This window comes from Bacillus ectoiniformans, from assembly GCF_016908875.1.
GTDB lineage: Bacteria > Bacillota > Bacilli > Bacillales > Domibacillaceae > Bacillus_BX > Bacillus_BX ectoiniformans.
The window spans coordinates 1-57,671 of the sequence record NZ_JAFBES010000001.1 but is presented as its reverse complement, the minus strand read 5'-3'; the positions used below and the strand labels follow the sequence as shown (position 1 = coordinate 57,671).

Genomic DNA, 57,671 nt, shown 5'->3' with positions numbered 1-57,671 from the left:
TCTTTCCGCAGGCAGAGCGTTGAAGAAATATTCCGGTGAACATTTGTCAGCGAAAGAAATTGCCAAAGCGGCGCTTGAAATTGCTGGCGAGATTTGTGTCTATACGAACGATCAAATTATTGTGGAAGAATTGGACTAAGGGGTGATCTGGTATGAATAATAAAGCGTTACAGATAACACCAAGACAAATTGTTGAACGGCTTGATCAATATATTGTTGGCCAAAAGGAAGCAAAGAAAGCAGTGGCTGTTGCACTGAGAAACCGATATCGCCGCAGCCTGCTGAATGATCAGCTCAGAGATGAAGTCATTCCAAAAAACATTCTAATGATCGGGCCGACAGGGGTCGGAAAAACAGAAATTGCTCGTCGAATTGCCAAGCTTTCGGGAGCGCCATTTATTAAAGTGGAAGCAACGAAATTCACTGAAGTCGGATATGTGGGCCGAGATGTAGAATCGATGGTTCGTGACTTGGCGGAAACTTCGATTCGCATTGTGAAGGAAGAGCGAATCGAAGCGGTACAAGAGCCGGCTCTTGAGGCGGCCAATCGTCGTTTAGTCGAGTTGCTAGTGCCTTCTAAAAAGAAAGCCGTACCTATGAAGAATCCCTTTGAAATGCTGTTTGGCGGAAGTGATCCGACTAGTCAGCAAGATACAGATGATACCGCAGACGAATCATCCATTCGCGATCAAAGAAGAATCGCGGCAGATAAATTGGCGCGGGGCGAAATGGAAGATCAGATCGTCACAATTGAAGTTGAGGAACAGCCGCCATCTATGTTTGATATGTTTCAAGGCTCCGGCATGGAACAGATGGGCATGAATATGCAAGATGCACTTGGCGGGTTAATGCCTAAAAAGAAAAAGAAAAGAAAGCTTTCCGTTAAAGAAGCGCGAGTGCTTTTAACAAATGAAGAAGCACAAAAGCTTATTGATATGGATGATGTGACGCAGGAGGCTGTGAAGCGTGCGGAACAAACAGGTATCATATTCATTGATGAAATGGATAAAGTGGCGACTAAAGGTGCTGGGTCATCTTCTGCAAGTGTTTCAAGAGAAGGAGTTCAAAGAGACATTCTCCCAATTGTAGAAGGGTCGACGGTTGTCACTAAATACGGTTCGGTAAAAACTGACCATATTTTATTTATCGCTGCTGGAGCCTTTCATATGTCTAAGCCTTCTGACTTAATTCCTGAGCTGCAAGGCCGCTTCCCAATCAGGGTTGAGCTGGAAAAATTATCAGCAGAAGACTTTGAAAGAATTTTGGTAGAGCCTGATAATGCTTTAATGAAGCAATATGTAGCATTATTGGAAACAGAAGGTATAGAAATTGAATTTTCTGACGATGCTATTCGTAGAATTGCAGAAATTGCGTTTGATGTGAATCAGACAACGGATAATATTGGCGCTAGACGACTTCATACGATTATGGAAAAGCTGCTTGAAGACCTGTCATTTGAGGCTCCGGATATTACTATGGAAAAAATTGTGATTACGCCTCAATATGTAAATGAAAAGCTAGAAGCGATCTCAAAGGATAAGGATTTGAGCGAGTTTATACTATAACGTTTGAGCGTACGGCGAATGGGTAACATGATAAGTAGTGAATATTTAAAAAATTAAAACACACACTAATTGATTAGGCTTAGATCTACCAGTTATTGTAGGAGGATATAAACATGAACTTACTAGGAAAAACGCGTAAAATTAATAAAATGCTGCAAAATGCCGCAGGGAAATCAGTAAACTTTAAAGAAATGGCTGAATCTCTTTCAGAAGTCATCGAAGCCAATATCTTCGTGGTTAGCCGCCGCGGAAAATTACTTGGATTTGGTGTGAACCAGCAGATCGAAAATGAGCGAATGAAACAAATGCTTGCTGAACGCCAGTTCCCTGAAGAGTATACGAAAAGCTTATTTAATATCGTGGAAACTTCTTCCAATTTAGATGTAGACAGTCAGTATACAGCGTTCCCTGTAGAGAATAAAGATTTGTTCAAAAGCGGTTTTACAACAATCGTTCCAATCAGCGGAGCAGGAGAACGTTTAGGTACACTTGTCTTAGCTCGATTAGAAGAAAAGTTCCATGATGAAGATTTAATTTTAGCCGAATACGGCGCCACTGTCGTAGGAATGGAAATTCTTCGTGAGAAAACAGAAGAAATTGAAGAGGAAGCAAGAAGCAAGGCTGTCGTTCAAATGGCTATTAGTTCTCTGTCTTATAGTGAACTTGAAGCGATTGAGCACATCTTTGAAGAACTGGACGGCAAAGAAGGGCTTTTAGTAGCCTCTAAGATTGCTGACCGTGTAGGCATTACTCGTTCTGTAATCGTCAATGCACTGCGTAAGCTTGAGAGTGCTGGTGTCATTGAATCAAGATCTTTAGGGATGAAAGGTACGTATATTAAAGTCCTTAATGATAAGTTCCTTTTAGAATTAGAAAAACTTAAATCTAACTAAATGAAACAAATAAATACAAGAAAAATCACCTATTCATTGCAATAGGTGATTTTTTTGTAAAAAAATTGTGTAATTTGTCATTTGTTCAATATTTTTCAGTATGTTTAAATGTATCATAGGTACTGATATTAAATTTAATAAGGACTTTATATCTAATATAAGTCATAAGAAAAATGAAAATGAAACGATTTTGTTAAAATTGTAAACAGAAACGTGACAAAATCCATTATCTAGTTTATCTTACTAAAAGAAGGAACTATAAATGGTGTCATAATTTCACGTCCAAAAGATGTGAATATAATCAATTATGTTTTAATTGGTCGATTTGTGAGAAAATACTAATTATACAACTTTATGGAGTGATTTGGATGAAACTCTTTTCAGGTTCTATTGCTTCCTTAGAAAGAGGACTCGATTATTCATCGTTAAAGCAAAAAGTCATTGCAAATAATATAGCGAATGCGGATACGCCGAATTATAAAGCAAAAGAAGTTAATTTTAAAAAAATGTTTGAACAATCTTTAGCCAATGAGTTGGCCGCTCATCGAACGGACGACCGCCATTTTCAGTTTCAGGCGCATCGATCGGCACCAGGCGTATCAGCGAGAAATACTTCCTTTAACCAAAACGGCAACAGTGTAGATATGGATAAAGAGATGTCCGATCTAGCGACGAATCAAATTTATTATAATGCGCTTACTGACCGGCTGACCGGAAGATTTTCTTCATTGTCTGACGTAATTAAAGGAGGAAGATGATATGTCGATGTTTCATAGCATGAATACAACATCTACCGCTTTGACAGCACAGAGACTCAGAATGGACGTCATTTCTTCCAATATGGCGAACGTCGATTCAACACGTGCCAAGCTGGTCAATGGAGAATGGCAGCCTTATCAGCGTAAATCCGTCGTCATGCAGCCTAAACAAGGGCAATTTGCTTCCTTTTTACACAAAGCTATGGGAAGTGACGCTCAGGCAGGTGAAGGAGTAAAAGTCACAAAAATTTTAGATGATGATCTGACTCCTTTTAAAATGGTGTATGACCCCACGCATCCAGATGCGAACGCTGAAGGGTATGTCCAAATGCCAAATGTCGATCCGCTTCGGGAAATGGTGGATTTAATGTCAGCGACCCGCTCATATGAAGCCAATGTAACGGTTTTTAATGCGTCTAAGTCGATGATGATGAAAGCTTTAGAAATTGGAAAGTAACGGGGGTTTATAGATGGCTATTCAACCAATTCAAGGACTGTCTCCTTATAATAAAACCGATGCGCTAGAATCTAAGCCGTTGGCTACACCGTATGAAGCACAGCAAAGCTTTGCTGCCCACCTAAAAAACTCTATCAACAACTTAAACGATACAAGCATAAAATCTGCGGAGATGACAGATAAATTAATACGCGGAGAAAATGTCGACTTGCACCAAGTGCTGATCGCCAGTCAAAAAGCGAGCATAACTATGCAGCTGACGATGGAAGTGAGAAATAAAGCCGTAGAAGCTTATCAAGAAATTATGAGAATGCAAGTGTAGTAGGTAAGAGATCTAACAAAGAAGTAAATGATTTTGTTAGCTCATAGGCGGAATGAATGCTGTGAGCCGACATAGAATTGCTTATTTCTAAGACCGTGTGTGAAGCAGTGACGAAGACCGGGGGATTGTAATGAACGAAAATATGCGGCAGCAATTAATGAGAATAAAAGAATATTGGAGGAGCCGAAGCAAAAAGCAAAAAATCATGGGAGTTTCTGCTTTTTTATTAATCATAATCGCCTTAACAGCGACGGTTCTCTTTGCGACGAAGACGACGATGGTTCCGCTTTACAGTGATTTATCTCCCACTGAAATCGGAAGCATTAAAGAAAATTTAGATGAACGAGCAATTCCCTATGAAATCACAAATGAAGGTTCAGGGATCCTTGTGCCGAAAGAATCGGTGGATAATTTAAAAGTAGATTTAGCTGCCGAGGGGCTGCCGAAATCTGGGAATATTGATTACAGCTTCTTTAGCCAAAATGCCGGATTCGGAATGACCGATAATGAGTTCAATGTTCTTAAACTAGATGCGATGCAGACAGAACTTGCAACGTTAATGACCGGTATTGAGGGTATTAAAGATGCGAAAGTGATGATTAACCTTCCTGAAAAAGAGATTTTTATAAAAGAAGGGGCGGAGCAGGCATCAGCCTCCGTTGTTTTGAATACAGAGCCTGGATACGAGTTCGATGAAAAGCAAATTAAATCCCTTTATCATTTAGTAGCGAAAAGTATTCCACAGCTTCCTACTGATAATATCGTCATCATGAACCAAAATTTTGAGTACTTTGATTTAAAAAGCAGTGAAAATTCTTTATCAGGCAACAGTATCGTCCAGCAAATGGATGTCAAAAAACAAATAGAGCGGGATCTGCAGCGCCAAGTGCAAAATATGCTTGGCACTTTAATGGGCCCGGAGAAAGTAGTGGCATCTGTTACAGCTGATATTGACTTTACCCAGGAAAATAGGGAAGAAAACCTAGTTACGCCAGTTGATGAAGAAAATATGGAAGGAATTCAGATTAGCGCCCAGCGTATATCTGAAACTTTTACGGGAGATGCGAATGCAACAGGAGGCATTCCTCAAGGAGAGGACCCGGCAGATGCCCAAGGTTCGACATATATGGAGGGTGCGGCAGGCACAGGTGATTACGAAAGAACAGAAGAAACGATCAACAATGAAGTGAATCGAATCAGAAAAAAAATTAACGAAAGCCCCTATAAAATTCGTGATTTAGGCATACAAGTAATGGTGGAGCCGCCGACAGCGGATGATCCAGATTCTCTGCCGGCAGAACGTCTCGAAGACATTCAGCAAATGCTAGGAACGATCGTTAGAACTTCGATTGACAAAGGGTATGAAACAGACTTATCTGATCAGGCAATCGAGGAGAAGGTCGCTGTTTCCGTCCAGCCGTTTAAAGGCAAAGTAGAGTTTGATAATAAGCCTGAGTCCATATTGCCATGGTGGGCATATGTGATCGGCGGTATTCTTTTAGTTGTTATTGGTCTATTAATCTTTTTAATGATCCGTGCTAGACGAGCAAAAGTGGAGGAAGAAGAGGAAGAAGATTTATATGAAACTGAGTCTGAACCGGCAATTGCTGATATAAATGCGGTTGAAACAGAAGGTTCAGCACGAAGAAAGCAATTAGAAAAAATGGCAAAAGAAAAACCAGAAGAGTTTGCGAAGCTATTAAGAACTTGGATTTCAGAGGAGTAGGAGGGTGACATATGGCTGCTAAAGAAAAGAAACTGTCTGGAAAACAAAAAGCTGCTATACTTCTTATTTCTCTAGGCCCAGATGTATCAGCCTCTGTCTATAAGCATCTATCAGAGGAAGAAATTGAGCGCCTGACACTAGAAATATCTGGTGTGAAAAAAGTGGAGACCGAAGCAAAAGAAGAAGTATTTGAAGAGTTTCATAATATTGCCTTGGCGCAGGATTTTATTTCACAAGGCGGAATCGGTTACGCCAAAACCGTATTAGAAAAAGCGTTGGGTAAGGATCAGGCGCAAAATATTATTAACCGCCTGACTTCCTCTTTGCAAGTGCGTCCATTTGATTTTGCGCGCCGGGCAGAAGCGGGACAGATTTTAAATTTCATCCAGAATGAGCACCCGCAAACCATCGCGTTAATCTTATCGTATCTAGATCCGCAACAGGCTGGCCAGATTCTTTCAGAGCTGCCGCAAGAGGTTCAAGCAGACATTGCTAAAAGAATTGCCTTAATGGACAGTACATCGCCTGAAATTATAAATGAAGTGGAAGCGATACTTGAGCGTAAACTGAGTGCCACGGTCACGCAGGATTACACACAAACTGGCGGCGTAGAAGCAGTAGTAGAAGTGCTTAACGGTGTCGATCGTTCGACAGAGAAAACGATCTTGGATGCACTTGAAATTCAAGATCCTGAATTGGCGGAAGAGATTAAGAAGCGGATGTTTGTGTTTGAAGATATCGTCACGCTTGATAACCGTTCCATTCAGCGTGTCATCCGTGATTGTGAAAATGAGGATTTGCTGCTGTCATTAAAAGTCTCAAGCGAAGAAGTCAAAGAGGTTGTATTCCGAAATATGTCTTCACGAATGGTGGACACATTCAAAGAAGAAATGGAATATATGGGCCCTGTGCGACTGCGTGATGTAGAAGAAGCCCAATCCCGAATTGTCGGAACGATCCGCAGACTGGAAGAAGCAGGAGAAATCATCATAGCCCGCGGTGGAGGAGATGATATTATTGTCTAGAATCATTAAGTCTAAATGGGCGGATGAGCAAAATGAAACAGCTAGATTAATCAATATCAGAATGATTCAGCCAACTGCAGACATTGCCGAGGAAGAGGAATCAATATCCTATCCGTCTCCTTCTTCTTGGGAAGAAGAACGTGAAAGGATCATTACCGAAGCTGAAATGAAATCGCAAGCGATCCTGCAAGAAGCAGAAGATCACCGGCAGATTGCCCAGGCAGAAATAGCCAACGCTCGTCATGAGTGGGAAGAAGAAAAAGCAAGGCTGAAAGAACAAGCGTTTCAAGAAGGGTTTGCCGAGGGACAGGAAGAGGGGCGGCAAGCTGGTTATGCAGAATATCAAGAATTAATAGCTGTGGCTGTGCAAACCGTAGACAGTTCAAAAGTAGAGTTCGAAAAAAATGTGAAAAAAGCTGAAAAAACCATTTTAGATTTAGCTTTAAAATCTGCTGGAAGAATTTTAAATGAACAGTTAGACAAAGATGAAAGCCAGTTCCTGCCGGTTGTTCAGCGCGCATTAAAGGATTTGAGAGATCAAAAGGAAATTCAAATTCATATACACCCGTCGAAATACTCGTTTGTCCAGTCTCAAAAAGATGAATTGGAAGCAATCTTCCCTGCGGATGTTTTATGTTATATTTATCCAAATGAAGAATTAAGTGAAAATGGATGTTTTATAGAAACGAATCATGGAAGAATTGAAGTTGGAATAGATAGCCAGCTTGAACAAATGAGAAAGAAATTATTTGAACTTCTTGAAGGTGAAGAAGATTGAAGGTTACTTCCTTGTTAACAAAAATAGATCATGTAGATACGTTTAAACGCTATGGCAAAGTAAAAAAAGTGGTCGGATTAATGATAGAATCTCAAGGGCCTGAGAGTGCGATCGGGGATGTCTGCTATATCTATACGAACGGTAAGGAAAAGGATGTATATATTCAGGCAGAAGTGATCGGGTTTAAGGATGAAATGGTCATTTTAATGCCCTACACGAACATCAACGATATTGCGCCCGGGAGCCTCGTCGAATCATTAGGGAAGCCGCTTGAAATTAAAGTAGGCCCCCCGCTTATTGGCAAGGTACTAGATTCAATGGGACAGCCGATGGATGGCAGTTCATTGCCTAAAGCGCTCGGCACTGTACTCACTGAACAGCAGCCGCCCAACCCGCTTAGTCGTCCGCCGATTGATGAAAGATTGGAAGTTGGCGTCAGAGCCATCGACAGCATGCTGACGGTAGGAAAAGGACAGCGGATTGGTATTTTTGCCGGAAGCGGTGTCGGAAAGAGTACATTGCTTGGAATGATTGCGAGAAACACTAAGGCTGATTTAAATGTGATTGCGCTAGTTGGAGAGCGTGGACGTGAAGTGCGTGAATTTATCGAAAGAGACCTTGGCCCGGAAGGACGAGCGCGCACAATTGTGGTCGCAGCCACTTCAGACCAGCCGGCTCTTATGCGAATTAAAGGTGCATTTACCGCTACAGCGATTGCCGAGTATTTTCGCGATAAGGGCTTGAATGTCATGCTGATGATGGATTCAGTTACGCGCGTTGCTATGGCCCAGCGTGAAATTGGATTGGCTGTCGGAGAGCCGCCGGCAACGAAAGGGTACACACCTTCTGTATTCGCCATTATGCCTAAACTGCTAGAACGAACCGGAACCAACCATAAAGGTACCATTACCGCATTTTATACGGTACTAGTAGATGGTGACGATATGAATGAGCCAATCGCAGATGCGGTCAGAGGTATTTTAGATGGCCATATAGTTCTCGACCGCGCATTAGCGAACAAAGGCCAATTTCCGGCCATTAATGTGCTCAAAAGCGTCAGCCGGCTAATGGGACACTTGGCATCGAATGAACACAAAGCCTCTGCAGCAGATATAAGAAACCTATTAAGCACTTATTTAAACTCAGAGGATTTAATTAATATTGGTGCGTACAAAAAAGGTTCGTCACCTGAAATTGATCGAGCTATTCAATATTATCCAAAGATCCTGTCATTTTTAAAGCAGCAAACGGATGAAAAAATTTCGCTTGAAGAAAGCATTCAGTCTCTCATTCAGCTATCTGAAAAAGGAGAATGGTAAGCATGAAACACAGCTTTAAATTCGAAAAGATTCTGCAGCTTAGAGAACGGGAAAAAGACGAAACACAATCAGCCTTTAATGAAGCTCAAAAAAAGTTTGAAGCGGCCGCGGAAAAACTGTATGAGCTGTTGAAGAAAAAGGAAGAGTTAATTGATTTTCAAGAATCAAAAATGGTCAGCGGCTTCACCATCTACGAAATTCAGCATTATCAGCAATTTGTTTCTAATTTAGAGCAGACCATTTCTTATCAGCAGCAGCTAGTCATAAATGCCCGTAATCAAATGCAGTGGTGTGAGCAGCAGCTGAAAGAAAGAAATATTGAAGTGAAAAAGTATGAAAAAATGAAAGAAAAAGATTTAGAAAGATTTAAAGAGTTTTTACTGATGGATGAAAACAGGGAAATGGATGAAATTTCAGCCATTCAATTTATGAACCGCGGAAATTAGGTGAAGACTTTGGCGAGAAAAAAGAAGGCAATAAAAAAAGTAGAATCGGATGAAGAGACAAAAGGCTACAGCACCTTTCAATGGATCTTGTTCGTGTTAATTATTCCCTTGCTGTTTGCGTTAACGATCGCATTGATCGTCATGACGGTAGCGGGCGTAAATGTATTTGAAAAAGGAAAAGAAATCAGTGCACATATTCCAGGGCTGTCAAGCTTAACCGAGAAAGACGAAGCTAATCAAACTGGAGGCGGAAAAGCCGATAAAGAAAAAGTAGTCGAACTTCAAACAGAATTAGCAGATAAAGAAGCGGAGATTGATCAGCTCGCAAAAAAATTGGACGCTTCTGATCAAGAGATTGAAAAGCTGCTGACTGAAAAAGATCGGCTTGAAGTTGAATTAGAACAGCTGAAAAATCAAGAAGAAGGCGAAGCGGCAAACACGAAAAATGATAACTCCATTATCAGCACATATGAAACAATGGCGCCGAAAAATATTGCTAACATTCTCGTCAATTTATCCGATAATGAAGCTGTAGGGATCTTAGCGGAATTAGAGACAGATAAACAAGCTGATATTTTAGAGAAACTTCCGCCGGAAACCGCTGCAAAATACACAAAATTGTTATCAAGCAGCACGCCATAAACTCTGTGGCTATGAGAAAATAACAAAGTATCGCAGTAACTATTTGGAGTGAATGACAAATGATGCAAATGGTAAATGGGCTGCAGCCTAAGGCGGTGACCAGTAAACCTGCCACTGCAGAAAGAAATACGGCAGAGCCAAAGGAAAACTTCAAATCTCTATTGAATAAGCAGACAAGTGAAGCTAACTCAACTGCTCAGCCAGAAACCGGCAGTAAAGCTCAAAGTGTAGAGGAGATGAAGGTTCTATCACAAGTCGTGGAGGCAGTATCCATTGAAGAATTGGGCCTTTCCGCGGAGCAGCTTCAACTTGCAAAAGAGTGGATGTTAGACGGGAAAATGCCGACGGTGGAAGATATTAGTCTATTGCTGGGAATTGAAGTATCCGAGTTGAAAGAAATGATTGAGCAACTGGTGGCCGGGTTCAATAAACAGCCTGCTTTACTTCCAATTACACAGGTGGAAAATGAAATTCCTGCTCTAACTGATCCTGGCGATGCAGAAGTAAATCCTGAGGAAATTCTGCAGTTGATTCAATTGATTTCCGCTGTTGCACCAAAAGAATGGTCGAAGCTAGATTCTAAAGCGTTACAATCCTTGCTTCAAACAGGCAAGCTGTATGAACTTTTTAGCCAAAAATCTGATGCTACAGGGAAAGGTGCCGAAATTCATTCAACGATTAAACATCTGATGAAAGAGATAGCTGCCAAGCTTCAGTCAATCATACAGCCAAAAGGATTTCAGTCGACATTTTTGCAAAGAGCCTTTAACAATTATGCACCTTCAATAGAAAGTTCAAAACAACCAGTTAAGACTGCGAATAGCACTGTTAATAACCTAGCTTTAGACACAGAGAATTCAGCATGGCAGCTTAACAATGCAACGACGGCAGTGAATAAAGAATCGTCTATTCAAGTCAATCAGCTGTTTCATCAGCCGCTCATGAGGACGGAAACTTTTTCGATGACCGTCCAAACGAATCCACGGCCGATGAATATGGAACAGTTTATTGAAAAATTTTCGCAGATATTAGGCAACTCCAATTTGATGAAAACGCCAAATGGTACCAAGCTTTTGATCAAATTGTATCCAGAACAACTGGGAAGTTTGCGGATTGAACTTCTGCAGCAGAACGGCGTGATGACAGCTAAGATTCTATCTTCAACTTCGGCAGTGAAAGATTTGCTTGAACAAAACGTCAATAGTTTAAGACAAGCATTCAGTCAGCAAAATGTGGCAGTAGATAAAATTGAACTCACGTTTAGCCAGGCAGATCCGCAAAAATTTGACCGAGGGCAGCAACAGCAAAATCAATCAAAGCCGGATGCTCCTAAGCAACAGTTAGAAGATATGGAAGAAGAACCGGAGATTGATTTTAAAGAATTGCTATTAAATACGAAAGTATAGGTGATCACATGGTACAAATTGATCCAAACCTTTATTTAGACAATAACCGCAAACAGCCAAAAACTGGTAACAGCGCACTAGGGAAAGACGAGTTCTTGAAAATATTAATGACCCAGCTGCAAAATCAAGATCCGATGAATCCATTAGAAGATAAAGATTTCATCGCTCAAATGGCGACATTTTCGTCCTTGGAGCAAATGACGAATATGGCCTCATCCTTTGATAAATTTCTTCAGATGCAGCAATCGTCTTCGATGATTAGCTACAATTCGTTTGTCGGTAAAGAGGTACTATGGCACAAAATCACAGAATCCACTGATCCAGAAGTAGAACCAGTCATTCAAGAAGGAACTGGGACAATTACTTCGATTCGTTTTAAAGGAGAAGGAGTGGAATTTGTACTGGCAGATGGCACAGTGCTAGAGCCGGCTAACATTTCAGAGGTGAAAAGCGGTTCCGTAAGCAGCGGCAATCCATTGGTAGATGCTAGCCATTTAATCGGTAAGAGCGTGTCGTTTGAAAAAGACGGTACAGAACAAACAAGCCTAGTGCAATCGGTTTCGATGAAAAACGGAGCGGTGTGGCTTCAATTACAAAATGGAGAAAAAATTTCTTCATCAGCATTAACGAAAATAGGATAATTAAAGGAGAAGAGACGGTATGAACAAAACCTATTTCCCGCCTCTTCATGCAAAGACTCACTCTGCTGCAAAAGCCAATGGAAGGATTCAGCAGCCCGCTACTTCATTTACGAAGCATTTAGTGGAAGCAACTGAAAGAAAATCACTTATCATTTCAAAGCACGCAAGCCAGAGGCTGCACGAGCGAGGCATTTTAATTGAAGAACAAAAATGGCAGACAATTGAACAGAAAATGGCGGAGGCAAAACAAAAAGGCGTGAGTGATTCACTGATCCTTTTGCAGGATGCCGCACTTGTGGTCAGCGCCAAAAACAATACAGTCATTACAGCCATGAACCGATCAGAAGCAAGTTCACAAATATTTACCAATATTAACGGGACAATCATTTTAGATTGATTATTATTATATAGGCTGGACCTTTTAAGGAAGCCTGACGCTTGCCGACTGACAGACGCAAGCGATTCGAAAGGGGAAAATTATACATGTTACGTTCAATGTACTCAGGAATCAGCGGAATGAAAGGTTTTCAAACAAAGCTAGATGTCATCGGGAATAACATTTCTAACGTGAATACATTCGGGTATAAAAAAGGCCGTGTGACGTTTAAAGATATGGTGAGTCAGCAGATTTCGGGGGCTACTGGACCAGGTACAATTGGTGGTACTAATCCTAAACAAGTTGGTTTAGGAACGCAGATTAGTACAATAGACACGATTCATACTCAAGGCAGCCTACAGACCACTGCACGTCCATTAGATTTAGGTATTTCTGGAGATGGCTTTTTTGTCTTAAAGAAGGGGACGGAAACTCTATACACTCGTTCCGGAAACTTTTACCTTGATAAAGATGGCAGTATTGTAAACGGCGACGGCTATTATCTTCAAGGGGGCACAAATACTGCAAACCCTCAACAAATAAAAATTGGAACTGCGGCGCAAAGCTTTAGTATTGGAGCAGATGGGAGCATTTCTGTGGTTGGGGATACTGCTACCAATGCACCTATTTTACTTGCTAAATTTCCAAACCCAGATGGTCTACAAAAGGCTGGTCAAAACAATTTCATTGAGACAGCAAATTCCGGTGAACCTGACTTAAATAACCCTGGGGTTGGGGGAAATGGAACTCTCGTAGCCGGCGCCCTTGAAATGTCCAACGTCGACCTCTCCGAAGAATTCACGGAAATGATCGTTGCGCAGCGTGGTTTCCAGGCGAACACACGAATCATCACAACATCTGATGAGATTCTGCAAGAACTAGTCAACTTAAAACGTTAATTTCATCCTTAAATAAAAAGGGGGTACAGGGCTGGGGTCTCGTTGCCTCAGCCCTGATATACATTGATAACTGTGACGAGATTAAATGGCAAATCTTTTTCATTAAACGCAATCTATATTGAGACGATTGAAAGCTTTCCTGATACAACCATTACGCTGTCTAACGGCCGTAAGTATGTCGTGAAGGAATCACAGGATGAAGTCAAAAAGAGAATGGAAGAGTTTTATCGAAGTGTTCACCTTTTAGGGAAATTAAGGGTGGAGGAGGAGTAACATGGAGACAGAAGCGCCGAAAAAAAGTAAAAATAAGATGCTGACAATCATGGTTGTGCTGTTAACGGTGATTTTGCTTGTCGGAACTGTAGCAATTGTCATTATTTTAAAATCATCCAAAGGTGAGACAACTGCAAAAGAGCCATCGATTGATGAAGTCATTGAATCTTCTGTAGACATTCCGGAAATGACGACTAATTTGGCATCTAATGATTACATTCGCATATCCTTTAAAATCCAAACAGACAGCAAAGAAGCGATGGAAGAAATGACGAAGCGCGACTTTCAAGCGAAGAACTTGATCATTCAGCAGCTGTCTGAAATGAAGTCGGAAGACCTGAAAGGCAAAGAAGGCAAGGAGCGGCTGACCGATCAGCTTAGAATGGAATTCAATAATATTATGCAGGATGGTAAGGTGCTCGAAGTATACATCACCTCTTACATTATTCAATAATTTAAGACTGACTTTTTAATGGAGGTGAACGCATGTCAGGGGAAATATTATCTCAAAATGAAATCGATGCCCTGCTTTCTGCCCTTTCCACAGGGGAAATGAATGCAGATGAATTAAAAAAAGAAGAAGCGGAGAAAAAAGTGAAGGTCTATGACTTTAAACGGGCTCTTCGCTTCTCGAAAGATCAAATAAGAAGTTTAACAAGAATGCATGACAACTTTGCCAGGGTGCTGACGACATTTTTCTCAGCGCAGCTGCGTACATATGTGCATATAGATGTCGTCTCGGCGGATCAGTTACCGTATGAGGAATTTATTCGATCGATTCCCAATATGACGATTTTAAATGTGTTTGAAGTACCGCCGCTTGAAGGCCGGGTTCTTATGGAAGTAAATCCAAACATTGCGTATTCTATGCTTGACAGGCTTCTTGGCGGTAAAGGCGCAAGCGTCAATAAAATTGAGAATTTGACGGAAATCGAAACAAAAATCATGTCTAATATGTTTGAGCGGTCCTTTGAAAACTACCGTGATGCGTGGGCGAATATTATCGAAATTGATCCATTAATGACAGATTTTGAAGTAAATTCTCAGTTTTTACAGATGGTATCTCCGAATGAAACCGTAGTTGTGATATCATTAAATACAACGATAGGTGAAACGACGGGAATGATCAACATTTGTATTCCTCATGTTGTTTTAGAACCGATCATCCCTAAATTATCGGTTCATTACTGGATGCAGAACCCGGATAAAAAAGAGAGAAAACCAGGGGAAAAAGAAAGTCTGGAAAAAGGGCTGAAAAAAGCAACCGTGCCGCTTGTAGCTGAATTGGGAGAATCACATATTAATATTGAAGATTTCCTTATGCTAGCAGCAGGTGATGTAATTGAATTGAATCGCCGCATTGACGAACCGCTAACGGTGAAAGTAGGAAACCTAGCGAAGTTCACTGCGCAGCCTGGAAAAATGAATAAACGGATTGCCGTTCAAATTTTAGATCATATAGAGGGGGGAGAAGACGATGATGAGTGACGACATGCTTTCGCAAGACGAAATTGATGCCTTGCTGAAAGGTACAGGCGATGATGAAGGGGATCATAAAGAACCTGATGATTCATCTATTGGCAACATAGAAGAATACTTGGATGCGTTCGAACAAGATACGCTGGGTGAAATAGGAAATATTTCGTTTGGAAGCTCAGCGACGGCTCTCTCCAGCCTACTAAGCCAAAAGGTAGAAATCACGACCCCGACTGTTTCCATTGTAGATAAAAACAAACTGAAAGATGAATTTCCTCATCCGTACGCAGCAATTGAAGTAGAATATACAGAGGGATTTTCTGGAGTTAATTTATTGGTCATTAAACAATCGGATGCAGCGATTATTGCCGATTTAATGCTTGGCGGAGATGGAACGGATCCTAACCCGGATTTAGGTGAAATTCAGCTGAGCGCGGTTCAGGAAGCCATGAATCAAATGATGGGTTCTGCCGCTACCTCTATGTCTACTATATTTAATAAAAAGGTAGATATCTCACCTCCAGCAGTTGCTTTAATCGATCTTTTGCAAGGAGAAGGAAAAGAAACGATTGAAGAGCAGGACTTGCTTGTCAAAATTTCATTCCGTCTTGCGGTTGGTGAATTAATCGACTCAAACATTATGCAATTGCTGCCGCTGCCGTTTGCAAAAAGTTTAGTCCATGAATTAATGAATCCTGGCAGTGCTGAGCCGGAACCGAGCCAAAGTCAGCCGGCAGCAGAACCATCCGTTTCTGCGCAAGCCACACAGCCGAATTATGAGCAGCCACCAGCAGCTCAGCCACAGCCGCCTGCTGCAGAAATACCATCTGCGAACGCTTATCAGCAGCCAACTGCTTATGTACAACAGCCGCAGCAGTCTGCTCAGCCGCAACATTTTGGGTCAGGGGCGCCAATGCAGCCACAACAGCCAGTTCAAGTACAGTCGGCTTCGTTCGCATCTTTCGAACAAGCACCTTTACAAGAGCATTCAACTAGAAATTTAAATATGCTCCTCGATATACCGCTGCAAGTTACGGTAGAACTTGGCAGAACGAATCGCTCTGTAAAAGATATTCTTGATCTTTCATCAGGATCTATTATTGAGCTGGATAAGCTGGCAGGAGAACCCGTGGATATTCTGGTAAACAACCGTTTAATTGCCACAGGTGAGGTTGTCGTTATTGAAGAAAATTTTGGTGTGCGGATTACTGAAATCTCAAGTAAAAGCGACCGCTTAAAGAAATTAAATTAAATTAAATTTCAGGGGGAAAGAAAAGATGGGGAAACGTATTTTAGTAGTAGATGATGCTGCTTTCATGAGAATGATGATAAAAGATATTTTATCAAAGAATGGTTTCGAAGTAGTAGGAGAAGCTGCAGATGGTGCGCAGGCAGTTGAAAAATACAGAGAGTTAAAACCGGATTTGGTAACGATGGATATTACAATGCCAGAAAAGGATGGAATCTCTGCTTTGAAAGATATTAAAGCTGAAGATCCAAATGCAAAAATTATTATGTGCTCTGCTATGGGTCAGCAAGCAATGGTTATTGACGCCATCCAAGCAGGCGCGAAAGATTTCATCGTGAAACCTTTCCAGGCGGACCGTGTAATCGAAGCCATCTCAAAAACTTTAGGATAAGCTTAAGAAGGTGCTTTTTTTGATTAAACAACTAGTTAAGCCTCTAGTCCTTATATTATTCTTTATGGCTCTGTTATCAGGCAATCATTTGATTGCCATGGCAGAGCCATTTGACAATAATGTGAAGGATTGTTTCGAAAATCCCGAAAAATGTGACCAAGCTGATAATAAAGATGCCGGAACGGATTCGAAAAACAGCGGTCAATCCCGTGATGCGACAGTAGGAGTAAGCGCATGGGACTTTATAAAAATGATTGCGGCTCTTGTTTTTGTCATTGGACTTATTTATTTCTTATTGCGTTTTGTCAATGCCAAAAGCCGTTCTTATCAGCAGACTAAACTCATTCAGCATTTAGGGGGGTCACCGCTTGGCGGCAACCGTTCTATACAAATGGTGAAAGTTGGTGACCGCCTGCTCGTTCTTGGAGTCGGGGATGATATTAAATTATTAAAAGAAATCACTGACGAGGAAGAATACAATCGTTTTATTGACCATTATGAGGATCAAATGGATCAGCTTCTGCAGCCAAAAGATATCATTTCAAAGCTCATGAATAAATGGCAGGATCAAAAAAACGAGGCTTCTACAGATTCATCTGGCGGCTTTAAGCAGGTGTTTGAAAAGAGATTAGAAGATATGAAGAGTAATCGTCATCATATGTTGAAGGACTTGAAAGACAAGGAGAATCAGCGGGATGAATGAATTTATGGAATTCTTTAATAGCAGTTCACCGGATGATGTCTCTACTTCTGTCAAGCTCTTTTTGCTCCTGACAGTTTTGTCTTTAGCTCCGAGCATTCTTGTATTAATGACCTGTTTTACTAGAATTATCATTGTGCTTTCTTTTGTCAGATCGGCGCTTGCCACCCAGCAAATGCCTCCAACACAGGTGTTAATTGGACTTTCGCTATTCCTTACATTTTTTATTATGGCTCCTGTATTTCAAGAGGTAAATGATCAGGCTTTGACGCCTTTATTCAACGAAGAAATCAATTTAGAAGAAGCGTATGAGAAAGCAAGTTCTCCTTTAAAGGACTTTATGAGCGCTCATACAAGACAAAAGGATTTGGAGCTATTCTTGAATTATTCTCAGGCTGAACAGCCCGAAAGTGTTCAGGATATTCCGCTTACTTCTCTTGTTCCGGCTTTTGCCTTAAGCGAAATAAAAACAGCGTTTCAAATTGGCTTTATGGTGTTTATTCCTTTTCTAGTCATTGATATGGTCGTGGCAAGTATTTTGATGTCTATGGGAATGATGATGCTTCCGCCGGTTATGATTTCTCTGCCGTTCAAAATTCTGCTGTTTGTTCTTGTAGATGGATGGTATTTAGTGATTCAATCTTTGCTGCAAAGCTTTAAGTAGGTGGAAACAATGAATTCAGAAATGGTCATTTCAATTGCAGAAAAAGGTGTGTATACCACGTTAATTATATGCGGTCCTTTGCTGATTCTTGCGTTGGTGGTAGGGCTTGCGGTCAGTATCTTTCAAGCAACTACGCAAATTCAGGAACAGACGCTTGCTTTTATTCCTAAAATTGTTGCTGTATTGGTAGGTTTAATCTTCTTTGGTCCATGGATGCTTGGCAGGATGCTTTCTTATGCTATGGAGATTTTCACAAATTTAACGAGATTTGTAGGTTGATATAATGGAAGATCTTCTGCCAAAAATATCAGTGTTCATATTAATTGTAGCCAGGGTATCCGCTTTTTTCGTCACTATGCCCTTTTTTTCTTATCGGACGATTCCTGCCATGCATAGATTAGGGTTTGCGCTAGTCCTTTCTTGGACGATGTATTATACAATGGACGTCGCAGCGTTTGAGATCAATGGCGAATTTTTTTTACTTATTATTAAAGAAGCTCTCGTTGGCCTTTTGATTGGTTTTGTCGCTTATATGATTGTAGCGGCTATTCAAATAGCCGGGGGCTTTATTGATTTTCAGATGGGGTTTGCCATTGCCAATGTGATTGACCCGCAAACAGGAACGCAAAGTCCGCTTATGGGCCAGTATTTATACATGATGTCTCTTTTGCTTTTGCTGAGTTTAAATGGACATCACTTAATTTTAGATGGGATTTTTTACAGCTATCAGTTTATTCCTATGGAACAGGCATTCATCTCATTTGGAGATGGGCAAATGCTCGATTATATTGCTAAAGCGTTTAACTCCATGTTTATTATTGCCTTTCAAATGGCCATGCCTGTTGTCGCTACTTTATTTCTAGTGGATGTGGCGCTTGGCATTGTGGCCAGAACTGTGCCGCAGCTGAATATATTTGTGGTCGGTTTTCCGATTAAGATTGCCGTTTCGTTTATTGTGCTGTTTGTGGTGATGGGGGTCATTTTAACGGTGGTGCAGCAATTGTTTGAAATGATGCTATATACAATGCGTGATGTCATGACGTTAATGGGAGGTGCGTGATTTGATATTTCTTAGGCTGGATCTTCAGTTTTTTGCCGGCGAAAAAACGGAGAAGGCCTCTCCTAAAAAACGTCAGGATTCACGCAAGAAAGGACAAGTAGCCAAAAGTCAGGATATAAATACAGCGATCAGCTTGTTAGCTATTTTTGGCTTCCTTTCAATTGGTGCTTCTTTCATGGGGACATCCATGTTTAAACTGTTCCAGCATTCACTGTCTTCTTACACCCTCATGCCGGTCACTGAGTCCAATTTAAAAACGATCGTGTTTGAAATTATGGAGCAGCTGATCTATATTCTTGGGCCGGTCATGTTCGTAGCGCTGATCGCAGGTGTAGCGGCTAACTATATGCAAGTCGGTTTTCTATTAACTGGTGAGCCTATTAAACCGAAACTTGAAAAACTGGATCCAATAAAAGGATTCAAAAGAATATTCGCCGTCCGGGCGCTCGTTGAATTGTTAAAATCCATTTTAAAGATTTCATTTGTCGGCGCAGCTACGTTTATTGTGTTATGGGCAAATATTGATCAAGTGTTAAAGCTCTCTTTTAAACCGGTCATTGATGCACTTCAAGTGGTCGGCGCTTTAACTTTACAAATGGGGATTGTCGCTTCCGCAGCTTTATTGTTTCTTGCTGTTCTTGACTACTTGTATCAAAAGTATGACTTTGAAAAGAGCATACGGATGTCAAAGCAGGATTTGAAAGATGAATACAAGAACACAGAAGGCGACCCGATGATCAAGTCCCGGATCAAGCAGCGTCAGCGTGAAATGGCGATGCGGCGCATGATGCAAGAAGTGCCTGACGCGGATGTAGTAATTACTAATCCCACTCATTTCGCGATTGCCCTTAAATATGATGAAGAAAAACTTGATGCTCCTTATGTAGTGGCTAAAGGAGCTGACTATTTAGCTCAAAAAATAAAGTATATTGCCAGTGAAAATGAAATTATGATGATAGAAAATCGCCCGCTGGCAAGATCCCTTTACGATCAATCCAATATCGGAGATCCGATCCCAGAAGAGTTTTTTAAAGCGGTTGCTGAAATATTAGCGTACGTCTATCGTATGAAAAATAAAATGTAAGTATTGCTGTTAGGAGAGAGTTGAATGCAAGCAAGAGATATCTCCGTTCTGTTAAGTGTTATATTAATCGTGGCCATGCTCATCATTCCGCTTCCATCATGGCTTTTGAGTGTATTAATTATTATTAATATATCTCTTGCCCTTTTAGTGCTTCTTATTTCAATGAATATGAGAGAAGCGCTGGAGTTTTCTGTATTTCCTTCTTTATTGTTATTATTAACGCTGTTTCGTCTTGGCTTAAACGTTTCGACCACGCGTTCTATATTAAGCAAAGGGGAAGCAGGCGGTGTCGTCGAGACATTCGGAACGTTTGTGGTTGGAGGCAATATCATTGTCGGTATGGTAGTCTTCTTAATTTTAATTATCATTCAATTTGTCGTCATCACGAAGGGGTCGGAGCGGGTATCTGAAGTAGCTGCCCGGTTTACTCTGGATGCGATGCCAGGTAAACAAATGAGTATTGATGCTGATTTGAATGCAGGTATGATTTCTGAACAAGAGGCTAGAGAGCGACGGGAAAAAGTCAGCAGAGAATCTGACTTTTATGGTGCGATGGATGGTGCCACGAAATTTGTTAAGGGTGATGCCATCGCCGGAATTATCATTGTTATTATTAACCTGATTTTTGGTATTGTGATCGGAGCGGTTCAGCAAGACCTTCCTTTAGCGGAAGCTGCCAGCCGTTATTCATTATTAACAGTTGGGGATGGAATCGTATCTCAGGTTCCGGCATTATTAATTTCTACAGCGACAGGAATTGTTGTCACGAGGGCTGCGTCTACAGGGAATTTAGGGGAAGACATTATGTCTCAGCTCCTTGCCTATCCAATTATGCTCTATGTAGCGGCAGGCACGATTTTTCTTTTAGGAGTTGCCACACCGATCAACGATATCTTGACTATTCCTATCGCAGGTGTATTAGCATTTGGAGCATTCATGTTACAAAGGGCGCCAAAAGAAGAGATAGAAGATCCGCTCGAAGTGGAAGAAGCGATGGAGACCGAAGAATTGAAAAGTCCAGAAAGTGTGGTCAATTTGCTTAACATCGATCCCATCGAGTTTGAGTTCGGCTATGGATTGATTCCGCTCGCTGATGCCAACCAAGGTGGCGATCTTTTGGATCGTATTGTCATGATTCGGCGGCAGCTTGCCATGGAACTCGGACTCGTCATTCCTGTCGTCAGAATTCGCGATAATATCCAATTACAGCCTAACGAATACAGAATTAAGGTGAAAGGAAGCGAAATGGCATCAGGTGAGCTTCTCTTAGATCATTATTTGGCTATGAGTCCCGGAGAAGAAGACGACATGGTAGAAGGAATCGATACAGTCGAGCCTTCTTTTGGATTGGCAGCGAAATGGATTACAGAAGAAATGAAAGAACAAGCTGAAATCTTAGGTTATACCGTAGTAGATCCCCCAAGCGTCGTATCAACTCATTTAACAGAAGTAATTAAAATGAACGCTCACGAGCTGCTCGGACGCCAGGAAACGCAGCAGCTGATCGATCATTTAAAAGAAACCTATCCAATCCTAGTAGAGGAAGTTACACCTAATCCTCTATCAGTGGGTGAAGTGCAAAAAGTACTTTCTAAACTATTAAAAGAGAATATTTCGATCAGGAATTTGCCGATCATTTTTGAAACACTTGCGGATTTTGGCAAAATGTCTTCGGACACAGATTTATTGACTGAATATGTCCGGCAAGCGTTAGCGAGACAAATTACGAATCAATATGCTGAAGGTGGGGAGTCATTAAAAGTCATTACATTGTCGGGGCAAATTGAAAAGCTAGTCGCAGACAGTGTGCAGCAAACTGAACATGGAAATTACTTGTCGCTAGACCCTGGTGATTCACAAAATATCCTAGAAGCATTAGCCGGTCAAGTGGAACAAGTTTCATTTATGCAGCAAACACCGATCATTCTGTGCTCGCCGGCGATTCGAATGTACGTGAGGCAATTATCGGAGCGTTATTTCCCGCAGTTGCCTATCCTTTCCTATAATGAACTAGAACCAAGCATTGAAGTACAAAGTGTCGGGGTGGTGAATATTCATTGAAAGTAAAAAAATACAGAGCCTCATCTATGCCCGAAGCGATGAAGAAAGTTCGTTCCGATTTAGGTGAACAGGCGATTCTTCTTCAGTCTAAAACGGTGTATACAGGCGGCTTTCTCGGTTTTTTTAAGAAGAAAAATATTGAGGTTGTGGCGGCAGTAGATCCGCAGATAGACAGAACCCCCATAAAAAAAGAAGGTCAAATTCCGCCTGCTTATATACCACAAGCACCCGTTTTGAAAGAGAAACATGCGGTGCAGGCAGACGATGGAAAACTAGCGAGTGAAGTATCGGAATTAAAAGAGATGATCAAGCAATTATCACGTCAAACCGATCGTTCACTTGAAGCCTATCCAAAAGAATTTCATGGTGTTTTGCTTCACTTGAAAACACAAGAAGTTTCAGACGCTTTGATCCATGAGCTGGCTCAAACATTAATGGAAAAATGGAAGCAAGAAAAAGGCACAGCGGATGAGGAACGTGTGAGACAGTGGAGTCGTGACTGGATGCAAGGTAAACTGCAGCCTTATCAGCCAGAAGAAGCTTTATTTAATAAAAAATACATTAATATCATGGGTCCGACGGGTGTAGGGAAAACAACCACATTGGCTAAAATCGCGGCTATGAACGTATTGGAGCATAAAAAGAAAATTGCTTTTATAACGACAGATACGTATCGGATCGCAGCAATTGAGCAGTTGAAAATCTATGCCAACCTATTAAATGTTCCTGTAGAAGTAGCTTATAAAGCAGAAGATTTTAGGAAAGCTGTGGACAAATTTAAAGAATATGATTTAATTTTCATTGATACGGCTGGGCGGAACTATCGAGAAAGCTCGTATATCAATGAATTGGAACAGATTATCTCATTCGATGAATCAGAAAATTATTTAGTGTTATCCCTGACATCAAAGGAAAACGATTTAGAAGAAATTATTGAGAACTTTTCTAAAGTGCCTATTTATCGTTTGATCTTTACAAAGCTCGATGAAACGAAGACAAGAGGCACACTGTTAAATTTAATTCATAAGTACAATAAGGGTGCCGCCTTTATTACCAATGGACAAAATGTACCGGATGATATGATGAAAGCAGATACTGTAAAAATAACAAATTTAATTTTTGGAGATAAGTACAGTGAGTGATCAAGCTGAAGAATTGCGCCAAAAATTGCTTAGAGCACATCATAAGCCAGCTCAAACGATAGCGGTAGTCAGCGGAAAAGGCGGAGTAGGAAAATCAAACATTTCCATGAATTTTGCGATTCAATTAAGTAATTATGGGAAAAAAGTGCTAATATTAGATATGGATATTGGTATGGGGAATATCCATTTACTTACTGGTCAATCAGCTGAATATTCGATTATTGATTTCTTTGAAAATAATGTAGAACTTGAAGATTTAGTGGTTGAAGGCCCGGGTGGAATCTCGTGTATTTTAGGAGGAACAAGTCTCGGCAGGCTGATGGAATGGGGGGAAAATCATTTAGAAAGGTGGCTGTCAGCTTTTGAAAAGCTGCAGTACCAGTATGATTACCTTTTATTTGATATGGGTGCAGGGGCGACGAAAGAAAGCCTGGATATCATTATGTCAGTTGAAGATGTCATCGTAGTGACCACCCCGGAACCTACGGCCATTACTGATGCCTATTCCATGATGAAATATATCCATTTACGTGATGAGCAAAAAAGCTTCCACTTAATTTGCAACCGTGCAGAAAAGCCTTCTGAAGGCACCGAAACTCTTCGCCGCTTGAAGCATGTTATGAACCAATTTATGAATAAAGAGGTCGTTGAATTAGGCATTTTGCCAGAGGATAAAACCGTTCGAAAAGCAGTTTCTGCTCAACAGCCCTTTTTGCTCTCTTATCCTAACGCAGTGATTTCGCAATCCATGCGCGGACTTGTTTCGAAATATGTTAACAGTCCAGTAGATGCAGAGCACTCGTTTGAAAAGATTGGATTCGTCAAAAAGCTTCGCTATTTTTTGTTTGAAAGGCAGCGATAGTATATGAATAGAAAAAAAGTTCTTATTGCTGATGATTCGGCTTTTATGAGAAAACTGATTGCAGACTTCCTATCCACTCATCCCGATTTATTCGTTGTTGGCACTGCCAGGAATGGGAAGGATGCGATTAAGAAATTGGAGCAATTAAACCCTGACGTCATGACAATGGACGTAGAAATGCCAGAAATGAATGGGCTTGAAGCTCTTCGCTATATCATGCAGCACCAGCCAACCCCTGTCGTCATGCTTTCAAGTCTCACGAAGGAAGGGGCTGATGCTGCAATGACAGCTATGGACTACGGAGCGGTAGATTTTATTGCTAAGCCTTCTGGGACAATCTCTTTAGATTTACATAAAGTGAAAGATGAATTAATAGAAAAAGTGCTGTCGGCGAGCAAAGTAAATGTCACTCGCTTAGGTTCATCACCCTCGTCATTAGAAAAAGTACCGCCTATAAAAGAATCTATTGAAGAGCAAAGTGTCTTAACTCGCACCACGATGGTTAAACATTGGAGCCAGTCGAACAAGAAGATTATTGCGATCGGCACGTCAACAGGAGGGCCGCGTGCGCTTCAGCAAGTATTAACAAAAATACCTGCTGCTATAAATGCTCCGATCCTTGTCGTTCAGCACATGCCGCCTGGATTTACCAAATCTTTGGCGCAGCGATTGGATTCTCTTTCTGACATTCATGTTAAGGAAGCAGAAGACGGAGAAATTCTACAAAAAGGCACCGCCTATATTGCGCCAGGGGATTATCATTTAAAGGTAAAAAAAATCGGCGCTTCAATCGCCGTCCATCTGGATCAATCATCACCAGTAAACGGTCATCGGCCAGCTGTTGACGTTATGTTTCATTCACTAAGCGAAATGAATGACGTGGATAAAGTGGCTGTTATCATGACAGGGATGGGGTCTGATGGAGCCAATGGTTTAATCCAGCTAAAGGAGACAGGCAATGTGCGGGCGATTGCTGAATCGAAGGAGTCCTGTATCGTATTTGGGATGCCAAAAGCCGCGATCGCTACCCATTTAATAGATGAAGTTAGTCCGCTTGAACAAATTGCTGAAGTAATTGTCAAGTATTTACCTTAGAAAGGGTGAGTCACTCATGGATGTGAATCAGTATTTAGAAGTCTTTATAGATGAAAGCAAAGAACATTTGCAGGCGGTAAACGAAAATTTATTAGCTCTTGAGAAAAACCCTGAAGATATTGCCATTGTTAATGAGATCTTTCGTTCAGCTCACACATTGAAAGGCATGTCAGCAACGATGGGCTATGAAGACTTGGCTAACTTAACGCATAAAATGGAAAACGTATTAGACGGAATCCGCAATCATAAAATTCATGTGAATGAGGAAATTATGGATGTGATTTTCTCTTCGATTGATGATTTAGAAGAAATGGTGAATGATATTGCCTCTGGAGGAGACGGGAAAAGAAATGTAACTGAAGTTGTTGAAAAGTTGCTGAAAATTGAAAAAGGGGAAAGTCCATCATCCTCTCCATCGTTACCAGAATCTCCATCTAATGAGGATCATTCAGATAAAGTAGCGATCTCTTCTAATTATGATGAATTTGAACGGACAGTTATTCAGCAATCAAACGAGCAAGGGTTTACATGCTTTGAAATTGGCGTGGAATTACGAAGTGACTGCGTATTAAAAGCTGCGCGAGTCTTTATGGTATTTGAAGTACTTGAAAAATGCGGAGAAGTAATTAAATCAACCCCTTCTACCGAGCAGCTTGAGGAAGAACAATTTGATGATCATTTCACCGTCACTCTTGTAACAAAAGAATCCTCAGAAGAAATAGAAAGTAAAGTGAAAAAAGTTTCTGAAGTAGAAGTTGTGACAGTAGCAGAGCTGACACTCGATGCGCCAACAGCAGAGCCTGCACAAGAAGCAGTAAATGAAATAAAGAACGCTGCTGCAAGTATTGCCGCTTCCTCCTCAGTACAAACTGTTGAGAAACCTGTGAAGACACCGGCTAAAGAAGACACAGAACAAAAAAATACAAAACAGCAGGCCGTTTCAAGTAAAACCATTCGTGTAAATATCGAGCGGTTAGACGTATTAATGAATTTGTTTGAAGAACTGGTTATTGATAGAGGTAGACTTGAATCAATATCCGGCGAATTAAACCACCCTGAATTAAATGAAACAGTGGAAAGAATGTCCCGAATCTCTGGGGACTTGCAAAATATCATTCTCAATATGCGCATGGTTCCAGTTGAGACAGTATTTAATCGTTTCCCGAGAATGGTCAGACAGCTGGCGAGAGATCTAAATAAACAAATAAACCTGGAGATCATCGGTGCAGAGACGGAGCTTGACCGAACAGTTATCGATGAAATCGGCGATCCACTTGTACATTTAATCCGCAATGCGATCGATCATGGGGTAGAGATGCCTGAGGAACGGCTCTCGAAGGGGAAATCTGCTGAAGGAACGGTGAAATTAAAAGCTTACCACAGCGGCAATCATGTATTTATTGAAATTGAAGATGATGGAGCCGGAATTAAACGCGATAAGGTATTAAGTAAAGCGTTGGCCAAAGGTGTGGTCACGGAAGATCAGGCACAAACGCTGTCAGACAAACAAGTATATGAATTAATACTCGCATCAGGTTTCTCTACAGCAGACCAAGTGTCCGATATTTCTGGACGCGGGGTTGGGCTTGACGTAGTGAAGACAACCATCGAATCTCTTGGCGGATCTATCAGTATTGATGCTGCTGAGGGACAAGGGTCGATTTTCTCTATTCAGCTGCCTTTAACATTATCCATCATTTCAGTCATGCTAGTGGAAGTGGACAAAGAAAAATATGCCATCCCGCTCTCTTCTATTATTGAAACAGCGATTGTGAAAAAAGAAGATATCCTAAATGCTCATAATCAGCAGGTCATTGACTTTAGAGGAAAAGTTGTACCTCTCGTATTTTTAGAGAATATTTTTGAGGTGCCGATTACGGAAGAGAAAGACAATTATTTCTCTGTTGTAATTATTCGTAAAGGGGATAAAATGGCCGGGCTGGTAGTAGATTCATTTATTGGCCAGCAGGAAGTCGTGCTGAAATCGCTGGGTAATTATTTATCGAATGTATTTGCGATTTCAGGAGCGACTATTCTAGGAGATGGCCAGGTTGCACTGATCGTCGACTGCAATGCGTTGATTAAATAAAGAGAGAATGAGAAGGAGTGAAAATCATGAGTGAAATTGCAGCTCCAGCAACGATAAAAGTGATTGCTTTTCAATTAATGGATAAAGAATATGCTTTCCCGGTGCATCAAGTTCATTCGATTGAAAAATTAATGCATATTACCCGTGTCCCAGGAACTGTCGGTTTTATAAAAGGGGTAATTAATTTACGCGGAGTCGTTACCCCAATTATTGATCTTAGAAAACGTTTTAACCTTCCTCAAGGCGAATACGATGATTCTACGAGAATAATCATTGCCGCTTTAGATGATATGGAAGTAGGGCTTGTGGTTGATGGAGCCAATGACGTGCTGGATATTCCGAGTGATTCCATTGAGCCGCAGCCGGACGTAGTCGGTTCTGTTGAAGCGGAATATATAACAGGTGTCGCCAAGCTTGAAAAAAGATTATTAATATTGCTTAGTCTAGAAAAGGTTTTTAAATAGGACAGCGCTATGAATTATATTAGTAATATCCAAACTATGCATCTTGATATATTAAAAGAAATTGGCAATATTGGAGCCGGCCATGCGGCAACGGCTCTCTCCACACTCTTGCAAAAAAAGATTGATATGAAAGTTCCAAGCGTCAGAGTAGCTGCCTTTAATGAGATGATGGATATGGCGGGCGGAGCTGAACAAGAAGTTGTCAGCGTCAGTCTGAGAATTGAAGGGGAAGCTACAGGCAATATGTTTTTCATTCTGCCCCTGCACCAAGCGGAGGGGTTTATTCAAAGTATGACGGGTGATGCAGCCTTTTCTTTTCGCAATACCGAATCAGACAGCCTAGGTTTATCAGCGATGCAAGAATTAGGAAATATCCTCTCAGGATCATACCTGTCAGCGTTGAGTGATTTCACCCAGCTTCACTTACAGCCTTCGGTTCCAGAACTTGCGATTGATATGTTTGGAGCAATCATCAGTTATGGTCTTTTAGAAGTATCTCAATATGGCGACTATGCGATCGTAGTGGATACTGAATTAAGAGAGGCGAACCTTGCTTTTCAAGATACAGTGAAAGGACATTTCTTTCTGCTGCCAGACCCGGAATCATTCCCTGCCATTTTTCGAGCGTTAGGGGTAGAATTCCATGAATAGCCTCAGCCAAGTAGTCAAAGTAGGAATAGCGGATTTAAATATAGTCAGGCCGCCCGGCACGATACGCACGTCAGGTCTTGGTTCCTGTGTAGGCGTGGTGATTTATGATGAACGAGCAGCTATAGCTGGCATGGTTCATGTGATGCTCCCAGATTCGAGTCTGGCAAAAACTGAAAAACTGAATAAAGCAAAATTTGCAGATACTGGCATTGCGGAGCTCATTTCCATTCTGAAGGGTCAAGGAGCGCAGGCTTATCGACTAAAGTCTAAAATTGCCGGAGGCGCGCAAATGTTTCAATTTAGCTCTCAAAGCAACTTAATGAGAATCGGTCCAAGAAATATCGAAGCTGTAAAACAAAAGCTGCTTCAGGAGAATATCCAGCTGGTGGCAGAAGATGTCGGCGGCAACAGCGGACGCACCATTGAGTTTGACCCTGCCAGTTTTCTCCTGCAGATTCGCACGGTTAATAAAGGAGTGCGTGAGATTTAATGAAGGGAACGATCCTGTGGAATATATGGGCCTTAATTGCAGGCTTTACTTTGTATTTTCTGCTGTCATTTGCTCAAGGTGAACCGTGGCCAGTCATTCTCCAATCCTTCGCAGCTGGTGGAGCATTCTTTCTTCTGACTTACATCGTTCGTATTTTACTAGCTCAAGCGTTTCCGGAAAACATCGCAGGTTTTGTGAATGGTGACCAACCAGATTCAGACGTGCTGAACGAGAGAGCTGACCTAGTTTCAGGAGATCTATCCGAACAGAATATAGAAGTGAAGACTGCTTCTGATGCTAACCCTGCGGTGGCATCAGAAGATACCGCAAAAATTATTAGGCAAATGCTAAATGAATAGAGTAGGCAAAAAGGGACAATTGATTGTCCCTTTTTAGCTATTAATTAAATAAATTTGCTTTTAAATGGTATTTTTCTATAAAATGTGGAACATAAGGAGTAATTAGTTTATGAGCCTCAAATAGTACTTCTCTAAAAGGACACCCCGCAGAGGAGAGAGACAGAGATATGACAAATTTAAATGTGTTGGAAGAAAAAAAGCTTTGGCAATTATGGAAGGTGAAAGGAGACCCGGAAGCTGGAGATTTCCTGGTTCAAAAGTATATGCCGCTGGTTTATTTTCATTCGCAGCGGATTGGCGCGAGTCTTCCGAAGAGTGTGAACAAAGAAGAGATCAAAAGTCTGGGATTGATGGGGCTGTTAGATGCCTTAAATAAGTTTGACCCAGCAAGAGATTTAAAGTTTGATACGTATGCTTCATTCCGTATACGCGGCGCGATTTTAGACGGCCTTCGAAAAGAAGATTGGCTGCCAAGAGGCACTAGGGAGAAAGCCAAAAAAATTGAAGCAAAGATTGATGAGTTAGAGCAGAAATATATGAGACATGTTTCTGCTGATGAAGTAGCAAAGCAGCTCGACATTACAGAAGATGAAGTGCATCAAACGATGAGTGAGCACTTTTTTGCCAACGTCCTTTCAATGGATGAACACATTCACGATCAGGACGACTCTGAAGGAAAAAGCTTTGTTATAAAAGACGACAAAACAGCCACTCCTGAAGAAGAGGTAATGAAAGGTGAGTTGATTGCTGAATTATCAGGTGAAATAAGCAAACTTTCAGAGAAAGAACAGCTGGTTCTAAGTTTGTTTTATCAAGAAGAGCTGACATTGACTGAAATAGGTGAAATTATGAATCTATCAACTTCAAGAATTTCACAAATACATTCAAAGGCATTGTTTAAGTTAAAGAATCAGCTGATAAAGTTGAATGGAAGCGGAAACTAAAAAAATGCGGGGTGGGGATTGTGAGTTTAAAAGCAATTGAAATGCAAATTGCACTGCCGAGAACGTTTGAAGCTGGTAAGTCCAGCCAGCAGCACCAGCAGCAGGGACAAATGATGCAAGAGTTTGCAGGAATGATGGCTGAAAAAGAGCTGCAGAAGAAAAAACAAACAGTTGTTGAAACAAATAAGTCCAGCGAGGCACAAATCAAACGAGACGGGAAGGGCGAACAGCAATCCCAACCAAAAAACAATCAGAAAAATAAACGGCAAAATGAAAACCAAAAAGAAAAACAAAACCAGCCGCACCCGTACAAGGGCAATCAAATTGACTTTAGCGGCTAAGGAGAAGAAATGACCACGTTCTTATTACTATCCACTTTTTTATTGCATGCGATCAGCCTGCTAGCCATTATATTATTGTTTACAAGACAAAATCGGCTGCTTGATATTAAAAATCAGCAGCAAAAGCTGATGGATGAAATGGAAGAAATGATGTCTGCTTATCTTCTGGAAATACAAGAAGAAAACGAAAAGTTTATTCAGCAGGTAACGAACCAAAAGACAAAAACAAATGATAAGGAAATCGTGCCTAGTGCAGGAGCCAAGTCAGAACAGCCGGCAGAGCCAGCTAAAAAATTGCAGCCGGAAATACTAGTTCCTAATATGCAGAGAGCGCTTGCTGCGAAACGGTATCAATCTAAAGGGAAGCAAGAGGAAGTTTCAACATTCAAACCCGTTAGGCGGACTCCATCGGAAGAGGATGATTTATTAACCCGAATTAAGTACTTTCAAGAGGAGGGTTTAACAAATCAGGAAATTGCCAAAAAATTAAACAAAGGCAAAACGGAAATTGAACTTGCTCTAAAGTTTAATCAAAACGGTGAATAATAGTTGATTGGACTCCGCTATTATGATATAGTTACTAACGGTGTTAATACACACGCTCGCTGATTTGGACAGACGGTGCTATTTTATTAATAGTTTCTGCTCAAAAATGACGGGAGCGGAGGAATTTTTAAAAACCATTAGGAGGAAACAAACATGTCAGTTATTTCTATGAAGCAATTGCTTGAAGCTGGTGTTCACTTTGGTCACCAAACACGTCGTTGGAACCCGAAAATGAAGAAATACATTTTCCAAGAGCGTAACGGCATCTACATCATCGACCTTCAAAAAACAGTAAGAAAGGTTGAAGAAGCTTATCGTTTCGTTAAAGATTTAGCAGAAAACGGCGGCAAAGTTCTTTTCGTTGGTACGAAAAAACAAGCTCAAGAATCTGTTAAAGACGAAGCTGAACGTTCTGGAATGTACTTTGTTAACCAACGTTGGTTAGGTGGTACATTAACTAACTTCTCAACTATCCAAAAACGCGTTCAACGCATGAAAAATATCGAAAAAATGGAAGAAGATGGCACTTTCGAAGTTCTTCCTAAAAAAGAAGTAGTACAATTGAAAAAAGAACATGAGCGTTTAGTAAAATTCTTAGGCGGAATCAGAGACATGAAAGGGCTTCCTGATGCTCTATTCATTATCGACCCTCGCAAAGAGCGCATCGCTGTTGCGGAAGCTCGTAAATTGCACATCCCGATCGTTGGTATCGTTGATACGAACTGTGATCCAGATGAAATCGATTACGTAATTCCTGCAAACGATGATGCAATCCGTGCGGTAAAACTTCTGACTGGTAAAATGGCAGATGCAATCCTTGAAGCAAAACAAGGTGAAGAAACAGCAGAAGTAGCAGAAGCTGCAGCTGAGTAATTTCTTAAAAGGTGATAAGTGGGAAGTCCCTTATCACCTTTTTTTAAGGAATTGAGATAAGGATATTCATGGCAAACCAGTCAATAAGGCTGGCAGATGGCTATGAATCCAATGAATCATTATTTATATTATTAAGCTGATTAAACAATTGGACAAATCTTTAACAGGTATACATTTGGCTGATAATAGTCAGAATGTAGATCATTTAAAGCTTTTCCAAATACAAAAGCTAAACATAAAATATTACACCTGCAAATGATCTGAAGGAGGAAAATACTCATGGCAATTACTGCTCAAATGGTAAAAGAACTACGTGCGAAAACTGGCGCTGGTATGATGGACTGTAAAAAAGCGTTAACTGAAACAAATGGTGATATGGATCAAGCAATTGATTTTCTACGTGAAAAAGGAATTGCATCTGCTGCGAAAAAAGCGGACCGCATTGCAGCTGAAGGTACTACATTCATCCAAAGCGAAGGCAATACAGCTGTTATTTTAGAAGTGAATGCTGAAACAGATTTCGTTGCTAAAAACGAAGGTTTCCAAACACTTGTTAAAGAATTAGCAGCAGAATTACTTGCTAAAAAGCCAGCTACTGTTGAAGAAGCTCTTGAAACAGAAATGCCAAACGGCAAAAAAATGAGCGAGCACATCAACGAAGCGATTGCCAAAATTGGAGAGAAAATTACTCTTCGCCGTTTTGAATTAAAAACAAAGGGCGACAATGATGCATTTGGTGAGTACCTGCATATGGGCGGACGCATCGGTGTTCTTACATTATTAGAAGGAACAACAGATGTAGAAGCAGCTAAAGATGTAGCGATGCACGCTGCTGCTTTAAACCCTAAGTTCATTTCTCGTGCACAAGTATCTGAAGAAGAAGTTGCTCGTGAGCGTGAAGTGCTTACTCAACAAGCTTTAAATGAAGGCAAACCAGAAAACATTGTAGCGAAAATGGTTGAAGGCCGTCTTGGCAAATTCTTTGAAGATATCTGCCTAGTGGATCAAACATTTGTAAAGAATCCAGATCAAAAAGTACGTCAATTTGTAGAATCTAAAGGCGCTACTGTGAAGGATTTCATCCGTTACGAAGTAGGAGAAGGCCTAGAAAAACGTCAAGATAACTTTGCTGAAGAAGTAATGAGCCAAGTTAAAAAATAATCTTTTTCCGTTTAATGAATGGAAAGAAATCAATTATTAAATGGAATCCCTTACCGTATTGGTGAGGGATTTCATCTAATCGAGATGTAAATAAATAAAAGTTGTAAAAAAAAGTATTACATATGGAGGTCTTCATGAACGTTCCGAAGTATAAACGAGTTGTATTAAAGCTAAGCGGTGAAGCTTTGGCTGGAGAAGCCGGTTTTGGCATTAACCCCACTATTATTAAATCCGTAGCTGAACAAGTCAAAGAAATTGCAGAGCTTGATGTCGAAGTGGCTGTAGTAGTCGGTGGCGGAAATATCTGGAGAGGTAAAATAGGCAGTGAAATGGGTATGGACCGTGCAACAGCTGATTACATGGGGATGCTTGCCACTGTAATGAACTCTATGGCTCTTCAAGACAGCCTAGAACAGCTCGGTATTGAAACACGTGTACAAACCTCTATAGAAATGCGCCAAGTGGCAGAACCATATATTCGCCGCAGAGCGATTCGTCATTTAGAAAAGAAGAGAGTCGTGATCTTTGCAGCAGGCACAGGAAATCCTTATTTCTCTACAGATACAACTGCCGCATTGCGTGCAGCTGAAATTGAAGCAGAAGTCATTTTAATGGCGAAAAATAATGTGGATGGTGTCTACTCTGCGGATCCACGAATTGATAAAGAGGCTGTTAAGTATCAAGAGCTATCTTATTTAGATGTCATTAAAGAAGGACTGGCTGTAATGGATTCAACCGCATCTTCTCTTTGTATGGACAATGATATTCCGCTAGTCGTTTTCTCTGTGATGGAAAGCGGAAATATTAAGAGAGTCGTTATGGGAGAAGAAATTGGAACAATTGTAAGGGGGAAAGCATAATGGAAAAACAAGTAATGGATCAAGCGAAAGAAAGAATGACTAAAGCGGTACAGGCATATACTAGAGAATTAGCGTCAATTCGCGCTGGACGTGCAAACTCTTCATTACTAGACAGAATTACTGTTGATTACTATGGTGCGCCTACTCCAATTAATCAGTTAGCATCTGTATCTATTCCAGAAGCAAGATTGCTTGTGATTCAGCCATATGATAAAACTTCTATGGGTGATATTGAAAAAGCGATTTTGAAATCTGATTTAGGTTTGACTCCTTCAAATGATGGATCTGTGATTCGTCTTGCTTTTCCAGCATTGACGGAAGAACGCCGTAAAGAATTAGTTAAGCTTGTGAAAAAAGAAGGCGAAGATGCAAAAGTAGCTATTCGCAATATTCGCCGAGATGCGAATGATGAATTGAAAAAGCTTGAGAAAAACGGTGAAATCACTGAAGATGGTTTGCGTGGATTGACAGAAGATGTTCAAAAGCAGACCGATGAATATATTAATAAAATTGATGGCATCTCCAAAGATAAAGAAAAAGAAATTATGGAAGTGTAATGATAAAACCCTCTTCTGAGCAAGAGGGTTTTATTCATATCGTCTCCTTTTATTATTCATAAAAATGCATATAATTCTTCAAAGTAATCATCTAATAACTTTGGTATTATAATAGTTAATGATTGAATTAATTTCGGGATGATACATAGTGGAGGACCGTTTATGATTAACAAAAAAAGATTATGGAAGACCAAAGAAGGCCATAATACAGAGAATAAAATGGAAGAAGTGAAGAAGGAAGCCATCCCTGAGCATATTGCTATTATTATGGACGGCAATGGGCGCTGGGCCCGTAAGCGTGCAATGCCTAGAATTGCAGGCCATCACGAAGGCATGAAAACTGTACGGAAAATTACGAGGCTCGCCAATAAATTAGGGGTTAAGGCACTAACGCTTTATGCGTTTTCTACTGAAAATTGGAAACGACCTAAGCTGGAAGTTGATTTTTTAATGAAGCTTCCGGAAGAATTTTTAGGAACATTTTTACCTGAATTAATAGAAGAAAACGTCAGAGTCGAGATGATGGGTGACAGGGATCAAATTCCGGCACACACATTGTCGGCTGTGGAAAAAGCGATGGAAGCGACGAAAGAAAATGATGGCTTAGTGCTAAACTTCGCTTTAAACTATGGGAGCCGCTCGGAAATCCTAGAGGCAATTAAAGCTATAATCCGAGATGAAAAAGATGGTATAATAAAACAAGACGATTTGAATGAAGAATTGTTATCAGCCTATCTAATGACCAAGCATCTTAAGGATCCTGATTTGTTAATCCGGACTAGCGGAGAAATTCGGTTGAGCAATTTTATGCTATGGCAGCTTGCTTACACGGAGTTTTGGTTTACGGACGTATTATGGCCTGATTTTGATGAAGGTCATTTGTTAGAGGCGATTGACGTTTACCAAAAGAGGTCTCGCCGATTTGGTGGGTTAACTTAATTTTGTTAAAATGGACAAAGGTTAGGAGCTTAAAATAATGAAACAACGCATTATAACTGCAGTAGTTGCAGCAGCAGCATTTCTGCCAATTGTACTTTACGGAGGATGGCCATTCTTAATCATGACATACTTAATGGCGACAGTTGCTCTGCAAGAGGCGCTGAAAATGAAAAAAACAGCGATTGCTTCCTTGCCGGGCATGTTATCCGTAGCCTTGTTATGGGTGTTGTTAGTACCTGAACGAATGACTGTGGCAATTGAGCATGCAGGATATAATAAACTGCAGCTGGCACTATTGATTGTCTTGCTTTTGCTGATTTATACAGTTTTAACGAAAAACCGCTTTAATTTCGATGATGCGGCATTTTGCGTGTTAACGGCCTTGTATGTAGGATTCGGGTTCTATTACTTCTTAGAAACTAGAGAAGCAGGAGCCGTATTTGTCTTCTTTGCTCTGTTTATTACATGGGCTACTGATTCAGGGGCTTACTTTGTTGGCCGAGCGTATGGAAAGCGCAAGCTATGGCCGGAGATCAGCCCTAAAAAGACAGTGGAAGGCTTTGTCGGCGGCATTGCCTCCGCATTAGCTGTAGCCGTTATATTCAGCTTAACAACTGACATGCAGACAGTGTTGCCGCTCTTGTTAATTGCAACAGCTGTACTTTCTATTTTTGGACAGCTAGGCGATCTTGTCGAATCTGCATTAAAACGGCATTACCATGTGAAAGATTCCGGAACCATTTTACCCGGCCATGGCGGTGTGCTTGACCGAGTAGACAGCTGGCTGTTTGTGTTTCCGCTTTTGCATGTCCTTCAAGTGATATAAGCTGCAGTATGAGTACGAGGAGATGAACCGTTTGAAAAAGATCAGTTTGTTAGGCGCTACAGGTTCTATTGGCCTGCAGACGCTAGATGTGATACGTCAGCATCCGGAAGAGTTTCAATTAGTGGCATGCTCATCCGGCAGGAATATAGATGAAACAAGAAAGATTATTCAGCAGTTTAAACCCGAGGCCGTTTCAGTTCAGCAGGCAGATGATGCCAAAAAGTTGAAAGAGGAATTTCCAGGTGTAACAGTGATGCATGGGGAAGAAGGGCTCGTGGAAATAGCTGTATATCCTTCTTCAGATATAGTAGTCAATGCTGTTCTTGGCAGCGTAGGTTTGTATCCAACCATGCAGGCGATTGAAGCGAAAAAGACCATTGCCATCGCCAACAAAGAAACACTTGTCACAGCCGGCCACTTAGTGATGGAAGCGGCACGGAAAAACAACGTTTCGCTCTTACCGGTGGACAGTGAGCACTCTGCAATCTTTCAATGTCTGCAAGGAGAGCAAGAAAAGAATATTGACAGGCTGGTCATTACAGCTTCAGGCGGAAGTTTTCGAGATCGCAGCCGTGAAGACCTTAAAGGAGTGACGGTTGAGGAAGCATTAAATCACCCGAATTGGTCCATGGGTGCTAAGATCACCATCGATTCTGCCACAATGATGAATAAGGGACTTGAAGTTATTGAAGCTCACTGGCTGTTTGGGCTTCCTTATGATAAAATAGATGTTATTTTGCATCGAGAAAGTATTATTCATTCAATGGTCGAATTTCATGACAGTTCTGTAATGGCGCAGCTTGGAAGCCCGGATATGAGAGTGCCGATTCAATATGCGCTCACCTACCCCGATCGGCTTCCGCTTAAAGAAAGTCAGCGTCTGAATTTGGCTGAAATAGGGAAGCTGCATTTTGAAGAAATGGACATGAATCGATATAGGATGCTAGCTTTTGCCTATGAAGCAGGAAAGCTTGGCGGTACGGCTCCTACTGTTTTAAATGCTGCTAACGAAGCAGCAGTTGCAGCATTTTTGCAGGGGAGAGCAACATTTTTGCAGATTGATGAACTGGTAGAACGATCTCTTGAACACCATTCTGTTATTGCCAATCCTGATTTAGAAACGATTCAGTGGACAGATGTACAGACGAGACAGTTCGTCCATTCACTTTTATAAAAAAAGGTGGTTATAAGTTTGAGTACTGTTATAGCGTTTATCGTTATATTTGGTGCCCTTGTTTTTTTTCATGAACTAGGTCATTTTATTTTTGCTAAAAGAGCAGGCATTCTTTGCAGAGAGTTTGCTATCGGATTTGGTCCTAAGGTTTTTGCTCACAAAAAAGGTGAGACTGTTTACACATTGAGGCTGCTTCCGTTAGGCGGTTATGTTCGCATGGCCGGTGAAGATCCAGAAATGGTGGACTTAAAAGCGGGCCACCGGATCGGAGTCATCTTTAATGAACAGCAAGAAATCACCAAGATCATTTTAAATGGCAGAGACCAATACCCTGACGCTCGTGTCATAGAAGTGGAGCAAGCGGACCTTGAGCATCAGCTAGAGATTCGTGGGTATGAAGATGGAGAAGAAGAACTTCAAGTGTTTCCGATCCATAGAGAAGCACTTATCGTAGAAGATGGAATTGAAAGCCAAATCTCTCCTTGGGACCGGCAATTTGCCTCCAAAACATTGTGGGAGCGGTTTTTGGCCATTTTCGCAGGGCCGCTGTTTAACTTTATTTTAGCTTTCGTTGTTTTTATCGTGATTGCGATTGTACAAGGTGTGCCGACAAATGAACCTGAACTTGGCAAGCTGACCGAAGATGGTGCAGCGAAAAAAGCAGGCTTATTGCAAGGGGACCAAGTGGTAAGCATCAATGGTGAAGGCGTATCGAGCTGGGAAGATATTGTGCAGGTTATTCAAAAAAATCCAAATGAAGAACTTGATTTTACCATTGAACGAGATTCTAAAACGCTAGACGTTCCTGTTGTGCCAGAAGTACGTGAGATTGAAGGCGAAAAAATCGGCATGATCGGGGTGCACAGTCCCGTAGAGAAAACCTTCTTTGGATCAGTCTCATATGGAGCGAAGGAAACCTACTTTTGGACAATTGAAATCGTCCGTTTGCTAGGACAATTAGTTACTGGCCAATTTTCCATTGATATGCTTTCAGGGCCTGTAGGGATCTATGTATCAACGGATACTGTTGCTAAATCCGGTATACTGTATTTAGCGAAATGGGCAGGCGTCTTAAGCATCAATTTAGGAATTATGAACCTTTTGCCAATCCCGGCTCTTGACGGTGGTCGGCTGATGTTTTTCCTTGTGGAAGCAGTCAGAGGGAAACCAATTGACCGCCGCAAAGAAGGAATGGTCCACTTTGTGGGATTTGCTTTATTAATGTTATTAATGATCGTCGTGACATGGAACGACATCCAGCGTTTCTTTTTACAATAATATGGTTTGAGGTGCGATAATAATGAAACAAAGCCAAACGTTAATTCCTACTTTAAAAGAAATTCCAGCAGACGCTGATGTGAAAAGCCATCAGCTGCTGCTGCGAGCGGGATATATCCGGCAAAATGCCAGCGGGATTTACAGCTTTTTGCCGCTTGGAAAAAAAGTGCTTCGCAAAGTGGAGGAAATCGTACGGGAAGAAATGGACGCTGCCGGTGCAGTCGAACTTCTAATGCCTGCAATGCAGCAAGCGGAGCTATGGCAGGAATCAGGCCGCTGGAACACATATGGTCCTGAACTCATGCGTTTAAAAGACCGTCATGACCGCGAATTTGCACTTGGAGCCACTCATGAAGAAGTCATCACAAGCTTAGTGCGTGATGAGGTTAAATCTTATAAGCGGCTGCCGCTGACACTTTATCAAATCCAAACGAAATTCAGAGATGAAAAGCGTCCTCGATTTGGATTGCTTAGAGGCCGAGAGTTTATTATGAAAGATGCGTATTCTTTCCACTCTTCACAAGAAAGTCTGGATGAGGTATATGACAGACTATTCACTGCGTATTCCAATGTATTTCGCCGCTGCGGCTTGAATTTCAGAGCAGTTATTGCTGATTCAGGTGCAATGGGCGGTAAAGATACTCACGAATTTATGGTGCTTTCTGAAATTGGTGAAGATACTATTGCTTACTCAGACACATCTGATTATGCAGCCAACATTGAAATGGCTCCGGTCATTACTAATGTGGAAAAAAGCAATGAAGAACTTCTGACGCTCGAAAAAGTCGAGACTCCGAATGCGAAGACGATCGAAGAAGTAGCTGCATTTTTAAATGTAGCTGAGAGTAAGTGCATCAAGTCCCTGCTGTTTAAAGCAGATGAAGAATATGTACTGGTTCTTGTGCGCGGCGATCATGAAGTAAATGATATAAAACTGAAAAACTTTTTGGCTAAAGATCAAGTAGAGCTGGCATCTCCTGCTGAAACGGAATCTATTCTAGGAGCAGCAACAGGCTCGCTAGGCCCTATAGCTGTAAGCAATGAAGTAAAAATCATTGCGGATCATGCGGTTCAATATGTAGTGAATGGTGTTTGCGGTGCGAATGAAACAGACTATCATTATACGAATGTGAATCCGGACAGAGACAGTGATAATGTTGAATATACAGACTTGCGCTTTATTCAAGAAGGAGATCTTTCACCGGATGGACAAGGAGTCATTAAATTCGCTAAAGGCATTGAAGTTGGGCATGTCTTTAAATTAGGCAAGCGCTATAGTGAGGCAATGAATGCAGCGTATTTAGATGAAAACGGTCGTTCTCAGTCCATGATTATGGGCTGTTACGGAATTGGAGTGTCTCGTACTCTTGCAGCCGTAGCTGAGCAATTCAACGACGAAAAAGGTTTGCTTTGGCCGAAAGCATTAACTCCTTATGATGTTCATCTCATTCCAATCAATATGAAGGATGATGCGCAGCGGGAATTGGCTGAACAAATTTATGGCGAGCTCCGTGAACTCCGTTACGATGTCTTATTCGACGATCGTGCCGAGCGGCCAGGCGTCAAATTTGCGGACAGTGATTTAATTGGTTTGCCAATTCGCATTACTGTTGGTAAAAAAGCTTCTGAGGGAATTGTTGAACTGAAAGTCCGTCATAGCGGTGAAGTGCTAGAGGTCCAAGTCAACGATCTTCCTGCAAAAATTCAAGAGATATTTAATACTCTATAATTAATAAGGTGCCTGGTTTCAGGTGCCTTTTTATGTAGCCAATCAATAGTTGTTTTTAATAGAATCACAGCTTCTAGCAGTAATTGCTAGTCAGTTGAATCAGGTTCACTCGTTGAAATCTGACGCTTCTTTCTTTATGATTAAAACAGAAAATAGTTGGGAGGAAGAATAATGAGCGAAGAATCCCAAGGAAAACGGCAGAGGTTTCAGCTTTTATTACAGCAGCTGAAGCTGACTGATGATGTATACATGAAACATTTTGAAGGTGCCGAAATCGCTAAATTGACCGTAGAACGGCAAGCGAAGAAATGGCACTTTGCTTTCATAACCGAACATATTATACCTTGTGATCTATTAACTAAATTTACCCGGGCTTTGCAGATGTCGTTTCAAGAAATAGCTCGTGTGACTTTTACCATACAAGTAAAAAATGCAAACTTGCAAGAAGACCAAATTAAAGATTATTGGTCCTATTGTGTTCAGCAGCTTGAAGGGATTTCTCCTCCGATGCTGTCGCTGTTAAATAATCAGCACCCCGAGGTTAAAGGGAATAAATTAATAGTGAAAGTAAGCAATGAAGCAGAAGGGATGACATTAAAGAACAAGTATGGCGAATGGCTGTGCAGCACGTATCAGAATTATGGATTTCCGCCTGTCATGTTTGATATTGAAATTGCCGAAGCAGACAAAAAAGATGATGAGTTTCAGCAGTTTTTAGAAGCGAAACAAAAAGAAGATGCCGAACGTGCGATGCAAGCTGTCGTAGAAATGCAAAAGCGTGAAGAAGAAGGGGATGCTGAGATCCCTGAAGGACCGCTTACAATCGGCTTAAGAATCAAAGAGGATGCAGACTTTAAGAAGCTTGAAGAAATCCAGGATGAAGAACGCCGTATCGCGATAGAAGGATATGTGTTTGACGCTGAGACGAAAGAACTTCGGAGCGGCCGGACACTTCTAACGTTCAAAATCACAGATTACACCGATTCAATGATGGTGAAGATGTTTTCTAGGGATAAAGAAGACGCAGCCCTTTATGGCAGAATGAAAAAAGGCATGTGGGTTAGAGCCCGCGGAACCGTACAAAATGATACGTTCGTCCGCGATCTCGTTATGATTGCCAACGATGTTAATGAAATAAAGCCGATTACTAGAGAAGATCAGGCGCCAGAAGGTCAAAAAAGAGTGGAATTGCATATGCACTCTCCAATGAGCCAAATGGATGCTGTTTCTCCTGTCTCAAGCTTGGTCGCTCAAGCAAAAAAATGGGGACATAAAGCAATAGCAATTACCGATCATGCGGTTGCTCAGTCGTTTCCAGAGGCGTACAGTGCCGGTCAGAAAAACGGGGTAAAAATTTTATATGGAGTAGAAGCGAATTTAGTAGATGACGGCGTGCCGATTGCCTACAATGACGCTCATCGTAAACTTGAAGACGACACGTTCGTTGTATTTGATGTTGAAACGACGGGTCTTTCCGCTGTGTATGATACGATCATTGAATTAGCCGGCGTCAAAATTAAAGGCGGCGAAATTGTTGACCGTTTTGAATCATTTGCTAACCCCCATCATCCGCTGTCATCGACAACTATTAACTTAACAGGAATAACAGATGAAATGGTGCAAACAGCGCCAGAAGTGGAAGAAGTTTTGCGTAACTTTAAGGAGTGGACACAAGACTCGATTTTAGTGGCACATAACGCTTCCTTTGATATGGGATTTCTAAATGCCGGTTATCAGCGCTATGGAATGGATAAAGCCGAAAATCCCGTGATTGATACATTGGAATTGGGGCGATTTCTATTTCCTGAAATGAAGAACCATCGCTTAAATACGCTGGCTAAAAAGTTTGATATTGATTTAACTCAGCATCACCGAGCGATTTACGATGCGGAAGCAACGGGCTACTTATTATTAAAAATGCTGAAAGATTCGTATGAAAAAGGCATTATGTATCATGATGAGTTTAATAACCACATGGGTGAAGGAAATGCATATAAACGAGCAAGGCCTTATCACTGTACGATACTCGCTAAAAATGATATTGGATTGAAAAATCTGTTTAAGTTAGTGTCTATTTCTCATTTGGACTATTTCTTTAGAGTGCCGCGAATTCCACGTTCAGTTTTGCAAAAGCACCGTGAAGGGCTTATCATCGGTTCAGGCTGTGACAAAGGCGAAGTATTTGAGAGAATGATGCAAAAAGGGATGGAAGAAGCGATTGAAGCGGCCAAGTTTTATGACTATTTGGAAGTGCATCCAAAAGAAGTGTACGCTCACTTAATCGAGCTTGATCTCGTGCACGATGAACAGGCACTTGAGGATATTCTGCAAAAGATTGTCACGTTAGGGGATACGGTGAGCATGCCTGTAGCGGCTACAGGAAATGTTCATTATTTAAACCCAACGGATAAGATTCACAGAAAGATTTTAGTGAATTCCCAAGGGGGGGCCAATCCCCTTAATCGTCACGAATTGCCGGATGTTCATTTTAGAACAACGGACGAAATGCTGGATTCTTTCAGCTTTTTAGGCAAGGAGAAAGCGCAAGAGATCGTTGTTGAAAATACGAATAAAATTGCGGATATGATTGATGACATTAAACCGATCAAGGACGATCTTTATACGCCGAAAATTGAAGGGGCAGATGATGAAGTTCGTGAAATGAGCTATGCGATGGCTCGCAGCATTTACGGAGAGGATCTTCCGGAAATAGTTGAGGCACGACTGGAAAAAGAGCTAAAAAGTATCATCGGTCACGGGTTTGCCGTTATTTATTTAATCTCTCATAAGCTCGTGAAAAAATCACTCGATGATGGATACTTGGTTGGATCGCGTGGGTCAGTTGGATCTTCATTCGTAGCAACGATGACCGAGATCACTGAGGTAAATCCTCTTCCACCGCATTATGTCTGCCCAGTCTGCAAAAAGTCGGAGTTCTTTGATGACGGATCGGTTGGTTCAGGGTTTGACCTTCCCGATAAAAATTGTCCGAGCTGTGATATTAAATATACGAAAGACGGTCACGATATTCCGTTTGAAACATTTTTAGGTTTTAAAGGGGACAAGGTACCCGATATCGATCTGAACTTCTCAGGTGAATATCAGCCTAAAGCCCATAACTATACGAAGGTATTGTTTGGAGAAGACAATGTATATAGAGCAGGGACGATCGGTACCGTAGCAGATAAAACTGCTTTTGGATATGTAAAAGGCTATGCAGCAGATAACAATCTCCAATTGCGGGGAGCGGAAGTCGACAGGCTAGCTAAAGGCTGTACGGGTGTTAAGCGGACAACCGGTCAGCATCCAGGCGGAATTATCGTTGTGCCGGATTATATGGATATCTTTGATTTTTCACCGATTCAATACCCAGCAGACAGTGATAAATCAGAATGGAGAACGACGCATTTTGACTTCCATTCCATTCATGACAACTTGCTAAAATTAGATATCCTGGGGCACGATGATCCGACAGTGATTCGGATGCTTCAAGATTTAAGCGGCATTGATCCGAAGACAATTCCGACCGATGACCCTGAAGTGATGAAGATCTTCAGCGGAACAGAATCTCTAGGAGTGACTCAAGAGCAAATTATGTGCAAAACAGGCACGCTCGGAATTCCTGAATTCGGCACGCGCTTTGTGCGGCAAATGCTTGAAGATACAAAGCCGACGACATTTTCCGAATTGGTTCAAATCTCAGGTTTATCTCATGGAACAGACGTCTGGCTTGGAAATGCGCAGGAGCTGATTCATAATGGCATCTGCGAATTGAGCGATGTAATCGGGTGCCGTGATGACATTATGGTCTATTTAATTTATCAAGGTCTGGATCCCGCTTTCGCGTTTAAAATTATGGAGTCTGTTCGTAAAGGTAAAGGCTTGACTGAGGAAATGGAAGCAGAAATGCGCAAAAATGAAGTGCCGGAGTGGTATATTGATTCATGCAAAAAAATCAAATACATGTTCCCGAAGGCGCATGCGGCAGCGTATGTTTTAATGGCCGTTCGCATCGCTTACTTCAAAGTCCATATGCCGCTTTTATATTATGCAGCGTACTTTACGGTCAGAGCGGAAGACTTTGATGTCGATGCAATGGCGAAAGGGTCTGCGGCCATTAAAGCCATTATTGACGATATTAATGCCAAAGGGTTAGAAGCAGCTCCAAAAGAAAAAAGCTTGCTGACGGTGCTTGAATTAACATTGGAAATGTGTGAGCGAGGGTTTAAATTCCAAAAGGTTGACCTGTACCGCTCAAGCGCCGATCAATTTATTATCGATGGAGACTCATTGATTCCTCCTTTCAACGCCATTCCAGGACTCGGCACGAACGCTGCATTTAATATTGTAAGAGCCAGAGAAGAAGGAGAATTCCTCTCGAAGGAAGATTTGCAGCAACGAGGTAAAATATCCAAAACGATATTGGAGTATTTAGATAATCATGGCTGCCTTGGTTCATTGCCTGAGCAAAACCAGCTGTCACTCTTTTAAGCAAACACCCTGCAAAGTTGCATAAACTGGTGGGTTGTGGTATATTTTTATTGGAAATACTAGTTGATAACTCTCAGCGAAAGAGTGGGCCACCCCCACTCTTTCGTGTTTGTTACAGGGTTTCATTCTTGGTCAGGAAGCATAGTCAACCAGGAGGTATATATGAGTAAAGTAGTTGAAACAGTTGAAAAATTGGTACTGCCAATTACAAATGACCTGCATTTGGAATTGGTCGACATTGAATATGTAAAAGAAGGCAAGAACTGGTTTTTACGTGTTTATGTCGATAAAGAAACAGGTGTCGATATTGAAGATTGCGGTATGGTGAGCGAAAGGTTAAGTGAAAAATTAGATGAAACTGATCCGATTCCATACAATTATTTTTTAGAAGTATCGTCACCAGGAGCGGAGCGTCCGCTTAAGAAAACCGCAGATTTCGAACGTGCCGTAGGGAAGCGTGTGAATGTGAAAACATATGAACCGCTTGATGGCGAAAAAACGTTTGAAGGTACGCTTCTATCATTTAATAATGAAGAACTCGCCATTGAATATATGGTGAAGACAAGAAAGAAGCAAGTCGTTATTCCAATGGACAAAGTGGCAAAAGCTCGTTTAGCCATTGCTTTTTCCTAATAATGACACAGCAGATGGTTAGGCTTTAGATTTCTGGCCATTTTAAGCTTCATCCAATTCATGGATGCGTTTGGCAACAGGCGCAGCTGTTTGGCATGAAGCTGTTTTACTTAATTTAAGGGGGCTGAACATTCGATGAGCACTGAATTATATGATGCTCTTTTGTTCTTGGAAAAAGAAAAAGGGATTGAAAGGAACTTGATTATTGAAGCGATTGAAGCTGCACTAGTTTCAGCGTATAAACGCAATTTTAATCAAGCTCAAAATGTACGGGTTGATTTGAACCTTCAAACGGGTACGATGAGAGTATTCGCGCGTAAAGAAGTCGTTGATGAGGTTTTTGATTCAAGACTTGAAATATCTGAAGCTGATGCTCGCGGGATCAACCCATCATATGAAGTAGGCGATGTAGTAGAGATGGAAGTAACGCCAAAAGATTTCGGCCGGATTGCTGCACAAACGGCTAAACAAGTTGTGACACAGCGTGTGCGCGAAGCGGAAAGAGGCATTATTTACTCTGAGTTCATTGACCGGGAAGAAGACATCATGACGGGTATTGTTCAGCGTCAGGACTCTCGCTTTATCTATGTAAGCCTCGGTAAGATTGAAGCATTGCTTCCGCTGACTGAACAAATGCCGAATGAGAGCTACAAACCTCATGATCGTATTAAGGTGTTTATCACGAAAGTGGAAAGAACGACGAAAGGACCTCAAATTTTCGTTTCCAGAACACACCCTGGTCTTCTTAAGCGTTTATTTGAAATTGAAGTCCCTGAGATTTTTGACGGCACGGTAGAAATTCGTTCTGTCTCACGTGAAGCGGGCGATCGTTCGAAAATTTCTGTCTACGCAGAAAATCCTGAGATTGATCCAGTTGGAGCATGTGTCGGACCTAAAGGCAATCGGGTTCAAGCGATCGTCAATGAATTAAAGGGCGAGAAAATCGATATCGTTAAATGGTCAGAAGACCCAGTCGTTTTCGTTGCTAATGCCCTAAGTCCTTCTAAGGTGCTTGACGTGCAGGTGAATGAAGAAGGGAAAGCTACTACAGTAGTCGTACCGGATTATCAGCTGTCACTTGCTATTGGGAAGCGCGGACAGAATGCACGATTAGCAGCTAAATTAACAGGCTGGAAAATCGATATTAAAAGTGAAACAGATGCCCGTGAAGCTGGCATTTTCCCGCGGGAAGGCAATCCTGAAACCATTCTTGATTTAGATAATGACGAAGATGTCTACGACTATTCATCCGAAGAAATCGATTAAGAGGTGAAGAAGGATGGCCAACCCTAAGAAAGTTCCTTTAAGAAAATGTGTCGCAACAGGCGAGATGAAAGCCAAAAAAGAAATGGTGAGGATCGTTCGCTCTAAAGATGGGGAAGTATCAGTAGACACAACCGGAAAGAAATCCGGCCGCGGAGCGTACTTAACCAAAAGCAAAGAAGCGGTCGAATTGGCTAAGAAAAAAGGGATTTTAGCCAGACAGCTGAATGCCGAGATTCCTGACCCAATTTATAACGAACTGCTTGCCCTTGTAGAAAAGGAGAATGCATAATTGATGAAACCTCCTCAATGGGCAAACTTTCTTGGTTTAGCCACTCGCGCTAGAAAGATCATCTCGGGAGAAGAACTGACGGTAAAAGAGATTCAAAAGGGCCGAGCAAGGCTGGTTCTGCTTTCAGAGGATGCCTCATCCAATACGATGAAAAAAATCCACGATAAAGCCAGCTTCTATAAAGTACCGGTTAAGATGGTTGAAGACCGGTATGTTCTCGGTCAAGCGATCGGTAAAGAGGCAAGGGTAGTCGTAGCTATTTTAGATGAAGGATTTGCTAATAAGCTTTCCGCCCTCCTCGATGAGACTAAGCGGGGGTGAATCTATGAGTAAACAAAGAATTTATGAGTATGCGAAAGAAAAAAACGTGTCAAGCAAAGTGGTCATTGAAAAACTTAAAGAGTTTAATGTAGAAGTCTCTAACCATATGACTGTTATTGACGAGGAGGCTATACAAAAATTGGATAAAACATTTAATAATAACCAATCTAATCAATCAAACAAACCAGCAGCAAGTGCAGGCAATAAAGCCCAATCTTCTGCAAAGCCGGGTTCAAAACCGGCACCTGGAAAGAAAAATTCCTCTCAAAAAGGATTTAATCAAGCAAAAGGGAATAATAGAAATCAGGGCCGCGGCAAACAGCAAGGCAACAAGCAAAAAGGAAACAAGCCGCCAGTTGTTCAGACGCCCCCTAAGGTTAAAGAACTTCCGGAAAAAATTACGTTCTCTGGGTCATTAACGGTTACAGAGCTTGGGAAAAAATTAAACCGTGAACCTTCTGAGATCATTAAAAAGCTATTTATGGTCGGCGTTATGGCAACGATCAACCAAGAGCTTGACAAGGATGCCATCGAGTTAATCGCTGGCGAATATGGCGTAGAAGTAGAAGAAGAAATCTTAATCGATAAAGCAGATTTAGAAGTGTATTTCGAAGAAGAAGAGGACGAAGGCAAATTAGTTGAGCGTCCGGCAGTTGTAACAATCATGGGGCACGTTGACCATGGTAAAACAACCTTGCTTGATTCGATCCGGAATACAAAAGTAACAGCAGGAGAAGCAGGCGGCATCACACAGCATATCGGTGCCTACCAAATTGAAGAGAATGATAAAAAGATTACATTCCTTGATACCCCAGGACATGCCGCGTTTACAACGATGCGTGCACGCGGAGCAAAAATTACGGATATTACCATCCTAGTTGTTGCTGCCGATGACGGTGTTATGCCTCAAACGGTTGAAGCAATTAACCATGCGAAAGCGGCAGAGGTGCCGATTATCGTAGCAGTAAATAAAATGGATAAACCGTCAGCTAATCCTGATCGCGTCATGCAAGAGTTAACTGAACATGCTTTAGTGCCTGAAGCTTGGGGCGGCGAGACGATTTTCGTACCGCTTTCCGCTTTAACTGGTGAAGGAATTGAAAACCTTCTTGAGATGATCTTGTTAGTAGCTGAAGTGGAAGAACTAAAAGCAAACCCTGATCGCAAAGCTATGGGTACAGTTATTGAAGCTGAACTGGATAAAGGCCGCGGATCTGTTGCAACATTGCTTGTTCAAAACGGTACGCTTAACGTCGGAGACCCAATTGTTGTCGGTAACACGTTTGGCCGTGTGAGAGCAATGGTCAATGATCTAGGACGCCGTGTGAAATCAGTTGGACCTTCTACTCCAGTAGAAATCACTGGTTTAAATGATGTTCCTTTAGCAGGAGACCGTTTCGTTGTATTTGAAGATGAGAAAACAGCGCGCAGCATCGGTGAAGCACGTGCGCAAGAAGCGCTTCAAGCGCAGCGCAGTGAAAAATCCCGTGTCAGCCTTGATAACTTATTTGAGCACATGAAGCAAGGTGAAATGAAAGACTTGAATATCGTCCTAAAAGCGGATGTACAAGGTTCTCTTGAAGCTGTTGCAGCAGCCTTGAATAAGCTAGAAGTAGAAGGCGTTAATGTGAAAATCATTCATACAGGTGTAGGTGCCTTAACTGAATCTGATATCATCTTAGCTTCTGCTTCAAATGCAATCGTTATCGGATTTAACGTTCGTCCGGACGTGAATGCGAAACGCGCGGCTGATGCTGAAGGTGTAGATGTACGTCTTCACCGCATTATTTATAAAGTAATTGAAGAAATTGAGTCAGCGATGAAAGGGATGCTTGATCCAGAATTCCAAGAGAAAATCATTGGTCAAGCGGAAGTTCGTCAAACCTTTAAAGTATCCAAGGTTGGAACGATTGCTGGTTCTTATGTAACAGACGGTAAAATTACACGTGACAGCGGCGTGCGTTTAATCCGTGATGGCATCGTTATTTTTGAAGGTGAAGTGGATGCACTTAGAAGGTTTAAAGATGACGCGAAAGAAGTCAGCCAAGGTTATGAGTGCGGAATTACCATTAAAAATTATAATGATGTAAAAGAAGGCGACATTATTGAAGCCTTCATTGAAGAAGAAATCGAGCGAAAATGATTGGTTACGCCGAAACGGAGTATTTAATACATGATGCGCATTCTTTAAAAGAGAAACGCGCCGTGCTTCAGCGGATTATGACAAGGCTGAAGCAAAAATTAAATGTTTCTGTCACGGAAGTTGATCATCAAGACGTTTGGCAGCGTACAAAAATAGCTATTGTCACAGTCGCCTCTTCTAGAAAAGCGACAGAGCGAGAGATTGAAAATGCTCTCCGCTTTCTCGATTCTTTTCCTGAATGGGAGCGGCTGACCACTTCCTATGAATGGCTATAAAGAGGTGAAATATAGATGAGTCTTCGCTCAAATCGAGTAGGCGAACAAATGAAAAAAGAGCTTACTGATATTTTAAACCGCAAAGTGAAAGACCCTCGCATTGGGTTTATCACTGTCACTGATGTTGAAGTGACTGGCGATCTTCAGCAAGCAACTGTATTTATTACTGTTCTTGGAGATGAAAAGAAGCGCGAAGAAACGTTAAAAGCCTTAGCAAAAGCAAAAGGGTTTATACGATCAGAGCTTGGACAGAGAATGCGTTTACGCAAAACTCCTGAACTTTTATTTGAGTTTGATGCATCAATTGACTATGGAAATCGAATTGAATCTTTACTTAAAAAGATTGATGACCATGGTTCAAGTGAGCAGGAATAGGTAAATCGGTAAGGATCGGATTTCTTTTGATGAATGCTATATAGAGGTGCAATCATGTCTATATAAATTTCTAAAAAGAATTCGGTCCTTATTTTTTTAATGAAAAAAAAATGATGGTAAGAATGGAGGCAACAAGATGGTGGATGGAATTCTTCCTCTTTGGAAAGAAAAAGGGATGACCTCTCATGATTGTGTATTTAAGGTAAGAAAAATATTGAAGATGAAAAAGGTGGGTCACACTGGCACGCTAGATCCTGACGTAGAAGGTGTTCTTCCTATTTGTTTAGGCAGAGCAACGAAGCTCGCAGACTATATTATGTCCGCCGGTAAAACGTATGTAGGAGAAGTGACAATCGGCTATTCTACGACAACAGAAGATGCCTCAGGCGAAGTGGTTGAGCAAAAGCCGGTCAAACAGTCATTTTCTCGTGAAGAAATTCTTTCTGTTCTTGATTCTTTAACAGGGGAAATTGTTCAGACACCTCCTATGTATTCTGCGGTTAAAGTCAATGGGAAACGCTTATATGAGTATGCCCGTCAAGGACTGGTCATTGATCGGCCATCTAGAAAGGTTCATATTTATGAGCTGGAACTATTAGATCCAGAAGAGGTATATGAAGGGGAAGAGATCCGTTTCTCATTCCGAGTTGCCTGCAGCAAAGGCACCTATATCCGCACGCTTGCTGTGACGATTGGTGAGAAGCTTGGCTACCCCGCTCATATGTCGAAATTGACTAGAACAGCATCTGGCGGATATGAAAAAGAGAATTGCGTCACATTGAATGAACTGCAAATGTTAGCGGACAGCCATCAAGTGGAAAGTATTCTGAAGCCGCTTGAATCAGGAATTTCACATTTGCCGAAATGGGTAATAAATGGTACATTAGCAGAGAAAGTAAAAAATGGTGCTGTCATAGAACAGCCGGCTGATTGGCCGGCCGAAAGTGATGAAGTCGCGGTTTTTCATGGGGAAGAGCTGTTGGCCCTGTATAAACAGCATCCTGAAAAAATAGGAAAAGTAAAGCCGGTAAAGGTGATACCTAACTGACGAGGGAGACAGGTGAGAAATTATGGAGATTATTATGCTGCATCATCCTCACAAACTAGATAGAGAAAAGCTGCCGGCACTTGCCATGGCACTCGGATTTTTTGACGGTGTGCATAAGGGGCATCAACAAGTGATTCAAGCGGCAGCTCAAATAGCTAAAAAAGAGAATGTAAAAAGTGCTGTCATGACTTTTGATCCCCACCCTTCTGTTGTGCTTGGCCGAAAACATAAGCACATTGAACATATTACGCCGCTTGAAGAAAAGAAAAAAGTCATTGCTTCACTTGGGATTGATTATTTATTCATCGTTCGTTTTACTTCGGATTTTGCGGCGCTCGAGCCGCAGCAATTTATTGATGAGTACATTATAAAGCTGAATGTTAAGCATGTGATCGCCGGTTTTGATTATACATACGGAAAGCTTGGCAAAGGAACCATGGAGACGATTCAATTTCATTCAAGAGGGCAATTCCAATCCTCAATGATAGAGAAATATGAAAGCGGTTCAGAGAAAATTAGTTCAACAAGAATTCGTTCCCTGCTTAAGGAAGGGAAAATGGAAGATGCGAAAGAATTGCTGGGGCGCCCATATAAAGTGGAAGGAACGGTTATTCATGGCGACAAAAGGGGACGAAAAATTGGTTTTCCGACAGCCAATGTAAAGCTTAGTGACGATTACTTTATTCCTAAAATGGGTGTTTATGCGGTGAAAATGCTTGTAAAAGGGAAATGGCATAATGGCGTGTGCAATATTGGATTCCGGCCTACCTTCAAAAACCCTGATGAACCTTCCCTGTCGATAGAAGTGCATGTGTTTGACTTTAATCATTCCATTTATGGGGAAGAAGTAGCCATCGAGTGGCACCTGCATATACGCGGAGAGCAAAAGTTTGATGGAATTGACTCATTAAAAGCTCAGATTGAAAAAGACAAACAGGCTGCGATGAAATACTTTCATTTAGATGGTCACATTGAATAAATCGAGCAAAGATCATAGTTGCATTTTCTTCGTGCGTCCTGTATAGTAAATAACGTATGATATTGAACCTTTGCTTGGCATCGCGATTCTCCAACGCATGCTCAGTAACAGGGGATTTTGACAAAACAAGGAGGAATTAACATGGCATTAACTCAAGAACGCAAAAACGAAATCATCAGCGAATACAAAACTCACGAAAGTGATACTGGATCTCCGGAAGTACAAATTGCTGTACTTACAGAGCAAATCAACACATTAAATGATCACTTGCGTACACACAAAAAAGATCACCACTCACGTCGCGGTCTTTTAAAAATGGTAGGACGCCGTCGTAACCTTTTGACTTACCTACGTAACAAAGATGTTGCGCGCTACCGTGAACTAATTCAAAAACTTGGCTTACGCCGATAAGCTATCAGAAAGCGGGATTCTTCCCGCTTTTTTGTTAGGGAAAAATTAATTTGGTATATAATTCTAAGCTTTTAGTGTAAATAGACGTTTATCTTGTCTTTCTTAAGTTAAGAATACATAAGATAGGTAATTTCAATGTTTTAGCTATGCAGGTCTTATAAGCAGTGTTATGCTTATTAACAGGATTGTAATCATTTGATAACACTTTATTTATATAGAGAGGGGTTCATTTATGGAGCAAGGGAAACAGACATTTTCCATAGAATGGGCAGGTCGTCCGTTAACTGTAGAAGTCGGCCAGATGGCCAAACAAGCAAACGGATCGGCATTGATCCGTTATGGAGATACAGTCGTATTAAGTTCTTCGACTGCCTCAAAGGAAGCGAAATCAGTCGATTTCTTCCCATTAACTGTAAACTATGAAGAACGTTTATATGCAGTGGGTAAGATTCCTGGAGGATTTATTAAAAGAGAAGGTCGTCCAAGTGAAAAAGCGACATTGGCGAGCCGTTTAATCGACCGTCCGATTCGTCCGCTATTTGCTGATGGATTCCGTAATGAAGTACAAGTCATCAGCATTGTGATGAGTGTTGACCAGAATTGCACGTCTGAAATGGCTGCGATGTTTGGTTCATCTTTATCGCTATGCATCTCGGATATTCCTTTTGAAGGGCCGATTGCTGGTGTCATTGTTGGCCGTGTAGACGGTGAATTTATTATTAACCCGACAGTGGAGCAGCTTGAAGCCAGCGATATGCACTTAACGGTTGCCGGTACGAAAGATGCGATCAACATGGTTGAAGCAGGAGCCAATGAAGTTCCTGAAGAAGTCATGCTTGAAGCAATCATGTTTGGTCATGAAGAAATCAAACGCTTAATCGCTTTCCAAGAAGAGATTGTTAAAGCAGTCGGAAAAGAAAAGCGAGAAGTTGAGCTGTATGATTTAAATGCAGACGTTGAACAGCAAGTCCGTTCTCTTTGCGAAAAGGATTTGAACGAAGCGATTCAAGTGCAGGAAAAACATGCACGTGAAGAAGCGATTCAAGCTGTTAAAAAATCTGTGATGGAGAAATTTGAAGCTGAAGAAGCGGATGATGAAACACGTAAACAAGCTGCCCAAGTATTAGACAAGCTTGTAAAAGAAGAAGTCCGCCGCTTAATTACAGTGGAAAAAGTCCGTCCTGATGGCCGTCAAATTGACGAGATTCGCCCGCTTTCTTCAATAGTAAATATTTTGCCGCGTACGCATGGTTCTGGGATGTTTACACGCGGACAAACCCAAGCGCTTAGCATTTGTACATTAGGTGCTTTAGGCGATGTTCAGATTCTTGATGGATTAGGAACAGAAGAGTCTAAACGATTTATGCATCATTATAATTTCCCATCCTTTAGTGTAGGTGAAACGCGCCCGTTGCGTGCGCCAGGACGCCGTGAAATTGGACATGGGGCACTTGGAGAACGAGCGCTTGAGCCAATTATTCCAAATGAAAAAGACTTCCCTTACACGATTCGCTTAGTGTCAGAAGTGCTTGAATCAAATGGTTCTTCTTCACAAGCAAGTATTTGTGCAAGCACGATGGCCATGATGGATGCAGGTGTACCAATTAAAGCTCCGGTAGCCGGAATTGCTATGGGCTTAGTTAAATCTGGAGAAAACTACACGGTTCTTTCCGACATTCAGGGTATGGAAGATCATTTAGGAGATATGGACTTTAAAGTAGCTGGAACGGCTAAAGGAATTACAGCTCTTCAAATGGATATTAAAATTGACGGGCTAAGCCGAGAAATTTTAGAGGAAGCTCTGCAGCAGGCTAAAGCCGGACGTATGCATATTTTAGAGCATATGCTGACAGCTATTTCAGAGCCGCGCGAAGAGTTATCTGCTTATGCGCCTAAGATTCTAACAATGTCAATTAACCCAGATAAGATTCGCGATGTAATCGGACCAAGCGGAAAACAAATCAATAAAATCATCGAAGAAACAGGAGTTAAAATTGATATTGAGCAAGATGGAACAATATTTATTTCTTCTATCGATTCGTCTAAGAACAATGAAGCGAAGAAAATCATCGAAGATATCGTTCGTGAAGTAGAAGTCGGACAGAAATATCTTGGTACGGTTAAGCGAATTGAAAAATTCGGCACATTCGTTGAATTGTTTAAAGGCAAAGATGGACTTGTTCATATTTCTGAGCTTGCGGAAGAGCGTGTCCGCAAAGTCGAAGATGTTGTATCAATGGGCGATAAACTAGAAGTGAAAGTCATCGGCATTGATGAACAAGGGCGTGTCAACCTGTCACGTAAAGCCATTTTAAAAGAGCAAAAAGAACAGCAAGAAGAACAAGCACAAAAATAATGTTAAGCAGGCAAAGCCAGGGGATGATCCTCTGGCTTTTTCCTATGTTCTACTTCTTTTTCTATAAACATAAATTTATGGAAAGGAGGACAAGACTATGAAGAAGTTTAAACTTATTAGTGGTATAATAGCTATTGCTGTGTTATCGTTAATGATTGTCGAAACCACAGCTGTTCATACGTATATTTCACAGCTTAAAAGCGATGCGGTGACGGTGCATAGCAATCAAGAAACTCTGGAGAGTAAAGTACAAACAGAAGCGAAAAAAAGAAAAGTCGACGCTCAGAATGCAAGGATTGATCCCGTTTGGAAAGCAATTCCTGGGTATAATGGACTTGAGGTTGATATAAAAAAATCAATCAAAAGCATGAAAAAAGATGGAACATTTGATGAAAAACATTTAATATACAAACAAGTACGGCCTGAGGTACACCTAAAGGATTTACCGCCTGCTCCCATTTACCGTGGTCATCCAGACAAGCCGATGGTCAGTATGGCAATAAATGTAGCTTGGGGCGAAGAATTTCTTCCGAATATGCTTAGCGTGTTGAAAAAGCACAATGTTCATGCTACGTTCTTTTTTGAAGGCCGGTGGGCGAAGGAGCATCCCGATCTAGTAAAAATGATTACAGACAGCGGACACGAAGCAGGCAATCATTCCTATTCACACCCTGACATGGCTGTTTTAAGCAATTCAAGGATCCGTGAAGAAATAGAGAAAACGAACGAGGTGCTTGAGGCAGCTGCCGGTGTAAAACCGGAACTATTTGCTCCTCCAAGCGGAAGCTATAGAGATGAAACCGTTAAAGTGGCTGACCAATTGAACATGAACACCATTTTATGGACCGTCGATACGATCGATTGGAAAAAGCCTGCACCCAATGAACTGATTAACCGAGTGACAGCGAAAATGCATCCAGGGGCCATCATATTAATGCACCCTACTGAATCGACGTCAAAGTCACTAGATCGATTAATTAAAGAAATTCAATCCAAAGATTTGAAAATAGATACAGTGTCACAGTTGCTAAATGAAACGCGCATTTTCTCCGATATAACACAAGATAAGTAAGCGTGATATGGTTTTTTGCGACAGCTGGATAGGAGGATTACATTGATTAACAGATATACATGCAGCAATGGAGTAAGAATAGTAACAGAGAAATTCCCTACGGTCAGATCCGCCGCGATCGGCATTTGGATCGGAACGGGTTCAAGAGATGAGAAGACCGACAATAACGGAATTTCACATTTTCTTGAGCATATGTTTTTTAAAGGCACGAAAACAAGGTCTGCCAAAGACATTGCAGAAAGCTTTGACAGTATCGGAGGCCAAGTCAATGCTTTTACATCAAAGGAATATACATGCTATTACGCGAAAGTCCTTGATAATTATGCTTCCTATGCGCTAGATACACTTGCAGACATGTTCTTTCATTCGGAGTTTGCTGAAGAAGAGATGACGAAAGAGAAGAATGTAGTCTATGAAGAGATCAAGATGTATGAAGATACACCAGATGATATTGTGCACGATTTATTAAGTAAAGCTACTTATAAAAACCATTCTCTTGGTTACCCTATTTTAGGAACAGAAGAGACGCTTGCAGAATTCACACGTGAAAAACTGCAAAGCTATATGCATAACATGTACACCCCGGATCGAGTCGTCATTTCAATCGCTGGAAATGTGACAGATGAAATTATTAAACAGGCAGAAAAGCTGTTTGGCAGCTATGAAGGCGGAAGCTCTTCTCATGGACAAGCGGAGCCTGAGATGTTTTCAGATAAAGTCTCGAGAAAGAAAGAAACGGAACAAGCTCATTTATGTTTAGGCTATCAAGGTCTGCCGATCGGACATAAGGATGCCTACAATTTAATTGTATTAAACAATGTATTGGGAGGCAGTATGTCTTCTCGCTTGTTCCAAGAGGTCAGAGAGCAAAAAGGTTTAGCTTACTCGGTCTTTTCTTATCATTCAGCCTTCCAAGACAGCGGCCTTGTGACATTATATGGAGGCACGGGTGCCGATCAGCTTGATCAGCTGTTTGAAACGATGCAGGATACATTGAATCTGCTAATTAAAGATGGCCTTACGCCTAAAGAACTTCACAACAGTAAAGAACAATTAAAAGGGAGCCTGATGCTGAGTCTTGAGAGCACCAACAGCCGAATGAGCCGAAATGGCAAAAATGAGCTTGTGCTGAAAAGACATCGCACACTCGACGAAATTGTGACGCTAATTGATCAGGTGGAATTACAATCGGTCAATGACTTAGGCAAGCGGATCTTTGAGCGAGATTATTCTGTTGCTTTAATCAGTCCCGATGGCAAGCTGCCGACTACGATGTAAATAGATAGTATGACCCTTTGGCTGTTTATGAGCAAAGGGTTTTTTTTTTTATGGTTTTGAAAACCCCTGGCTATGCCGGGGGTTCTAAAGAGCTTCAAGCGAGGTATAAAAAAATCCTCACTTCATGGTAGGATAAAGTTGGT

General features: G+C 41.3%; 61 protein-coding genes (1 of these 61 running past the window's edge). All 61 read left to right on the top strand.

Annotation, left to right across the window (positions count from 1 at the left end; genetic code table 11):
* On the top strand, nt 1-139 hold the 3' end of the coding sequence (hslV, locus tag JOC78_RS00305) for an ATP-dependent protease subunit HslV (RefSeq protein WP_204551901.1). Its footprint begins 407 nt before the window's first position; only the last 139 of its 546 coding nucleotides appear in the window; its start codon lies off the left edge, out of view; it ends in the stop codon at nt 137-139.
* 13 nt (nt 140-152) lie between these two features.
* A complete protein-coding gene (gene hslU, locus JOC78_RS00300) occupies nt 153-1,565 on the top strand; it encodes an HslU--HslV peptidase ATPase subunit (RefSeq protein ID WP_204551899.1) in 1,413 nt (470 codons plus the stop codon).
* Nucleotides 1,566-1,678: 113 nt separating this feature from the next.
* Nucleotides 1,679-2,458, top strand: a complete 780-nt coding sequence (gene codY / locus JOC78_RS00295) for a GTP-sensing pleiotropic transcriptional regulator CodY (protein WP_204551897.1) — start codon at nt 1,679-1,681, stop codon at nt 2,456-2,458.
* 368 nt (nt 2,459-2,826) lie between these two features.
* Complete coding sequence (flgB, locus tag JOC78_RS00290) at nt 2,827-3,216, top strand: flagellar basal body rod protein FlgB (protein ID WP_204551895.1); 390 nt, start codon at nt 2,827-2,829, stop codon at nt 3,214-3,216.
* A gap of 1 nt (nt 3,217) precedes the next feature.
* Entirely contained in the window at nt 3,218-3,673 is a 456-nt protein-coding gene (gene flgC, locus JOC78_RS00285; RefSeq protein ID WP_204551893.1) for a flagellar basal body rod protein FlgC, read from the top strand.
* Between the two features lie 13 nt (nt 3,674-3,686).
* Nucleotides 3,687-3,995 (top strand): flagellar hook-basal body complex protein FliE, encoded by a 309-nt coding sequence (fliE, locus tag JOC78_RS00280; RefSeq protein WP_204551891.1) that lies wholly within the window; start codon nt 3,687-3,689, stop codon nt 3,993-3,995.
* Between the two features lie 130 nt (nt 3,996-4,125).
* A complete protein-coding gene (gene fliF / locus JOC78_RS00275) occupies nt 4,126-5,721 on the top strand; it encodes a flagellar basal-body MS-ring/collar protein FliF (RefSeq protein WP_204551889.1) in 1,596 nt (531 codons plus the stop codon).
* An 11-nt stretch (nt 5,722-5,732) separates the two neighbouring features.
* Nucleotides 5,733-6,746, top strand: a complete 1,014-nt coding sequence (fliG, locus tag JOC78_RS00270; protein ID WP_204551887.1) for a flagellar motor switch protein FliG — start codon at nt 5,733-5,735, stop codon at nt 6,744-6,746.
* Nucleotides 6,739-7,524 carry a flagellar assembly protein FliH gene (gene fliH, locus JOC78_RS00265; protein WP_204551885.1) on the top strand — a complete coding sequence of 262 codons (786 nt, stop codon included), beginning with the start codon at nt 6,739-6,741 and terminating at the stop codon, nt 7,522-7,524. The genes fliG and fliH overlap by 8 nt, the downstream gene beginning before the upstream one ends.
* Nucleotides 7,521-8,843 (top strand): flagellar protein export ATPase FliI, encoded by a 1,323-nt coding sequence (fliI, locus tag JOC78_RS00260; protein WP_204551883.1) that lies wholly within the window; start codon nt 7,521-7,523, stop codon nt 8,841-8,843. Before fliH ends, fliI begins: the two co-directional genes overlap by 4 nt.
* A gap of 2 nt (nt 8,844-8,845) precedes the next feature.
* Complete coding sequence (gene fliJ / locus JOC78_RS00255) at nt 8,846-9,289, top strand: flagellar export protein FliJ (RefSeq protein WP_204551881.1); 444 nt, start codon at nt 8,846-8,848, stop codon at nt 9,287-9,289.
* Between the two features lie 9 nt (nt 9,290-9,298).
* Complete coding sequence (locus tag JOC78_RS00250) at nt 9,299-9,931, top strand: MotE family protein (RefSeq protein ID WP_204551879.1); 633 nt, start codon at nt 9,299-9,301, stop codon at nt 9,929-9,931.
* Nucleotides 9,932-9,990: 59 nt separating this feature from the next.
* Complete coding sequence (locus JOC78_RS00245; protein ID WP_204551877.1) at nt 9,991-11,337, top strand: flagellar hook-length control protein FliK; 1,347 nt, start codon at nt 9,991-9,993, stop codon at nt 11,335-11,337.
* A gap of 8 nt (nt 11,338-11,345) precedes the next feature.
* A complete protein-coding gene (gene flgD / locus JOC78_RS00240) occupies nt 11,346-11,978 on the top strand; it encodes a flagellar hook assembly protein FlgD (RefSeq protein ID WP_204551875.1) in 633 nt (210 codons plus the stop codon).
* 19 nt (nt 11,979-11,997) lie between these two features.
* Nucleotides 11,998-12,375: a TIGR02530 family flagellar biosynthesis protein gene (locus JOC78_RS00235; protein ID WP_204551873.1), complete on the top strand. Its 378-nt coding sequence runs from the start codon at nt 11,998-12,000 to the stop codon at nt 12,373-12,375.
* A gap of 86 nt (nt 12,376-12,461) precedes the next feature.
* Entirely contained in the window at nt 12,462-13,253 is a 792-nt protein-coding gene (gene flgG / locus JOC78_RS00230) for a flagellar basal body rod protein FlgG (RefSeq protein ID WP_204551871.1), read from the top strand.
* A gap of 63 nt (nt 13,254-13,316) precedes the next feature.
* Nucleotides 13,317-13,526 (top strand): flagellar FlbD family protein, encoded by a 210-nt coding sequence (locus JOC78_RS00225; protein WP_204551869.1) that lies wholly within the window; start codon nt 13,317-13,319, stop codon nt 13,524-13,526.
* Between the two features lies 1 nt (nt 13,527).
* The gene (fliL, locus tag JOC78_RS00220) at nt 13,528-13,980 is read left to right on the top strand and encodes a flagellar basal body-associated protein FliL (RefSeq protein WP_204551867.1); all 453 of its coding nucleotides are present in this window, start codon (nt 13,528-13,530) and stop codon (nt 13,978-13,980) included.
* 32 nt (nt 13,981-14,012) lie between these two features.
* Nucleotides 14,013-15,014 (top strand): flagellar motor switch protein FliM, encoded by a 1,002-nt coding sequence (fliM, locus tag JOC78_RS00215; RefSeq protein WP_204551865.1) that lies wholly within the window; start codon nt 14,013-14,015, stop codon nt 15,012-15,014.
* Entirely contained in the window at nt 15,004-16,254 is a 1,251-nt protein-coding gene (gene fliY, locus JOC78_RS00210) for a flagellar motor switch phosphatase FliY (RefSeq protein ID WP_204551863.1), read from the top strand. Before fliM ends, fliY begins: the two co-directional genes overlap by 11 nt.
* Nucleotides 16,255-16,279: 25 nt before the next feature.
* Nucleotides 16,280-16,642 (top strand): response regulator, encoded by a 363-nt coding sequence (locus tag JOC78_RS00205; protein ID WP_204551861.1) that lies wholly within the window; start codon nt 16,280-16,282, stop codon nt 16,640-16,642.
* A 19-nt stretch (nt 16,643-16,661) separates the two neighbouring features.
* Nucleotides 16,662-17,345, top strand: coding sequence for a flagellar biosynthetic protein FliO (locus JOC78_RS00200; protein WP_204551859.1), 684 nt, complete (start codon nt 16,662-16,664; stop codon nt 17,343-17,345).
* On the top strand, nt 17,338-18,006 hold the full coding sequence (gene fliP, locus JOC78_RS00195) for a flagellar type III secretion system pore protein FliP (RefSeq protein WP_204551857.1): 669 nt from the start codon (nt 17,338-17,340) through the stop codon (nt 18,004-18,006). Before JOC78_RS00200 ends, fliP begins: the two co-directional genes overlap by 8 nt.
* A 9-nt stretch (nt 18,007-18,015) precedes the next feature.
* Entirely contained in the window at nt 18,016-18,285 is a 270-nt protein-coding gene (gene fliQ, locus JOC78_RS00190; RefSeq protein ID WP_204551855.1) for a flagellar biosynthesis protein FliQ, read from the top strand.
* A gap of 4 nt (nt 18,286-18,289) precedes the next feature.
* Nucleotides 18,290-19,066 carry a flagellar biosynthetic protein FliR gene (gene fliR / locus JOC78_RS00185; protein WP_204551854.1) on the top strand — a complete coding sequence of 259 codons (777 nt, stop codon included), beginning with the start codon at nt 18,290-18,292 and terminating at the stop codon, nt 19,064-19,066.
* 4 nt (nt 19,067-19,070) lie between these two features.
* Nucleotides 19,071-20,150, top strand: coding sequence for a flagellar biosynthesis protein FlhB (gene flhB / locus JOC78_RS00180; RefSeq protein ID WP_420829890.1), 1,080 nt, complete (start codon nt 19,071-19,073; stop codon nt 20,148-20,150).
* 24 nt (nt 20,151-20,174) lie between these two features.
* Entirely contained in the window at nt 20,175-22,211 is a 2,037-nt protein-coding gene (flhA, locus tag JOC78_RS00175) for a flagellar biosynthesis protein FlhA (RefSeq protein ID WP_204551852.1), read from the top strand.
* Nucleotides 22,208-23,353 carry a flagellar biosynthesis GTPase FlhF gene (gene flhF, locus JOC78_RS00170; protein WP_204551851.1) on the top strand — a complete coding sequence of 382 codons (1,146 nt, stop codon included), beginning with the start codon at nt 22,208-22,210 and terminating at the stop codon, nt 23,351-23,353. Before flhA ends, flhF begins: the two co-directional genes overlap by 4 nt.
* A complete protein-coding gene (locus JOC78_RS00165) occupies nt 23,346-24,215 on the top strand; it encodes a MinD/ParA family protein (RefSeq protein ID WP_204551850.1) in 870 nt (289 codons plus the stop codon). The genes flhF and JOC78_RS00165 overlap by 8 nt, the downstream gene beginning before the upstream one ends.
* A 3-nt stretch (nt 24,216-24,218) precedes the next feature.
* A complete protein-coding gene (locus JOC78_RS00160; RefSeq protein ID WP_204551849.1) occupies nt 24,219-25,310 on the top strand; it encodes a protein-glutamate methylesterase/protein-glutamine glutaminase in 1,092 nt (363 codons plus the stop codon).
* Nucleotides 25,311-25,326: 16 nt separating this feature from the next.
* Nucleotides 25,327-27,399: a chemotaxis protein CheA gene (locus tag JOC78_RS00155; protein ID WP_204551848.1), complete on the top strand. Its 2,073-nt coding sequence runs from the start codon at nt 25,327-25,329 to the stop codon at nt 27,397-27,399.
* Nucleotides 27,400-27,425: 26 nt separating this feature from the next.
* Entirely contained in the window at nt 27,426-27,863 is a 438-nt protein-coding gene (locus tag JOC78_RS00150; protein WP_204551847.1) for a chemotaxis protein CheW, read from the top strand.
* Nucleotides 27,864-27,872: 9 nt separating this feature from the next.
* Entirely contained in the window at nt 27,873-28,514 is a 642-nt protein-coding gene (locus JOC78_RS00145) for a chemotaxis protein CheC (RefSeq protein ID WP_204551846.1), read from the top strand.
* Complete coding sequence (locus tag JOC78_RS00140; protein WP_204551845.1) at nt 28,507-29,004, top strand: chemotaxis protein CheD; 498 nt, start codon at nt 28,507-28,509, stop codon at nt 29,002-29,004. Before JOC78_RS00145 ends, JOC78_RS00140 begins: the two co-directional genes overlap by 8 nt.
* On the top strand, nt 29,004-29,363 hold the full coding sequence (locus tag JOC78_RS00135) for a hypothetical protein (RefSeq protein WP_204551844.1): 360 nt from the start codon (nt 29,004-29,006) through the stop codon (nt 29,361-29,363). Before JOC78_RS00140 ends, JOC78_RS00135 begins: the two co-directional genes overlap by 1 nt.
* A 167-nt stretch (nt 29,364-29,530) precedes the next feature.
* Nucleotides 29,531-30,307, top strand: coding sequence for a FliA/WhiG family RNA polymerase sigma factor (locus tag JOC78_RS00130; RefSeq protein WP_204551843.1), 777 nt, complete (start codon nt 29,531-29,533; stop codon nt 30,305-30,307).
* Between the two features lie 20 nt (nt 30,308-30,327).
* Nucleotides 30,328-30,648: an RNA polymerase subunit sigma gene (locus JOC78_RS00125; protein WP_204551842.1), complete on the top strand. Its 321-nt coding sequence runs from the start codon at nt 30,328-30,330 to the stop codon at nt 30,646-30,648.
* Between the two features lie 9 nt (nt 30,649-30,657).
* Nucleotides 30,658-31,194, top strand: coding sequence for a hypothetical protein (locus tag JOC78_RS00120; protein WP_204551841.1), 537 nt, complete (start codon nt 30,658-30,660; stop codon nt 31,192-31,194).
* Nucleotides 31,195-31,347: 153 nt separating this feature from the next.
* Nucleotides 31,348-32,067, top strand: a complete 720-nt coding sequence (gene rpsB, locus JOC78_RS00115) for a 30S ribosomal protein S2 (RefSeq protein ID WP_204551840.1) — start codon at nt 31,348-31,350, stop codon at nt 32,065-32,067.
* Between the two features lie 279 nt (nt 32,068-32,346).
* Complete coding sequence (gene tsf, locus JOC78_RS00110; protein ID WP_204551839.1) at nt 32,347-33,228, top strand: translation elongation factor Ts; 882 nt, start codon at nt 32,347-32,349, stop codon at nt 33,226-33,228.
* A 134-nt stretch (nt 33,229-33,362) separates the two neighbouring features.
* Nucleotides 33,363-34,088: a UMP kinase gene (pyrH, locus tag JOC78_RS00105; RefSeq protein WP_204551838.1), complete on the top strand. Its 726-nt coding sequence runs from the start codon at nt 33,363-33,365 to the stop codon at nt 34,086-34,088.
* Nucleotides 34,088-34,645, top strand: a complete 558-nt coding sequence (frr, locus tag JOC78_RS00100; RefSeq protein WP_204551837.1) for a ribosome recycling factor — start codon at nt 34,088-34,090, stop codon at nt 34,643-34,645. The genes pyrH and frr overlap by 1 nt, the downstream gene beginning before the upstream one ends.
* 162 nt (nt 34,646-34,807) lie before the next feature.
* The gene (locus tag JOC78_RS00095) at nt 34,808-35,584 is read left to right on the top strand and encodes an isoprenyl transferase (RefSeq protein ID WP_204551836.1); all 777 of its coding nucleotides are present in this window, start codon (nt 34,808-34,810) and stop codon (nt 35,582-35,584) included.
* A 37-nt stretch (nt 35,585-35,621) separates the two neighbouring features.
* Nucleotides 35,622-36,410: a phosphatidate cytidylyltransferase gene (locus tag JOC78_RS00090; protein ID WP_204551834.1), complete on the top strand. Its 789-nt coding sequence runs from the start codon at nt 35,622-35,624 to the stop codon at nt 36,408-36,410.
* A 31-nt stretch (nt 36,411-36,441) separates the two neighbouring features.
* Nucleotides 36,442-37,584, top strand: a complete 1,143-nt coding sequence (gene dxr, locus JOC78_RS00085; protein WP_204551832.1) for a 1-deoxy-D-xylulose-5-phosphate reductoisomerase — start codon at nt 36,442-36,444, stop codon at nt 37,582-37,584.
* Nucleotides 37,585-37,602: 18 nt separating this feature from the next.
* The gene (gene rseP, locus JOC78_RS00080) at nt 37,603-38,862 is read left to right on the top strand and encodes an RIP metalloprotease RseP (RefSeq protein ID WP_204551831.1); all 1,260 of its coding nucleotides are present in this window, start codon (nt 37,603-37,605) and stop codon (nt 38,860-38,862) included.
* A gap of 22 nt (nt 38,863-38,884) precedes the next feature.
* Entirely contained in the window at nt 38,885-40,591 is a 1,707-nt protein-coding gene (locus JOC78_RS00075) for a proline--tRNA ligase (protein WP_204551830.1), read from the top strand.
* 171 nt (nt 40,592-40,762) lie between these two features.
* Complete coding sequence (locus tag JOC78_RS00070) at nt 40,763-45,082, top strand: PolC-type DNA polymerase III (RefSeq protein WP_204551829.1); 4,320 nt, start codon at nt 40,763-40,765, stop codon at nt 45,080-45,082.
* A gap of 162 nt (nt 45,083-45,244) precedes the next feature.
* The gene (gene rimP, locus JOC78_RS00065) at nt 45,245-45,715 is read left to right on the top strand and encodes a ribosome maturation factor RimP (RefSeq protein WP_204551828.1); all 471 of its coding nucleotides are present in this window, start codon (nt 45,245-45,247) and stop codon (nt 45,713-45,715) included.
* Between the two features lie 135 nt (nt 45,716-45,850).
* Nucleotides 45,851-46,981 (top strand): transcription termination factor NusA, encoded by a 1,131-nt coding sequence (gene nusA, locus JOC78_RS00060; protein WP_204551827.1) that lies wholly within the window; start codon nt 45,851-45,853, stop codon nt 46,979-46,981.
* A gap of 13 nt (nt 46,982-46,994) precedes the next feature.
* Nucleotides 46,995-47,270, top strand: coding sequence for an RNase P modulator RnpM (gene rnpM, locus JOC78_RS00055; RefSeq protein ID WP_204551825.1), 276 nt, complete (start codon nt 46,995-46,997; stop codon nt 47,268-47,270).
* 3 nt (nt 47,271-47,273) lie between these two features.
* Nucleotides 47,274-47,591, top strand: coding sequence for a YlxQ family RNA-binding protein (locus JOC78_RS00050; RefSeq protein ID WP_204552885.1), 318 nt, complete (start codon nt 47,274-47,276; stop codon nt 47,589-47,591).
* 4 nt (nt 47,592-47,595) lie between these two features.
* Complete coding sequence (infB, locus tag JOC78_RS00045; RefSeq protein WP_204551824.1) at nt 47,596-49,734, top strand: translation initiation factor IF-2; 2,139 nt, start codon at nt 47,596-47,598, stop codon at nt 49,732-49,734.
* Nucleotides 49,731-50,009, top strand: coding sequence for a DUF503 domain-containing protein (locus JOC78_RS00040; protein WP_204551822.1), 279 nt, complete (start codon nt 49,731-49,733; stop codon nt 50,007-50,009). The genes infB and JOC78_RS00040 overlap by 4 nt, the downstream gene beginning before the upstream one ends.
* Before the next feature lie 15 nt (nt 50,010-50,024).
* Nucleotides 50,025-50,384: a 30S ribosome-binding factor RbfA gene (gene rbfA / locus JOC78_RS00035; protein WP_204551820.1), complete on the top strand. Its 360-nt coding sequence runs from the start codon at nt 50,025-50,027 to the stop codon at nt 50,382-50,384.
* A 139-nt stretch (nt 50,385-50,523) separates the two neighbouring features.
* A complete protein-coding gene (gene truB, locus JOC78_RS00030) occupies nt 50,524-51,432 on the top strand; it encodes a tRNA pseudouridine(55) synthase TruB (protein ID WP_204552883.1) in 909 nt (302 codons plus the stop codon).
* 22 nt (nt 51,433-51,454) lie between these two features.
* Nucleotides 51,455-52,411 carry a bifunctional riboflavin kinase/FAD synthetase gene (gene ribF, locus JOC78_RS00025; protein ID WP_204551818.1) on the top strand — a complete coding sequence of 319 codons (957 nt, stop codon included), beginning with the start codon at nt 51,455-51,457 and terminating at the stop codon, nt 52,409-52,411.
* 141 nt (nt 52,412-52,552) lie between these two features.
* A complete protein-coding gene (gene rpsO, locus JOC78_RS00020; protein WP_204551816.1) occupies nt 52,553-52,822 on the top strand; it encodes a 30S ribosomal protein S15 in 270 nt (89 codons plus the stop codon).
* 232 nt (nt 52,823-53,054) lie between these two features.
* Nucleotides 53,055-55,178: a polyribonucleotide nucleotidyltransferase gene (pnp, locus tag JOC78_RS00015; protein WP_204551813.1), complete on the top strand. Its 2,124-nt coding sequence runs from the start codon at nt 53,055-53,057 to the stop codon at nt 55,176-55,178.
* Nucleotides 55,179-55,275: 97 nt separating this feature from the next.
* Nucleotides 55,276-56,250 (top strand): polysaccharide deacetylase family protein, encoded by a 975-nt coding sequence (locus JOC78_RS00010; RefSeq protein WP_204551811.1) that lies wholly within the window; start codon nt 55,276-55,278, stop codon nt 56,248-56,250.
* Nucleotides 56,251-56,292: 42 nt separating this feature from the next.
* Nucleotides 56,293-57,528 (top strand): M16 family metallopeptidase, encoded by a 1,236-nt coding sequence (locus JOC78_RS00005; protein WP_204551810.1) that lies wholly within the window; start codon nt 56,293-56,295, stop codon nt 57,526-57,528.
* Nucleotides 57,529-57,671 lie beyond the last annotated feature (143 nt).

What these genes read in the sequence shown, in the direction of transcription:
- flhA (WP_204551852.1), top strand. Translation starts at nt 20,175, where the DNA reads ATGCAAGCAAGAGATATCTCCGTTCTGTTAAGTGTTATATTAATCGTG.
- JOC78_RS00070 (WP_204551829.1), top strand. Translation starts at nt 40,763, where the DNA reads ATGAGCGAAGAATCCCAAGGAAAACGGCAGAGGTTTCAGCTTTTATTA.
- frr (WP_204551837.1), top strand. Translation starts at nt 34,088, where the DNA reads ATGGAAAAACAAGTAATGGATCAAGCGAAAGAAAGAATGACTAAAGCG.
- fliE (WP_204551891.1), top strand. Translation starts at nt 3,687, where the DNA reads ATGGCTATTCAACCAATTCAAGGACTGTCTCCTTATAATAAAACCGAT.
- JOC78_RS00205 (WP_204551861.1), top strand. Translation starts at nt 16,280, where the DNA reads ATGGGGAAACGTATTTTAGTAGTAGATGATGCTGCTTTCATGAGAATG.
- JOC78_RS00245 (WP_204551877.1), top strand. Translation starts at nt 9,991, where the DNA reads ATGATGCAAATGGTAAATGGGCTGCAGCCTAAGGCGGTGACCAGTAAA.
- rbfA (WP_204551820.1), top strand. Translation starts at nt 50,025, where the DNA reads ATGAGTCTTCGCTCAAATCGAGTAGGCGAACAAATGAAAAAAGAGCTT.
- JOC78_RS00050 (WP_204552885.1), top strand. Translation starts at nt 47,274, where the DNA reads ATGAAACCTCCTCAATGGGCAAACTTTCTTGGTTTAGCCACTCGCGCT.
- pyrH (WP_204551838.1), top strand. Translation starts at nt 33,363, where the DNA reads ATGAACGTTCCGAAGTATAAACGAGTTGTATTAAAGCTAAGCGGTGAA.
- pnp (WP_204551813.1), top strand. Translation starts at nt 53,055, where the DNA reads ATGGAGCAAGGGAAACAGACATTTTCCATAGAATGGGCAGGTCGTCCG.
- JOC78_RS00135 (WP_204551844.1), top strand. Translation starts at nt 29,004, where the DNA reads ATGAAGGGAACGATCCTGTGGAATATATGGGCCTTAATTGCAGGCTTT.
- fliJ (WP_204551881.1), top strand. Translation starts at nt 8,846, where the DNA reads ATGAAACACAGCTTTAAATTCGAAAAGATTCTGCAGCTTAGAGAACGG.
- fliY (WP_204551863.1), top strand. Translation starts at nt 15,004, where the DNA reads ATGATGAGTGACGACATGCTTTCGCAAGACGAAATTGATGCCTTGCTG.
- flgG (WP_204551871.1), top strand. Translation starts at nt 12,462, where the DNA reads ATGTTACGTTCAATGTACTCAGGAATCAGCGGAATGAAAGGTTTTCAA.
- rimP (WP_204551828.1), top strand. Translation starts at nt 45,245, where the DNA reads ATGAGTAAAGTAGTTGAAACAGTTGAAAAATTGGTACTGCCAATTACA.
- codY (WP_204551897.1), top strand. Translation starts at nt 1,679, where the DNA reads ATGAACTTACTAGGAAAAACGCGTAAAATTAATAAAATGCTGCAAAAT.
- JOC78_RS00120 (WP_204551841.1), top strand. Translation starts at nt 30,658, where the DNA reads ATGACCACGTTCTTATTACTATCCACTTTTTTATTGCATGCGATCAGC.
- flgC (WP_204551893.1), top strand. Translation starts at nt 3,218, where the DNA reads ATGTCGATGTTTCATAGCATGAATACAACATCTACCGCTTTGACAGCA.
- rpsO (WP_204551816.1), top strand. Translation starts at nt 52,553, where the DNA reads ATGGCATTAACTCAAGAACGCAAAAACGAAATCATCAGCGAATACAAA.
- JOC78_RS00040 (WP_204551822.1), top strand. Translation starts at nt 49,731, where the DNA reads ATGATTGGTTACGCCGAAACGGAGTATTTAATACATGATGCGCATTCT.
- fliM (WP_204551865.1), top strand. Translation starts at nt 14,013, where the DNA reads ATGTCAGGGGAAATATTATCTCAAAATGAAATCGATGCCCTGCTTTCT.
- flgB (WP_204551895.1), top strand. Translation starts at nt 2,827, where the DNA reads ATGAAACTCTTTTCAGGTTCTATTGCTTCCTTAGAAAGAGGACTCGAT.
- fliP (WP_204551857.1), top strand. Translation starts at nt 17,338, where the DNA reads ATGAATGAATTTATGGAATTCTTTAATAGCAGTTCACCGGATGATGTC.
- infB (WP_204551824.1), top strand. Translation starts at nt 47,596, where the DNA reads ATGAGTAAACAAAGAATTTATGAGTATGCGAAAGAAAAAAACGTGTCA.
- JOC78_RS00075 (WP_204551830.1), top strand. Translation starts at nt 38,885, where the DNA reads ATGAAACAAAGCCAAACGTTAATTCCTACTTTAAAAGAAATTCCAGCA.
- JOC78_RS00235 (WP_204551873.1), top strand. Translation starts at nt 11,998, where the DNA reads ATGAACAAAACCTATTTCCCGCCTCTTCATGCAAAGACTCACTCTGCT.
- JOC78_RS00010 (WP_204551811.1), top strand. Translation starts at nt 55,276, where the DNA reads ATGAAGAAGTTTAAACTTATTAGTGGTATAATAGCTATTGCTGTGTTA.
- JOC78_RS00145 (WP_204551846.1), top strand. Translation starts at nt 27,873, where the DNA reads ATGAATTATATTAGTAATATCCAAACTATGCATCTTGATATATTAAAA.
- flgD (WP_204551875.1), top strand. Translation starts at nt 11,346, where the DNA reads ATGGTACAAATTGATCCAAACCTTTATTTAGACAATAACCGCAAACAG.
- ribF (WP_204551818.1), top strand. Translation starts at nt 51,455, where the DNA reads ATGGAGATTATTATGCTGCATCATCCTCACAAACTAGATAGAGAAAAG.
- JOC78_RS00140 (WP_204551845.1), top strand. Translation starts at nt 28,507, where the DNA reads ATGAATAGCCTCAGCCAAGTAGTCAAAGTAGGAATAGCGGATTTAAAT.
- rpsB (WP_204551840.1), top strand. Translation starts at nt 31,348, where the DNA reads ATGTCAGTTATTTCTATGAAGCAATTGCTTGAAGCTGGTGTTCACTTT.
- JOC78_RS00095 (WP_204551836.1), top strand. Translation starts at nt 34,808, where the DNA reads ATGATTAACAAAAAAAGATTATGGAAGACCAAAGAAGGCCATAATACA.
- nusA (WP_204551827.1), top strand. Translation starts at nt 45,851, where the DNA reads ATGAGCACTGAATTATATGATGCTCTTTTGTTCTTGGAAAAAGAAAAA.
- rnpM (WP_204551825.1), top strand. Translation starts at nt 46,995, where the DNA reads ATGGCCAACCCTAAGAAAGTTCCTTTAAGAAAATGTGTCGCAACAGGC.
- fliR (WP_204551854.1), top strand. Translation starts at nt 18,290, where the DNA reads ATGGAAGATCTTCTGCCAAAAATATCAGTGTTCATATTAATTGTAGCC.
- JOC78_RS00155 (WP_204551848.1), top strand. Translation starts at nt 25,327, where the DNA reads ATGGATGTGAATCAGTATTTAGAAGTCTTTATAGATGAAAGCAAAGAA.
- fliF (WP_204551889.1), top strand. Translation starts at nt 4,126, where the DNA reads ATGAACGAAAATATGCGGCAGCAATTAATGAGAATAAAAGAATATTGG.
- JOC78_RS00160 (WP_204551849.1), top strand. Translation starts at nt 24,219, where the DNA reads ATGAATAGAAAAAAAGTTCTTATTGCTGATGATTCGGCTTTTATGAGA.
- fliL (WP_204551867.1), top strand. Translation starts at nt 13,528, where the DNA reads ATGGAGACAGAAGCGCCGAAAAAAAGTAAAAATAAGATGCTGACAATC.
- fliQ (WP_204551855.1), top strand. Translation starts at nt 18,016, where the DNA reads ATGAATTCAGAAATGGTCATTTCAATTGCAGAAAAAGGTGTGTATACC.
- JOC78_RS00090 (WP_204551834.1), top strand. Translation starts at nt 35,622, where the DNA reads ATGAAACAACGCATTATAACTGCAGTAGTTGCAGCAGCAGCATTTCTG.
- hslU (WP_204551899.1), top strand. Translation starts at nt 153, where the DNA reads ATGAATAATAAAGCGTTACAGATAACACCAAGACAAATTGTTGAACGG.
- JOC78_RS00150 (WP_204551847.1), top strand. Translation starts at nt 27,426, where the DNA reads ATGAGTGAAATTGCAGCTCCAGCAACGATAAAAGTGATTGCTTTTCAA.
- JOC78_RS00130 (WP_204551843.1), top strand. Translation starts at nt 29,531, where the DNA reads ATGACAAATTTAAATGTGTTGGAAGAAAAAAAGCTTTGGCAATTATGG.
- tsf (WP_204551839.1), top strand. Translation starts at nt 32,347, where the DNA reads ATGGCAATTACTGCTCAAATGGTAAAAGAACTACGTGCGAAAACTGGC.
- fliG (WP_204551887.1), top strand. Translation starts at nt 5,733, where the DNA reads ATGGCTGCTAAAGAAAAGAAACTGTCTGGAAAACAAAAAGCTGCTATA.